The organism is Streptomyces sp. NPDC048504, from assembly GCF_043200035.1.
Taxonomy (GTDB): Bacteria; Actinomycetota; Actinomycetes; order Streptomycetales; family Streptomycetaceae; genus Streptomyces.
The window spans coordinates 56,070-112,218 of sequence record NZ_JBICXA010000014.1 but is presented as its reverse complement, the minus strand read 5'-3'; the positions used below and the strand labels follow the sequence as shown (position 1 = coordinate 112,218).

Sequence of the window (56,149 nt, the reverse complement as noted above, 5' to 3'; positions counted from 1 at the left end):
ACGTCATCGACGAGCAGGTCGCCGCGATCCGCGAGCAGGTCGGCGACAAGCGCGCGATCTGCGGTCTGTCCGGCGGTGTCGACTCCGCCGTGGCGGCCGCCCTCGTCCAGAAGGCCATCGGCTCTCAGCTGACCTGCGTCTACGTCGACCACGGTCTGATGCGCAAGGGCGAGACCGAGCAGGTCGAGAAGGACTTCGTGGCCGCGACCGGCGTACAGCTGAAGGTCGTGGACGCGGAGGAGCGCTTCCTCACCGCGCTCGCCGGGGTCTCCGACCCGGAGCAGAAGCGGAAGATCATCGGCCGCGAGTTCATCCGCGTCTTCGAGCAGGCGCAGGCCGAGATCATCGCGGACGAGGGCCCCGAGGTCGCGTTCCTGGTGCAGGGCACGCTCTACCCGGACGTCGTCGAGTCCGGCGGCGGCACCGGCACGGCCAACATCAAGTCCCACCACAACGTGGGCGGCCTCCCCGAAGACCTGGAATTCCAGCTCATCGAACCGCTCCGCAAGCTGTTCAAGGACGAGGTCCGGATGGTCGGCCAGGAGCTGGGTCTCCCGGACGAGATCGTCCAGCGCCAGCCCTTCCCGGGCCCCGGCCTCGGCATCCGGATCGTCGGCGAGGTCACCAAGGACCGCCTCGACCTGCTCCGCGAGGCCGACGCGATCACCCGCGAGGAACTGACCGCGGCCGGCCTCGACCGCGACATCTGGCAGTGCCCGGTGGTCCTCCTCGCGGACGTCCGCAGCGTCGGCGTCCAGGGCGACGGCCGCACCTACGGCCACCCGATCGTCCTGCGCCCGGTGTCGAGTGAGGACGCCATGACGGCCGACTGGTCGCGCCTGCCGTACGACGTCCTCGCGAAGATCTCCACCCGCATCACGAACGAGGTCGCCGACGTCAACCGGGTAGTCCTCGACATCACGTCGAAGCCGCCGGGCACCATCGAGTGGGAGTGAGCCTGTCTTGAGGTTCAGGTCCGCTTGAGAGTGCGCACCGGCTGTCCGGGATGCCAGACCTGAGTGACGAGATACGTCTCGTCCTCGACATAGGTCCGCACGACCTCCGTCACCTCGGTGCGGAAGAGGTGGAACGGCTCCGGCGGTTCCACCTCTTTGCTGTACGCCCCCTTCACCCCGGCATCCGTCACCTCCACCGCCCGCCCGCCGACCCGCACATCCCCGCCGCCCATCTCCGTACCCGCCCCCGGGTTCGCCTGCAGCGCGAACCGCGGATCGCGCAGCAGATCCAGCGCCTTGAGCGAGTCGGGCATCATCCCGAACCACAACTCCCCGTCCAGGAACCGCACTTCGAGCCCGCTCGTCCGCGGCGACCCGTCCTTGCGCAGCGTCGCGAGGACATGGTGAGTGAAGGCGCTGAAGCGCTCCTCCACGGTCGCGGCGAGTTCGGGTTCCGCGGCGACGAATACCGCCCAGTTCGATGTCATACGGTCACTGTCCCGCCGATACCCGACATCCGCTGTCCGGATTAAGGGACGCCGGGCACGCTTGGTGCCGCATCTTTACAGAACACCACTGCCCTTTTCGCCTCACTGACGGTAACTTCCGCCGGTAACCAGGAACCCAGTGCTGGAGGACCGATGCACGGGCCGACGCCGCCCTCCCCCCTGCCCACCGACCAGCTGCGGTTCGCCATGCCGCCGATGCACGAGTCGGTCGAGGACGAACGCCGGCACCGCAAGGAACGGCTCGCGGGCGCCCTGCGCCTGTTCGGCCGGTACGGCTTCGAGGACGGGGTCTCGGGGCACATCACCGCCCGCGACCCCGAGTTCACCGACTGCTTCTGGGTCAACCCCTTCGGGATGCCCTTCCGGCACGTCACCGTGAGCGATCTGGTGCTGGCCAACTCGGACGGCCAGGTGCTCCAGGGCCGCCATCACGTCAACCAGGCCGCGTTCACCGTGCACTCCCAGGTCCACGCGGCCCGCCCGGACGTCGTCGCGGTCGCCCACTGCCACTCCGTGCACGGCCGCGCGCTCTCCGCCCTCGGCGACTTCCTCGACCCGATCAGCCAGGAGAGCTGCGCGTTCTACGAGGACCACGCGCTCTACGACGCCTACAGTGGCGTCTCCGTCGACGCCGAGGAGGGCAAGCGGATCGCCGCCGGCCTCGGCTCGCGCAAGGCGCTCGTGCTGCGCAATCACGGCCTGCTCACCGTGGGCGACTCGGTGGACGCGGCGGCCTGGTGGTTCCTGTCCATGGAACGCTCCTGCCAGGTCCAGCTCCTCGCGAAAGCGGCCGGCCGCCCCCTCCTCATCGACCACAAACTCGCCGTCGCCACCCGCGAACAGACCGGCGGTGACCTCGTCGCGTGGATCAACTACCAGCCCCTGTGGCAGGACATCAGCCGCAGCGAACCGGATCTCCTCAGCTGAGACCCCTACCGGAAACCCCGCAGCACCGCCGCCTTGGTCATCGTGAACTCCTCGTCCGTGAGCACCCCTTCCCGGTGCAGCTCCCCCAACTCCCGCAGCCTGCGCAGGAGTACGTCGTGATGGTCGGCGGGCGGCGGGACGCCGGCCGACCGCGGCGGGCGGTCCGCGAACTCGCCGTCGCCCCGGGTCGACGGATGCGGCAGCCGCGCGGTCACCGCCGTCGCGACCAGCGCGGTGAGCAGATCCCGGCGGGTGCTGCCCCACAGGTCGAGGGCGTACGGGTCCTTCTCCGGCGGCAGTTTGGAGAACACCGTCTCTCGGGTCACGAACCGCATGAACCCGTCCTCGTACCCGGAGTTGGGCAGCCACTCCACCTGGACCAGGTCGCCGACGGCGACTATGCGCGGCCCGGTCGCACGCTTGACGCGCTCCGAGGTGTCGGCCCAGTCGATGCGCACCTGGGCGCCGTCGAACGACACCGTGCCGTCGGACGAGCGGACCGAGACGGGGACCGGCGGGCCGGGCAGGAGATAGGCCTTGGTGGGCTCCTTGGGGATCTGGTCGAGGAGCAGCCCGTGCCGGATCTCCTCCGCCACGTACTCGGCCACCCCGGACCGGTCGATGTCCACGATCAGCCGGTACGGATCCGCCGCGTCCGGCAGCCGACCGCCGGTCGCCTGGAGCAGCGGGTCGGCGCCCTCGCGCAGCCTCAGCCGCAGTCGGCCACGCTTGCGTTCGGGTTCGTAGACGACGCCCGCGACGGCTTCGAGGGGCACGACGATCTCCCCGTACGTCTGCCGGAACAGTGGCACGGAGCGGTGAAGTCCCGGCGTGATACGGACCGTTGTGCCGTCGAAGGCCCAGGTCCCGTCGCGCTGGATGATCTCGGCCATAGGGAAATTCTCGCAGCCGGGTCAACACGGCGGCCGTCACTTCACCCGCGCTGACCAGACCTGCCGGACGCGGGCCGTGTCCCGTAGGGCACAATCCGCTGTTGTCGTACGGGAGTTGCAAGGCGGTGGCCAAAGGCTTCGGAGCCGGCCGCCGAACGTGAGGGTCCGGGGTCGCGGGCCGAGGGGCATGGGGAAGGCAGGCGTCGGGCGTGGCGGTGCAGGAGGCGAGACAGGGCGGCGAGCACGTCGGTGCCCACGGAGGCGGCTGCACCTGCGGGGACTGCCCGCACGGAGCACGTGAGGGGCATCGGCGCGCGGTCGCCGCGTTCCTCGTCAAGCGGGACGGCTTCGCGGCCGGAGAGGGGCTGCCCGCGGCGGTGGCGCACTCGGTGTCCGCCTCCCGGCAGTGGGTCTCGGACGAACTGACCCAGTCCGCGGACGCCGTCGCCGAACGCGGCCGCGCCGAGGGCGGCGCCTGGCTGGCCCGCCTGTGGCACCGCACGGCCTTCGCGGTGTGGAGCACCTTCGTCGTACTGCTCCTGGTGCAGGCGCTCACCGCGATCGGCGCGGGCTGGACGTCGGCCCGCACGGCCGGACTGCTGGCCGCGCTCGTGGTCGCCGGCGCGCTGACGGCGGCCTCCTGGTTCCACCGGGCGCGCGGCGGGGCGCTGGCGCCCGTCATCGGTGAGGACAACCGGCTGTCGACCTCCCGCGCCGTGGCCGTGTCCTGGGTGCTCTTCGTCGCGTACGCGGTGCTGGTCCTGGCCGGCCGCCTCGCCGCCGCCTCCGACCACGCCGAACGCGACGCCCTCATCTCCGGCCTCGAACTCGCCCGCGGCGCCGGTGTGGTGACCGTCCTCGCCGTGGTCTGCGCGATCGCCGTGCTCGTCCGCCGGGTCGTCGGCCTGCGCGTGCTGGGCCAGCGCCTCCAGAAACTCCCGGCCGACCGCCCCCGCGCCGCCGACCTCCTCACCGACGACGCGGGCCGCGGCACCTTCGCCGACATCCAGTACGTCGCGATCAGCGCCGTCGCCCTCGTCTTCGTGGCCGTACGCCTGGCCCGCCGCCCCGACCAACTGCCCGACCTGCCCTGGGGGTTGGCGGTGGTGGTCCTGATCTCGGCCGCGACATACCTGGCAGGCAAGTACGCGGAGGGCGGCCGTCCGGTCATCCTCTCGGTGGTGCGTTCCCGCGAGGCGGGCGACCTCGACGCCCCCATCCGCACCGGCGACGACATCGAGATCCGCGGCGCGGGCTTCGTGCCCCCGGGTGCCCAGACCGCCGACCGCCTCTCCCGCATGGTCGTCCGCATCGGCCCGGTCAACGTCCATGTCCCCCTGGTCCCGGTCACCGGCGGTTTCTCCAACCCGACGGACACCCTGCTGACCGTCCCCGTCCCGGTCGACGTCGAGCCCGGCCGCGTGGAGGTACAGGTCGTGACGGCGGCGGGCGTGGAGACGAACTCCTGCGTCGTCGACGTCACGGACTGACGCCTGCGGCGGGACGCCCACCGCACGAGCCGTACCAAAGTCGCGAAAACTGGTTGAAGCATGATTGAGCGGGTCCCCCTATTCGTACGTATGGTCTGTTGAGGGGTCACGGCACGGCGGGCGAGAGGCGGCTAAGGGTGATGACTCACGGCACTCGAATGGATACGCAAACCCCGTACCTCGACGGCGACCGGAGCTGGCGGGACACCGCCACCCGATACGCCCTGCTCCCACTGCGCGTCTTCCTCGGCGTCACCTTCATCTACGCCGGCCTGGACAAACTCACCGACAGTGCCTTCATGAAGTCCTCCGGCGCCGGCTCGATCGGCGAGACGATGCGCGCGGTCCGCGACTCGTCGGCGATCCCGGCCCTGGTCGACCTGGCCCTGAAGAACCCCGTCGGCTTCGGCTATGCCATCGCCTTCGGTGAACTCGCCGTCGGCATCGGCACGTTGATCGGCCTGCTGGCCCGCCTCGCCGCACTCGGCGGCGCGCTGATCTCGCTCAGCCTGTGGCTGACCATCAGCTGGGCCAACGACCCGTACTACTACGGCAACGACCTCGCCTACCTGATGGCCTGGCTGCCCCTCGTCCTCGCGGGCGCCTCCGTGTTCTCCCTGGACGCGGCGATCCGCGGCAGGCGAAGGCAGGGGGCGGGAGGCTACCGGTAGCTCCCGAGGCGGGAGCCGCCGGCGGTGAAGCCGACGGGCTCTTTCCGGGCGGGCTGTCGGTCCCGTCCGTAGGCGATCTTCAGCCGGATATGTCCGGACCGGGGTCGGCCGTGTTCCCGCGGCCGGCCCCTCGGCGTCTGCGGATCGCGCCGTTGACGCCCGCCACCACGCCGGCCAGGACCAGGCCGACCGTGACCAGGGGGATCACCGCGAACCACTCGGTCACCCACAGTCCGCCCGCGTCCCCGGCGTAGACCACGCCCGCGGCGGCGAGGAAGAGGCCGGCGACCAGCTTTCCGGGCTGGAACTCATGACGCAGCACGGCTGACCTCCGCCTGTCCGACGCCGACCTGGAGGTCCAGGTCCAGCGTGCCGGTGCTCTTGACGCCCGTCGCCGGGGTCAGGGTGACCTGCTTGTGCTTGCCCGGCTCCACGTCCACGTCCTTCTTGTCGTCACCGGGCAACTGGATGTCCCCGACGCGTACGTCCACACTCAGCTTCACCGTCACGTTCGACGGCACGATGATCTTCAGCTGCCCGACGCCCACCTCGGCGTCCGTCGCGACCGTCTGCCCCTTGGTCAGCCGCAGCTGGCTCAGGTCGAGCGTGCCCACCCCGTTCCCCAGGTCGTACTTCTGCTGTACGTCCGCCACCGCCGCGGGCTGCCAGGTGAGGTGTTCCCAGTGGGTGGTGAGGTCCTTGGGCAGGGCGGCCGAGGCGGCGAGCAGGCCGGCCGTGACGATCGCGAGGAACACCGAGCCCGCCCCCGTACGCCCGAGGAACGCGCTGACGGCGATCCCCAGGCCGAAGACGACGAGCGCACACGCCAGGCCCGCCTGCAGGCTGGTGCCGAGCGCCTGGTCGTCCCACTTCGCGGCGGTGCCGAGGGCCCCCGCGAGCAGCGCGAGCAGGAACACCCAGCCGCCGATCCAGCGCGGGCCGCGAATTCTCGGGGGCACCGGGCGGGGAGCCCGCTGATCCGCGGGCCAGTGCGGGTACGAGGGGGCGAGCCTGACGTCGATCACGTCCGCGATGTCACGGTCGCGGGAGTCGCTGGGGCCCCACAGATAACCGGTGCCACCGACGTGGGTGCCGTCCTTGACGATCGGATCACGCCACCAGGAGGGGTAGGCGGCGGCCACCGGCGGCGCCTGGGCCTCCGGCGGGGCGTCGGCGACGGCCTGCGCGGCGAGCGGGTCGGGATCGGGGGCGCCGCGCTGCTGGGACCAGTACCCCGCGCCCGCCAGCAGAAGGGAGAGGACGACCGCGAAGGTCAGCACACTGGCGTTCTTCAGCATCGACAGGAACACACCGCAGCCGACCAGCGCGAACAGTACGGCGGCCAGGGCCTGGCCGTCGACGCGGCCGGTGAAGAGCTTGCGGACCTCGTTCTCCTCCTCGTCGTCGTACGGGACGAAGAGCCATGCGAAGCCGTAGAAGATGAGGCCGATTCCGCCCGTCGCCGAGAGCACGGCGAGCGTGATCCGGAAGATCACCGGGTCCATGTCGCACTGCCGCCCGAGCCCCGCGCACACCCCCGCGAGCACCTTGGACCGCCGGTCCCGCCGGAACCGGTGCGGAGCCGCGGCCGCGGTGCCGCCGCCGGGCACGGCACCCGGCGAAGAGGCGGCACCCGCGCCGGGCACGGCGTCCTGCGGCCCGCCGCCCGCTCGCGGACGTGGGCCGGAGCCGGGTCCCGGACCCGTCGCGGCGCGCTCGTGATCTGTCATGCGTCCATGCTGCCCGCCGCGAGCCGCCGATGGCAGTCGGGACGACCCTGGCCGAACCCTGAAATCCGCCCTGACCCGGACCGGGGGAGTGTTCGAGGGGCTGTGGTGACGCGCTGGTGGTCTGCGCCGCGAACGGTTCGCCGGGCGGGCGCGGTCGCCGCGGGCGGTTGGTTGCCCGCCGGGCTTCCTGTGCCACGGCGACTGACATCGCGACCGGCACGGCGACCGGCATCGCGACCGGTTCGTGTGCCGGTGGCGCTGAGATCTCCCGCAGTCGCCAGCGGCCCACGGACCGCGGGCGGCTGGTTGCCCGCCGGGCTCCCGTGCCACGGCGACCGGCACCGTGACCGGCACGGCGACCGGCACCGTGACCGGCACGGCGACCGGCACCGTGACCGGCACGGCGACCGGCACCGTGACCGGTTCGTGTGCCGGTGACGCCCATATCCCCTGCAGCCGCGGCCGACCCATGGACCGCGGGCGCCCGCCCCCCTTCCGGCAACCCGTCAGAACCCCCGCGGTACGCCGATTTCGCGGGCCGGGCGCGGCGAATTCGAAGATCAGGGGAGTCTCGGGGGTCGACCCTGATGCCCTGAACGACGGGGCGTGTGAACATCGGTGGCATGCCGGAAGCCGCAGCATTGCCCGTCGAGGACCCGCGGCCGCCGCGCAAGCTCTACCGCAGCAGTGACGGTCGCTGGCTCGGTGGAGTGGCGCGGGGGCTCGCCGGGCATCTCGGGCTGCCGGTGATCTGGGTGCGGCTGGTGTTCGTGGGGCTGTTCCTCGCGGACGGACTCGGCGCGCTGCTGTACGCCTCGTTCTGGTTCTTCGTGCCGCTCGGCGTCGGCGGGGTCGCCGGTCAGCGGCCCCCTTCGCTCGTCTCCACCGAGACCTCGCCGGACGGCCGCCGCAGACTCGTCGCCCGCAAGCCGGACAAGGGCCAGATCGTCGCCCTGCTCCTCATGGTCGTCGTGGCCCTGGTCTTCGTCGGCAATGTGAACCTGGGCAGCGGCGCCAAGGCCTATCTCTTCCCGACCGTCCTCGTCGGCGCGGGCGTCGCCCTCGTCTGGCGCCAGGCGGACAACGCCCGCCGCGCCCGCTGGGCCGAGGTCGGCAGCCGCCGCCGTACGCTCAGCCTGCTGCGCGCGGGCGGCGGCGTCCTGCTCGTCACCGCCGGCGCCACCGCGATCTTCGTCCTCCAGGGCTCCGCCAGCCACCTCGGCTCGGTCCTCCAGGCCGCCCTCGCGGTCCTCGTCGGCATCACCCTGCTCGCCGGCCCGTACCTCGTGCGGATGACCCAGGACCTCTCCGAGGAGCGCCTGATGCGCATCCGCGCCCAGGAGCGTGCCGAGGTCGCCGCCCATGTCCACGACTCCGTGCTGCACACCCTGACCCTGATCCAGCGCAACGCGGAGAGCCCCAACGAAGTGCGCCGCCTGGCCCGTGCCCAGGAGCGCGACCTGCGCGCCTGGCTCTACAAACCGGAGGGCACCGGCAAGGACGAGGCCGACGAACCCGACACCCTCGCCGAGGCGGTGCGCCGCAGCGCCGCCGAGGTCGAGGACAAGCACGGCGTCCCCATCGAGGTCGTCGTCGTCGGCGACTGCCCGCTCGACGAGAGAATCGGCGCCCAGATGCAGGCCGCGCGCGAAGCGATGGTGAACGCGGCCAAGTACGGTGGCGAGGGCGGCGCCGTCCAGGTCTACGCCGAGGTGGAGGGGAAGACGGTCTTCGTGTCCGTCCGTGACCGCGGACCGGGCTTCGACCTCGACTCGATACCCGCCGACCGCATGGGTGTCAGAGAATCGATCATCGGCCGTATGGAGCGCCACGGCGGTACGGCACGACTGCGCGCGGTGCCGGACGGCGGTACCGAGGTCGAGCTGGAGATGGAGAGGGTGGAGAAGACGTCATGAGCGACGCGACCGAGACGAACGAACCGGCGGAGCCGACCGGCGGGAGCGCGGGCGGGCGTCACGTGCGCGTGGTCCTCGTCGACGACCACCGCATGTTCCGTACGGGGGTCCAGGCCGAGATCGGCCGTACCGAGGAGACCGGTGTCGAGGTGGTCGGCGAGGCCGCGGACGTCGACCAGGCGGTCACGGTCATCACCGCGACCCGCCCCGAGGTGGTCCTCCTCGACGTGCACCTGCCGGGCGGCGGCGGGGTCGAAGTCCTGCGCCGCTGCGCCCCGTTGATGAGCGACGCCGAGCAGCCCGTCCGCTTCCTCGCCCTGTCCGTGTCGGACGCGGCGGAGGACGTGATCGGGGTGATCCGCGGCGGTGCGCGCGGCTACGTCACCAAGACGATCACCGGCACGGACCTCGTCAACTCCATCTTCCGGGTCCAGGAGGGCGACGCGGTCTTCTCGCCCCGCCTGGCCGGCTTCGTCCTGGACGCCTTCGCGTCGACCGATGCCCCGCCGGTCGACGAGGACCTCGACCGCCTCACCCAGCGCGAGCGCGAGGTGCTCCGCCTCATCGCGCGCGGCTACGCCTACAAGGAGATCGCCAAGCAGCTGTTCATCTCGGTGAAGACAGTCGAGTCCCATGTCTCGGCGGTCCTGCGCAAGCTCCAGCTGTCGAACCGGCACGAGCTGACGCGGTGGGCCACGGCACGCCGACTGGTGTGACCCGTAAGGGAGTTCAGCCCGGAACCCTGGGGGACACCCCGGGGATTCACACCACCCGGGTCGCCCCCGCGAACGGCATCTGGTCGATCGGCGCCAGCCGTACCGGAGCCGTCGGGTTCGGGGCGTGGATCATCTGGCCGTCGCCGACGTAGATGCCGACGTGACTGATGCCCGAGTAGAAGAACACCAGGTCGCCGGGGCGCAGTTCGGACCGGGAGACCCGCTGGCCGGCGTTGATCTGGGCGTAGGTCGTGCGGGGCAGGGAGACACCGGCGGCGCTGTACGCGGCCTGGACGAGGCCCGAGCAGTCGAAGGCGTTGGGGCCTGTCGCGCCCCAGACGTAGGGGCTGCCGAGCTTCTGGTAGGCGTAGGAAACGGCCGCCGCCGCACGGGAGTTGGGTGCGTCGGCCGCGGCGGCGGAGGAACCGGGAGCGGTCAGCGCGCCACGGGCCGTCGTGGACGAGCGTGACGCGCGGCCCGTGCCGCCGGTCGTGGCGTCCCCGACCTGGGCCCGCTGCTGCGGGGTCAGGCCGGACAGCAGGCGGCGGGCCTGGTCCAGCTTGCCGTTGATCGTCTTCTTCTGCCTGCCGAGCTCCGCCTGCCGCGACTTCAGCGAGGTCAGCTCGATGTGCGCGGCGCCGCGCAACTGCTCGATCTCCCGCAGCTGTTGCCGTACGAGTGCGACGGCCGCCGTCTGCCGGTGGCCCATCCGGTCGGCAAACTCGGCGCCGTCCAGATATCGTTCGGGGTTGTCCGAGAGCATGAGCTGCACCGCGGGGTCAATCCCGACGCTGCGGTACTGGGCGGCGGCCACGTAACCCAGCGAGTCCCGGGCCGAGTTGAGCTTCTCCGTCTTGCGTGCCGCCTCGTCCCGCAGGGTGTTCAGCCGCTTCTCGGCCGCGTCCGCCTTCTCCTTCGCGCCGTCGTACTTCTCGGTCGCGACCTCCGCCTCCTGGTACAGCTTGTCCACCTTGGCCTTGACCTGTGTCGGTGTCAGCTGTGGCTCGGCGTGCGAGGTCCCGTCGAAGCCGGTCGCCGTCGCCGCGCCCGCGAGGGCGATCGTCGCCGCCGTACGGGCTGTATTGCCGCTGAGCGAGCGCTGTCGGGGCTTGCGGTGCGCTGCCACGTGGACTGCACGTCCTTTCGTACGACCGCCGGGGGAGCGGGCGATTGCGCGTCCGGCGGCGGCCCGCACAGGGGGAGCCGGCCGCCGCCGGACATTCTTCGGCGGTGGTGGCCGACTGCCGCCCCTGGTCCGGGCGGCGGTGGGGAGCCGGTCACCTGGTGGAGGACGCTAAACCTGATGGTGACGGCCCGGTAACGCATGTACACAACTGACATGAGGTGATCGGCGATTGACCGCAAGTGACGTTGATCGAGGTCCGGGGCCGCCGCCTTCGCACGGAGCGCTGACCGAAGCGGCGGTTCCGACGCGGGGCGGGACGGCACGGTGCTATGGGCCGCATATATGCAACGGCCGGGAAGCGGTAGGGAGGGGCGGTGTCGGTCGGTCCCGGAGCCCCTGATTAGGCTCCGGCCTCATGGACGTACTCATCCATCTCTTCGTCGGCCTGCACATCATCGGCATCGCCGCGCTGCTCGGCGGTTTCCTCACCCAGATGAAGGCGATGGGCCAGGGCACGGCCCGCTTCGTCCCCGGCATGCTGCACGGCGCGCTGACCATGCTGGTCACCGGCGCGATCCTGGTCGGCCTCAACCAGGCCGACGATCAGCACGTCAACAACATCAAGATCGGCGTCAAGCTCGCGCTGCTGGTCGTGATCCTCGGCCTCGTCTATGTGAAGCGGGACGAGGAGACGGTCGACAAGAGTCAGTTCGCGCTGGTGGGCGGGCTGACCATGGTGAACATCTTCATCGCGGTCCTGTGGACGTGACCCCGGACGTGGCGGCGAGGTAGAACCGGACCGTCCCCGCGGCGACCACCAGCCAGGCCGCCGCCGCGATCCACAGCACCACCTCCCCGGGCGTCCGCAGCCACGAGACGTCCACGGCGGTCCCCACGGACAGCATGGTCGCCGCCGTCATCCCGAGCGGGAACACCGTCGACCAGCGCCGCACGTCGAAGCGCAGCCGCGGCCAGGCGATCTCGGCGCCCAGCAGGACGACACACCAGGCCACGTCGAGCACCAGCAACGTCACCGTCACGGCCCGCAGGACGCCCCGGTCGTCGGAGTTCCACAGGTACAGGCGCGCGCTGTCGGCGGCGATCAGCTTCGACCCGGCCAGTGCCGAGACGGCCAGCGCACCGCCGACGATCCAGTGGTCCCCGACCCCGGTGATCATCTGCCGCCACTCGAAACGGGCCAGCGCGAACCCGTAGAGGACCAGCCCGAACCAGAAGAGCACCAGCGCCGTGTGCGCGAGCCAGGCCACGGACTCGGCCCCGGCGATCGTCGCCCCCAGCACGGCCAGCGACTGCGTGGCCACACAGTCGAGGAACACGGTCCCGGGCATCCGCCCCTGCCAGCTCCGTACGACCCGCACAAGCAGCCAGGGCCACAGCAGCGCGGCCAGCGCCAGCAGCGCCTCGGCCACAGTCTGCCGACCCGCCGCCGAGAACCGCGCCCCCAGTACGGCGGTCGCGGCCGTGGCGGTCAGCGCACCGGGCGTCCCCGCCTCCGTGAGCCACCTCCGCCGGTCCCGCAGCAGCCGTACGGCGAAGTCCGCGGCCAGCCCCAGCCAGAAGGCGCACGCCACCGCGAAGGCGATACGGGACAGCACCTCGTACCCCGTGACACGCAGCCCGACCGACATGATCGCGGTGGCCATCACGACGGCCCCGGCCGCCGGCGGACGCTGCGCCCACCAGACGCGGAAGCGGGAGATACCGGTATCGGACATGGCCCGATGCTAGGGAGCGGCCCTGGTGCCGACGACGGGCCACGCGCGCGTGGAGCTCAAAAGCACCTGCACGCGTGCGTGCGTGTCGAGAACCCGCTCAGGTCGGCCGCACCACGCTGTGGACGGTCGCCGCGCCGTCGTGGTGGACCGACTCCTCGCGCACGTAGGCCCCGGGCTTCGGGGCGTGGATCATCATGCCGTCGCCTACGTAGACACCGACAGGGCTGATGTTCTCGTGGAAGAAGACCAGGTCACCGGGTTGTGCGTCGGCCAGGGAGACCGTCGTGCCGGCGTTCGCCTGGTCGGTGATGACGCGCGGGAGGGGCACTTCGGCGGCCTTCCAGGCGGCCTGGGTGAGGCCCGAGCAGTCGTACGAGCCGGGGCCGGCGGCGCCCCAGACGTACGGCTTGCCGACCTGGGCGCGGGCGAAGGCGACGGCCTTGGCGGCCTTGGTGGCGTAGAAGGAGTCGACGGGCGAGGAGCCGGAAGGGGTGCTCCGCGCCGCCTCGGTCTGCTGCTTCCGCGCGGTCGGCCGCGTCAGCAGCTCGCGCGCCGTGGAGAGCTTCTTCTGGACGGTGGCCTTGGCCGTCCTCAGGTCGCTCTGCGGGTCGTCGGGGGTGGGGAGGCTCCCGGCCGTCTCATGACGCACCGCGTTCTTCTGGCGGCTGGTCAGCCGGCTCATCAGCTGGGCCTGCTCGAAGTAGTCGTGCGGGGTGTCCGGGAGCAGGAACGCCGAGGTGTCCGGGGCGGAGGTCCTGGTGCGGTACTGCGCGGCGGTGAACGAACCCAGCCATTCCCGCGCGGAGTTGGGCCTCTGCGCACGCTCGGCCGTGCTGTCCGGGCGGGAGTCGACGCGCTTGCGCTGCCTGGTCGCCCTCTCCTTGGCCGCGTTGTACGTCTCGGTCGCCGACTCCGCCCGCCGGTAGAGGTCGTCGACCTTCTTCTCGACCTCTCCGAGGCCCGGGTTGCCGTCGTCGGCGGCGGGAGTCCATATGCCTGCGATGCGCTTGCCCGCGGAACGCGGCTTGCGGTGCGACGACGCCAAAGGAGGCGACTCCTTCCAGATGGTGCCCTGCGGCCGTTGCCGTCCTGCGGGCGGTTGCCGCCCTACGGTCCGCGCCCGGAAAGGGAGTTGGACCGACGCACCCCTGGTCGGCGGGGTCGTACGGCTTGATCGAACGCTAACCAATTCGTGTGGCTTGTGTGAAGGTTGGTGTTCGGTTTGCCCGATACGCGTCCGTGAGCTTGGCCATGCGCGGGATCGGTCGTCGCTGGTCGTGACCGAGCGGTTCTGGTCCGTGAATTTCCCCGAGTTCCCGGGGTGGCAGTCGGTTGTCAGTGGGGCGCCCTAAACTCGGAAGGCGATGAGCAGCCTCTTTGACGACAGCTTCCTGGCGGATCTCCAGGGCCCTCGGGCCCACGAGGGAGAGCCCCCGCCACCGCCCGAGGACGAGCACGGACCGGAGCCGATTCCGGACGACCTGTTCGGCGGGAAGTTCGACGTGCCCGCGAGCAGAGACGCCCACTACCGTGACGGCGCCCCACGCCCGGTGGTCGACCCGGCCGCACTCCTGGACGGGCTGAACGAGAACCAGCGCGCGGCCGTCGTCCACTCCGACACCCCGCTGCTCATCGTGGCCGGCGCCGGCTCCGGCAAGACCCGCGTGCTCACCCACCGCATCGCCTACCTCCTCGGCGAGCGCCATGTGCACCCCGGGCAGATCCTCGCGATCACCTTCACCAACAAGGCCGCGGGCGAGATGAAGGAGCGCGTCGAGCAGCTCGTCGGCCCGCGCGCCAACGCGATGTGGGTGATGACCTTCCACAGCGCGTGCGTCCGCATCCTGCGCCGCGAGTCGAAGAAGCTCGGCTTCACGTCCTCGTTCTCGATCTACGACGCCGCCGACTCCAAGCGCCTCATGGCCCTGGTCTGCCGCGACCTGGACCTCGACCCGAAGCGCTTCCCCCCGAAGTCCTTCAGCGCCAAGATCTCGAACCTGAAGAACGAGCTGATCGACGAGGAGGACTTCGCCGCCCAGGCCGCCGACGGCTTCGAGAAGACCGTCGCCCAGGCCTACGCGATGTACCAGTCGCGGCTGCGCGAGGCCAACGCCCTCGACTTCGACGACCTGATCATGACGACGGTCAACCTCCTGCGCGCCTTCCCGGACGTCGCCGAGCACTACCGCCGCCGCTTCCGGCACGTGATGGTCGACGAGTACCAGGACACCAACCACGCGCAGTACGCGCTCGTGCGCGAGCTGGTCGGCACCTCCGAGCACCCCGTCGACGTCCCGCCCAGCGAACACGACCTGCCGCCCGCCGAGTTGTGCGTCGTGGGTGACGCCGACCAGTCGATCTACGCCTTCCGCGGGGCGACGATCCGCAACATCCTCCAGTTCGAGGAGGACTACCCGAACGCGACGACGATCCTCCTGGAGCAGAACTACCGCTCCACACAGACGATCCTGAGCGCCGCCAACGCGGTCATCGAGCGCAACGAGTCCCGCCGCCCGAAGAACCTGTGGACCAACGCGGGCGCGGGCGCGCAGATCACCGGCTATGTCGCGGACACGGAGCACGACGAGGCGCAGTTCGTCGCCGAGGAGATAGACCGTCTCACCGACGCGGGCGACGCGAAGGCCGGAGACGTCGCCGTCTTCTACCGGACGAACGCCCAGTCCCGTGTCTTCGAGGAGATCTTCATCCGCGTCGGCCTGCCCTACAAGGTCGTCGGCGGCGTCCGCTTCTACGAGCGCAAGGAGGTCCGGGACGTCCTGGCCTACCTGCGCGTCCTGGCCAACCCGGAGGACGCGGTCCCGCTGCGCCGCATCCTCAACGTCCCCAAGCGCGGCATCGGCGAGCGCGCCGAGGCGATGATCGACGCCCTCTCGCAGCGCGAGAAGATCAGCTTCCCGCAGGCGTTGAAGCGCGTCGACGAGGCCTACGGCATGGCCGCGCGGTCGACGAACGCGGTCAAGAAGTTCAACACGCTCATGGAGGACCTCCGTACGATCGTCGACTCCGGCGCGGGCCCGGCGACGGTCCTGGAGGCCATCCTCGAACGCACCGGCTACCTCGCCGAGTTGCAGGCCTCCACCGACCCGCAGGACGAGACCCGCATCGAGAACCTCCAGGAACTGGCCGCCGTAGCCCTGGAGTTTGAGCAGGAGAACAGTGACGGGGAGAGCGAGACGCCGGTCGGGCTCGCCGCGTTCCTGGAGCGGGTGGCGCTGGTCGCCGACTCCGACCAGATCCCCGACGAGGACGAGGACGGCTCCGGAGTCATCACGCTGATGACCCTGCACACCGCCAAGGGCCTCGAATTCCCGGTCGTCTTCCTCACCGGCATGGAGGACGGCGTCTTCCCGCACATGCGCGCCCTCGGCCAGGCCAAGGAGCTGGAGGAGGAACGGCGCCTCGCGTACGTGGGCATCACGCGCGCGCGGGAACGCCTTTACCTGACGCGCTCGTCGTTGCGCAGCGCCTGGGGGCAGCCGTCGTACAACCCGCCCTCCCGCTTCCTGGAGGAGATCCCGGCGGCGCACGTGGAGTGGAAGCGGACCGGCGCGATGGCGGCTCCGCCGTCGACGGGTCCGGCCTCGGGCATCGCCGCCTCGCTGTCCTCGTCCCGCTCGCGCTCGTCGGCGTCGGGTGCCTCGGGCTTCGCCACGCGCAGGACCTCGGAGAAGCCGGTCGTGGCGCTGGCCGTCGGCGACCGGGTCACGCACGACCAGTTCGGGCTCGGCACGGTGGTCGGCGTGAAGGGCACGGGGTCGAACGCGGAGGCGACGGTCGACTTCGGGGAGCCCAAGCCGAAGCGGCTGCTGCTGCGGTACGCGCCGGTGGAGAAGCTGTAGCCGTAAGGGAGTTGGGGCGGCTCAGGTCGGGTCGAGCCCGTGGCTGCGGAGCCACGGGAGCGGGTCGATCGCCGCCCCGCCCGCCGGGCGCACCTCGAAGTGCAGGTGCGGGCCGGTGGAGTTGCCCGAGTTCCCGGAGTACGCGATCGGGTCGCCGGCCTTCACCGTCGTACCGGGGGCGACGCGGTAGCTGGAGAGGTGGCAGTACCAGGTCTGCGTGCCGTCCTTCTCCGTGAGGATCAGCATGTTGCCGTAGGCGCTGTTCCACTTCGTGCTGACGACGCCGTCGGTCGCGGCCATCACCGTCGTGCCGTACGAGACGGGGAAGTCGATGCCCGTGTGCACGGACATCCAGTTGACGCCGGCCTGGCCGAAGTAGGCGCTGAGGCCCTTCTGCGTGACCGGAAGCACGTACTTGGGGCGCAGCCGCTCCTTGCGGGCCGCCTCCGCCGCCGCCTTCTTCTTCTCGGCCTCCTGCTGGGCCTTGAGGTCGATGCGTTCCTGCGTACGGCTGGCCCGGTCGGCGAAGTCGTCGGCACCGGCCGACAGGCTCTTGATCTGGGCGTCCAGCTTGTTGTTCGCGACGGACGGCTTGACCGAGGTCGTGTCCGAGGCGGAAGCCGTCGTGTCGCTGCCGCCGGTCAGCGTGCCGACGGACGCGGCGGCGATCCCGGCGACCCCCATCACGCACGCGGACGGCACGGCGATGGTCATCAGCGCGGACCGCTTCGGAGGCGTACGGCGGCGGGAACGGCTCCCGTTGCGGGCCGCGGCGCGCGAGCCGGCCGGGGCCGGGCTCGGGGTGAACTCCTCCTGGTCGTCGAGGAGTTCGGGGTGGGTCTGGGCCCCGTCCTGCTGTTCCGGCTCGGCCTCGTCGAGGGCGGGCAGCTCGCCGGTGGGGGTCAACTCGCCGTCTTCGGGGGCGGGTTCGTCGTACGTGCCCTCGTGCGTCCCGTGGTACGACGCCTGTTCAAAGGTGGTGGTCGCGTCGGGGGCGGTGCCGTCGGCGTTCCACTGCGTGGCGTCGTACGCGCCGGTGTCGAAGGTCTGCGTGCCCCATTCCCACTGCTGGGTCTGGTCGGCGGGGGCCGCGGCATGCGCCGAAGTGTCCGGCTGGAGCCAGGCGTTCGCGTCCCACTGGCCGCTGACGTCCGGGGCACCGGTCTGCGGCGGGATGGCGGACAGCTGCTGGTAGTCGGCCGACCAGGCGGTGGTCTCGTAGGCGCCCGTGTCGTAGGCGGCGTGGTGCTGGGCCGCGTACGGGTCGTAGTTCAGGGTGTGTTGGGCACCCGTGGACCAGGCGGAGGAGTCGTAGGCGCCGGTGGCGTGCGACCCCGTGTCGTGGCCGTTGCCCGGCATGTCGCCGAAGAGGGGGTCGGTGGCGAAGCTCGCGGTGGCCTGGGCGCCCGGATGGAAATCCGTGGCGGTGTGGTCGCCGTACGTGGTGAAGTCACCGTACTGGGCGTCCTGTCCGCCGTACGACGCGTAGTGCGCCGAGGTGGCATCGGAAGCCGGAGCCGGGGTGGTCATGGTCCCCGACGGGTGACGATCGTTCACCAACTTCTCTATTCGCCTCGACAACAGGGGCTGCCAGAGCAGTGCGGTGGACTGTACCCGGCAGTATGCGGGCGCGACAATCTTCGTCAGGTTTCGCGTCCGCAGGAAACGGGCATTCGGCCGTGTTTCGGGGGACGGCGGGCACGGGTTTGGCCGTGGGTTCGAATAGCGTTCGATCTTCGGGAGGCTGTGCGTCCGCTGTCGGTCTCCGGTCAGGCCACTGTCAGGCCGCCGGTGTGGGTCGCGGCCGGGGTTTCCGGCAGCGGGGTGTCGAGGGCCTGGCGGATGCCGGTCGCGATGGCCGGGTGGACCGGCAGGGCGAGGTGGCCGATGCCGCTGACCTGGACGTTCTGGGCGATCAGGTCGGGGTGGTCGATGCAGGCCGTCTCCAGCGGCTCCATCAGGTGGTCCAGATCGCTCCAGAAACTGACGAAGTGCGTACGGCAGCCGGGCGCGGGACGGGTCAGCTCCTCGATCACCGGCGAGCCGGGCCGCATCTGCCGGACGATCGGGTGGGCGTTGGCCAGCGGGACGACGGCCGTGCCGGAGTGCGGGGTGCCGAGCGTCACCAGCGTGCGGACCCGCAGGTCGCCGCCGAGCCGCTGCACGTAGTACCGCGCGATCAGCCCGCCGAGGCTGTGCCCGACGATGTCGACCTCCTTGCTGCCCGTGCGCTCGCAGATCTCCTCGATGTGCCGGCCGAGCAGCTCGGCGGCGGTGCGGATGTCGCAGGTCAGCGGCGAGTAGTTGAGCGACTCGACCTGCCGGCGGCCGTGCTGGGCCAGGGAACGGCGCAGCAGTACGAAGACCGAGCGGTTGTCGATGAACCCGTGCAGCAGCACCACCGGAGGCTTCGCCTCGGTCGGCAGCTGCGCCGCGTCCTTGGGTGAGGGCGGCTCGGGCAGGGGTTCCCGGCGCTCCTGGGCGATGCCGGAGGGATAGAGGAGAAGGTGGCCCGCGAGGATCACGATCTCCAGGGCGGTCGCTTTCAGGAGGGTCATCGAGAGGCCCGCCAGCCTGCTGGGCAGGAGGCGCTGACAGAGGGGGAGAAAGGGCAGTGCAGCCCTGGTGACCTTCATGGCCGACCTCCTGTCGGCACACGGAACGACAGCTCCGTCCCCCGTGTGCCCTCGTGGGAGGCCACGGCGAGGGTCACCGACGGTGCGCGAGGGGTATGCGCGGGGTGAGTGCGGTGCGCGGCGTGACCGACGCCGTCGACGTACCGAGGAGCCCTGTCGGTCTGGCGACGAGGCTTCCCGCTGTCGTGCCGTACCTGCCCTGCGTGCCCTTCGTGCCTGCGCCGATGCGCCGTACCACCGCGCCGCGCGGCCTGCGGCGCGGTGGTACGGCGACCTCGTTGCGGCTCCCGGTGCGCTTGTTCCCGCTGGAACGCTGCGCGGCGAACGTGTCCCATCGTGTGATTTCCCCCTCGGTATCCGCCGCGAAACTGCCGGTTGCGGGATGCTGGAGATAACGTTCGTTCACTTCCCGCACTGAAGCGGGTACCGCGGTACCCGTGGGTAGGGATGAACGCAGTCGCTTCATGGAGGCAGTGATGGGTGTGGCAGCCGGTCCGATCCGCGTGGTGGTGGCCAAGCCGGGGCTCGACGGCCACGATCGCGGGGCCAAGGTGATCGCGCGGGCGCTGCGCGACGCCGGTATGGAGGTCATCTACACCGGCCTCCACCAGACCCCCGAGCAGATCGTCGACACCGCGATCCAGGAGGACGCCGACGCGATCGGCCTCTCCATCCTCTCCGGCGCCCACAACACCCTCTTCGCCGCGGTCATCGACCTCCTCAAGCAGCGCGAGGCGGAGGACATCCTCGTCTTCGGCGGCGGCATCATCCCCGAGGCGGACATCGCCCCCCTCAAGGAGAAGGGCGTCGCGGAGATCTTCACGCCCGGGGCGACGACGCAGGCGATCGTGGACTGGGTGCGGGAGAACGTGCGACAGGGCTCCGCTACTGGGCTCCGGTGATTGCGCAGCCCGTCCGGGGTTCGCTTTTCAGCGCGGGCCGGCATTTTCAGCCCGTCCGGCGTTTGAGGACGAGGCCGTTCAGGCCGAAGGGGGGTTTGGGGGCGCAGCCCCCAAGCTTCTACGGCGCCGCCAACTACCTTGGTTTCTACGGCGCCCTCAGCTCCTCCGTCATCGCCGCGCGCAACCGCAACGTCGTGACCAGCCGCTGAAACGCCTCCGCCCAATAACCCCCCGCTCCCGGCGCCGCGTCCTCCGTCTCGTCCGGCACCGCCAGCAACCCGTCGAGCCGACTCGCCTCGCCCGGATCGAGACACCGCTCGGCCAGCCCCATCACCCCGCTGAAGCTCCACGGGTAACTCCCCGCGTCCCGCGCGATGTTGAGCGCGTCCACGACAGCCCGCCCCAGCGGCGCAGCCCACGGCACCGCACACACCCCCAGCAGCTGGAACGCCTCGGACAGCCCCTGCGCCGCGATGAACCCGGCGACCCAGTCGGCCCGTTCGCCCCCGCCCAGCGTGCTCAGCAGCTTGGCGCGCTCGGCCAGCGACACCGCCCCCGGCCCGCCCGCCTCGGGCGCCGACGGCGTCCCCAGCAGCGCCCGGGACCACTCGGCGTTGCGCTGCCGCACCGCCGCCCGGCACCACGCGGCGTGCAACTCGCTCCGCCAGTCGTCCGCCACCGGGAGCGCCACGATCTCCGCGGGCGTACGTCCGCCGAGCCGCCGCTCCCAGGTCGCGAGCGGAGTCGCCTCCACCAACTGGCCGAACCACCAAGAGCGTTCACCCCGTCCCGCCGGAGCCTTGGCCACCACACCGTCCCGCTCCATGCCCGAGTCGCACTCGTGCGGTGCCTCGACCACCAGGCCGGGTTCCTCGCGCGTACGGTCGACGGCCACGCAGGCCGACGCCCGGACCGCCATCCGCGCGGCGAGCGCCGAGTCGGGGAGCGCCGACAGCAACTCCGCGGCCGTGGCACGGACGTTGCGGCTCCGGTCGGCCAACGCCTGCTCCAGGAACGGCTCGTCCTCGGCGGAGAGCCTCATCCGCAGCGAGTCGAGGAACATCAGCCGGTCCTCCGCCCGCTCCGTCCCCCAGGTCGTGACGAGCAACTCGCGTGCGGCTGAGGGCTGGTACGTGCGTATCGCCGCGAGCAGGGCGACCCGCTCGGCGAACAGGCCCTCCTGCCACAGCAGTTGGACCTGGTCCGGGTCGTCGAGGGCCGGCAGGGCCGTGCCGCCGCCCGGTGTCGCGCGCAGGGCGAACCGCCAGTCCGGGTTCAGCCGGGCCAGCCACAACGCGCGGGGGCCCGCGAACTCCAGTGCCGCCGGCCGCAGATCCGTACGCCCCCGGGCCGCGTCCAGCAGCGCGGGCAACGCCTGGACGGGCGCGGCGAACCCGCGCGCGTTGGCCGCCGCCAGCCACTGGGGCAGCAACTCCATGAGATCCGGCGAGGTGCCCCTGCGGCCCCCACCGCCCGTACCCGGACGGTCGGTCAGCAGCATCGCCAGCCTGCGGGCCGCCGCGGCGGGCAGCGCCGGACGCGTGTCGGGCGCGGCGGGCTCCGGACGCTGTGCCGCCCGCGCCGGACACAGCCCCGCCCGCCGCCGTACGGTCTCCACGGCCGCCGCGTCCAGCAGCGCCACGGGTGCGTCCTGGCCCGGCGCACACCCCGGAGGCGTACGGCGGTCCGTGCCGAGCAGTGCCGTGGTGACGAGTTCCTCCCAGCTGCCCGCCGTGGGCGCCGGAGCGGAGGTGCTGCTGTTCATGCGGTGCCTTCCATCGAGTCGGTGAGTGGGCTCAGCACAGCGACACCGGCTCTCCCGCCCCCTCCGGCCAGGCCGTCAGCGGGGTGAAGCCGCGGTGGCCCAGTTCGCCGAAGACCTTGACCGGGGCGCCGCCGGAGAGCGCGACGAGTCGCCACAGGCCGGGGCGGGAACGGGCGGTGGACGTGAGCGGGAGCGCCAAGTCCGCGTCGGCGTCCGCCAGTTGCCAGGAGTCGCCGTCCGGGGTGGGCACGACCCGGTCCAGCGTCACCGGGACCGCATCCAGCCACGGGTCGTGCCGTAGGGCTTCTCCGTAGTGGACGGCGGCCTGGGTTGTCGTCACCCCCCGCGGCCGTTCCGTCGTGGGCGAGGGGGCTCCGAACTGCTCACCCAGGGCCGCCCGGAGCTGCCCGGCACCCGGGAACGCGGACACCTCCGCGTCCAGGGCCAGCCCCATAGGCAGCGCCAAATCGGGGGCGCGGCCCGCGGCGCCGTAGGAGAGGAGGAGGGAGGTGCGGCCCGAGTCCGTGCCGTGCAGCCATATTCTTCGGGTCGTCAGTTTCGGGTCCGTCGTGTCGTACTGGGCGAGGACCAGCCAGTGGTCGCGCAGGGGCGGACCGTCCGGCGAGGCGGGCAGGCCGATGCGGGAACGGACCGTCGCCGCCAGGCCGTCGGGCAGATGCTCGCGGCGCAGCCAGGCCTGGTCGAGGAGGTGGAGCAGCGCGCTCTCCTCCAGCAGTCGGACCGGCCAGCCGGGGCCCGATGACGGAATCGCCCCCAACTCCCGTGCGCGTGCGGCGAGTCCGGGGGCCTGGGCGTCGACCATGCGGGCCGCGGTCTCCTCCCACAGCCCGTACCCCGCCTGCTCCGCGGAGGCCAGGCCGGTGCGCAGCAGGTCCGTCAGCCGCTGCTCCAACTCGCCCGCGCCCGCGGTGATCCGCTCGGCCCTGCGCTCAGCCCTGCGCCGCGCCGCCTCCGGATCAGCGGCGGTCGGGGAACCGGGCGCCCCCGCCGCCCGCTTCTCCTCCGTCCGCTTCCGCCGCCCCGCCAACCACTCCCCGGCCCAGTCCGGCGCCTGCCCCGACGGCACCGCGCCGTCCCCGCCCGCCCACAACAGCAGCAGCCCCAGCGCGTGCTTGCACGGGAACTTGCGGCTCGGACAACTGCACTTGTACGCCGGTCCCGCGGTGTCCGCGATGTCGACGACCGTCTGATACGGCTTGCTGCCACTGCCCTTGCACAGCCCCCACACCGTCCCCTCGTCAGAACTGCCCGCCTCGGACCACGGCCCCGCCGCGCCGAGCTTGCTTCCCGCTTTGCGTGACGCTGCGTCAGGCGCCAGTGCCAGCACCTGATCAGCCGTCCAGCGCACCCCCTGCTGAGTCATGTCATCGAAGGTAGATCCCAGCACTGACAATCGGTCCGCGAGCGGGTCGTGGGTGGGGTGGAGGGTGGCGATGGCGTGGGAGTCGGGGGAGCCGTAGAAGCTTGCTCCGCGAACGCGTTTCCGCAGGTCGGATCGCGTTGTCAGTGGGGTGGTGCACGGTGGACACCAGATCCGAACCGGCCGAGCTGGAGGGGGCCTCAGCCATGACTGTGTCCGCAGAACCCATCAACGCGCAGGTGAACGAGAAGCAGGCGGCCAAGCCGTCGAGCGAGGTGTTGCGGCCGCACGCCGAGGACGCCTTCGCTGACGAACTCGCCGCGCTGGCGGCGCAGGACGACCGGCCGCGTCCGGTCCGCTGGAAGATGTCGCCGTGGGCGGTCGCCACCTATCTGCTCGGCGGCACGCTGCCGGACGGCACGGTGATCACACCTAAGTACGTCGGCCCGCGCCGCATCGTCGAGGTCGCCGTCACCACCCTCGCCACCGACCGAGCCCTGCTCCTGCTCGGCGTGCCCGGCACCGCCAAGACCTGGGTGTCCGAGCACCTCGCGGCAGCGGTCAGCGGTGACTCGACCCTGATCGTGCAGGGCACCGCAGGCACCCCGGAGGAGGCGATCCGCTACGGCTGGAACTACGCGCAGCTGCTCGCCAACGGCCCGAGCCGCGATGCCCTCGTGCCCAGCCCCGTCATGCGCGCCATGGCGGAGGGGATGACGGCGCGCGTCGAGGAGTTGACCCGTATCCCCGCCGACGTGCAGGACTCGCTCATCACGATCCTGTCCGAGAAGACGCTGCCGATACCGGAGTTGGGACAGGAGGTGCAGGCCGTCCGCGGCTTCAACCTGATCGCCACGGCCAACGACCGCGACCGCGGGGTCAACGACCTCTCCAGCGCGCTGCGCCGCCGTTTCAACACGGTGGTGCTGCCGCTGCCGGAGAGCGCTGACGCCGAGGTCGAGATCGTCGCGCGTCGCGTCGACCAGATCGGCCGCTCCCTGGACCTGCCGGCGGTGCCCGAGGGCGTCGACGAGATCCGCCGGGTGGTGACCGTCTTCCGCGAACTGCGTGACGGGATCACCGCGGACGGGCGGACGAAGCTCAAGTCGCCCAGCGGCACGCTGTCGACGGCCGAGGCGATCTCCGTCGTCACCAACGGGCTCGCTCTGGCAGCCCACTTCGGCGACGGACTGCTGCGGCCGAGCGATGTCGCCGCGGGCATCCTCGGCGCCGTGGTCCGCGATCCGGCGGCCGACCGGGTCATCTGGCAGGAGTACCTGGAGGCGGTCGTCCGTGAGCGCGACGGCTGGAAGGACTTCTACCGGGCCTGCCGGGAGGCGAGCGCGTGAGCGACTTCAGGGGACTGGCCGACGACGACTCCAGCTGGAGCTGCTGGAGTTGGAGCGGGAGCGGGAGTGGGATCCGGAGGGGAGGGGGACGAAGTGGCGGGAACTGAGGGGGGCGGGGGCCGGGGCGCCGGGCCGCTGTTGCTCGGGGTGCGGCATCACGGGCCCGGTTCGGCGCGGGCCGTGCGGGCGGCGTTGGAGGCGGCCCGGCCGCGGGTCGTACTGATCGAAGGACCGCCCGAGGCCGACGTGTTGATCCCGCTGGCCGCCGACGAGGACATGCGGCCGCCGGTCGCGCTGCTCGCCCACGCCGTGGACGAGCCGGGCCGCTCGGCGTTCTGGCCGCTGGCCGAGTTCTCCCCGGAGTGGGTCGCGATCCGCTGGGCCCTGGAGCACGAGGTCCCGGCCCGCTTCATCGACCTCCCGGCCACGCACACGCTGGCGTGGGGAAAGGACGACGCCGAGGGCGAGTTGACGGGGGAGGAGCAGCCGCCGGACCCGACTGCCGAGACGCCGACTGCCGGGACTCCGTCCAGCGAGTCCCCTTCCGCCCCGGAGCCTTCTGCCGAGGACATCCGCGTGGATCCCCTCGCCGTCCTCGCCGAGGCCGCCGGCTACGACGATCCCGAGCGCTGGTGGGAGGACGTCGTCGAGCACCGGGGTGTGGGGGAGCGGGACGCGTTCGCGCCGTTCACCGCGCTGGAGGAGGCCATGGGGGCGCTGCGCGAGACATACGGGGTCGGCGGGCACGAGCGGGATCTTGTGCGTGAGGCGTACATGCGGCTCCAAGTGCGGGCGGCGCAGCGGGAGTTCGAGGACGACGTGGCCGTGGTGTGCGGTGCCTGGCATGTGCCCGCGCTGCGGCAGAAGGCGTCCGTCGCCGCGGACCGTGCGCTGCTGAAGGGGCTGCCCAAGGTCAAGGCCGATCTGACCTGGGTGCCGTGGACGCATCGCCGGCTGTCGCGCGCCAGCGGGTACGGCGCTGGTATCGACTCGCCGGGCTGGTACGGCCATCTGTTCGGTGCGCCGGACCGGCCGGTCGAGCGGTGGATGACCAAGGTCGCGGGGCTGTTCCGGGAGGAGGACCGGATCGTCTCTCCGGCCCATGTCATCGAGGCCGTACGGCTGGCGGAGACCCTCGCGGTGATGCGCGGCCGTCCGTTGCCGGGGCTCGGTGAGACCACCGACGCGGTGCGCGCGGTGATGTGCGAGGGCTCGGACGTCCCGCTGTCGCTGGTGCACGACCGGCTCGTCGTCGGGGATGTGCTGGGCGAGGTGCCGCCGGGTGCGCCCGCCGTGCCGTTGCAGCGCGACCTCGACCGGTCGCAGCGCAGGCTGCGGATCAAACCGGAGGCGCTGGAGCGGGAGTTGGAGCTCGACCTGCGCAAGGAGACCGACGCCGGGCGCAGCAGGCTCCTGCACCGGCTGCGGCTGCTGCGCATCGAGTGGGGCGAGCCGGCCGCGTCGCGGGGGAGCACGGGTACGTTCCGGGAGACCTGGCGGCTGCGCTGGGAGCCTGAGTTGGCGGTGCGGGTCGCCGAGGCGGGGGTGTGGGGGACCACCGTGCTGGCGGCGACGACCGCGAAGGCCGAGGCGGACGCGATCGGGGCGCAGAGCCTCGCCGACGTCACCGCCCTCGCCGAGCACTGCCTGCTGGCCGAACTGCCGGACGCGCTCCCGGTGGTGATGAAGGTCCTCGCCGACCGCGCGGCTCTCGACACCGACGTCGGTCATCTCGCGCAGGCACTCCCCGCGCTGGTCCGTTCACTGCGCTACGGCGACGTACGCGGCACCGACACCGGCGCGTTGACGGAGGTCGCGGCCGGCCTCGCCGAGCGTGTCTTCGTCGGCCTGCCCCCGGCCTGCGCGGCCCTCGACGCGGATGCCGCGGAGGAGATGCGGCGGCATGTGGACGCGGTGCACGGGGCGGTGGCGCTATTGGGCGATGCGGGTGGGCCCGGGTCGGGATCTGGTCATGGTGACCTGCGGGACCGTTGGCGCGCGGTGCTGCGGACGCTCTCCGCGCGGGACACCGTCCCCGGTGTCATCCGGGGGCGGGCCGTGCGACTCCTGCTGGACGAAGGGGAGTTGGGGCCGGACGAGGCGGCCCGGCTGATGGGGCTCGTGCTCTCGCCGGGGACACCTCCGGCGGACGCGGCCGCGTGGATCGAGGGGTTCGTCGGCGGTGGGGGCGGGCTGCTCCTCGTGCACGACGAGCGGTTGCTCGCGCTGGTGGACGCGTGGCTGACCGGGGTGCCGGCGGAGGCGTTCACGGACGTGCTGCCGTTGCTGAGGCGAACGTTCTCGTCGTACGAGCCCGGGGTGCGCCGGACACTCGGGGAGTTGGTGCGGCGCGGGCCGGGGAAGCAGGTGGGTACGGCGGCGACGGCGGCCGGGATACCCGGGTTCGGGGCGGAGTTGGACGCCGGGCGCGCGGACGCGGTCGTGCCGGTGCTGCGGCTGCTGTTGGGGCTGGACGACATGGTGGGGAACACCGACAACGAGCTTGTGGGGGTGGCGGGATGACGGGTAACGGCAGGCAGGGCATGAGAGGGCCGGGGGAGCGGGCTCAGGGGGCGGGTGCCGGTGGGGGCGTGCGGGGGCGCCGTACCGAGAACAACTGCCCGGCGACGGCCGTGCGGGTCGTGCCGCTGTGGGAAGGGCTGCGTACGGGGGTGCGCGGATGACGGCCGAGGCGGTCGCGGTCAGCGGGGTCGCGGATCCCGGGCAGCCCGGCCAGGAGCGGCTGCGGCGCTGGCGACTGGTGCTCGGGGGCGACGCGGCCGACGGCACCGGGTGCGAGCTGTCCGGGCAGGACGCCGCGATGGACGGGGCGCTGGCCGCGCTGTACGGCAGGGAGGACAAGGGGCGGGCGGCGAGGGACCGTTCGGCGGGGCTCGGGGCGTCGGCGCCGTCCGTCGCGCGCTGGCTCGGGGACATCCGGACGTACTTCCCGTCCTCCGTCGTCCAGGTCATGCAGCGTGACGCCATCGACCGGCTCGGGCTGTCCGCGCTGCTTCTCGAACCGGAGATGCTGGAGGCGGTCGAGGCCGACGTGCATCTCGTCGGCACGCTGCTCTCCCTCAACAAGGCGATGCCGGAGACCACGAAGGAGACGGCGCGGGCGGTCGTCCGCAAGGTCGTGCGGGACCTGGAGAAGCGGCTCGCCACCCGCACCCGGGCCACACTCACCGGCGCGCTCGACCGCAGCGCCCGTATCAACAGGCCGCGCCACCACGACATCGACTGGAACCGCACGATCGCGGCCAACCTCAAGCACTACCTGCCCGAGTACCGGACGATCGTGCCGGAGCGGCTGATCGGCTACGGGCGCGCGTCCCAGTCGGTGAAGAAGGAGGTCATCCTCTGCATCGACCAGTCCGGGTCGATGGCCGCGTCCGTCGTCTACGCCTCCGTGTTCGGGGCGGTGCTGGCGTCCATGCGGTCGATCAACACCCGCCTCGTCGTCTTCGACACGGCGGTCGTCGACCTCACCGACCAGCTCGACGACCCGGTGGACGTGCTCTTCGGGACCCAGCTCGGCGGCGGTACGGACATCAACAGGGCGCTCGCGTACTGCCAGTCGCAGATCACCCGGCCCGCGGAGACGGTGGTCGTGCTGATCAGCGACCTCTACGAAGGGGGCATCCGGAACGAGATGCTGAAGCGGGTCGCGGCGATGAAGGCGTCGGGGGTGCAGTTCGTGACCCTGCTCGCGCTCTCCGACGAGGGCACGCCCGCCTACGACCGCGAACACGCCTCCGCGCTGGCCGCGTTGGGCGCGCCGGCCTTCGCCTGCACGCCCGATCTGTTCCCGGAGGTGATGGCGGCGGCGATCGAGAAGCGGCCATTGCCGATACCGGACACCATGTGACGAACTGGCTTGTGGGGCAGGGGGGTTGTGCGTCGTAGGGCGGCCCGTGCAAGGATCGTCGCCTCATGAACTGGCCCGCCGCACTGTCCGGTGCCGCCCTGCGCGTGATGCGTACGGCGGTCGGGCGGCGTGTGCGTCAACGTGTGCTTCAAGTCGTCCTGCTGGTAGGCGGGTTGTTCGTGCTCGGCGTCGTCTTCGGGGGACAGGCACAGGCGGCGGAGGGCGGTTCGGTCCCGGCGCACCCGGCGCAGCCGGTGCATCTGGGCAAGCCCGGGATTCCGGTGGTGACTTCGGTGGTGAAGTCGGTTCCGGTTCTGGTTCCGGAGACCACGGCTCAGGTCGTGCAGCCGGTCGCCGATGTCGTGAAGACGGTGACCGAGGTGTTGGCCAAGGCGCAGGTGCCGCCGCTTTCGTCGCTGCCGACCCTGCCCTCGTTGCCGACCCTGCCTTCGTTGCCCGCCGAGCCGACTCTTCCGGTGCAGACGCTCCCGGCACAGTCGACACAGGTGCCGGTCCCCGCCGCCCCACAGACCTCGCGTGGCGGCGGAAGCAAGAAGGGCGGGGCCGCGGCCCACGGGCACGCCTCGGAACCCGCGGCGGTTTCCACCCACGTGGCCGCAGGTGCCACGTACGGGCCGAACGTCGGCGCCGTAGACCATGCAGCCGTCGTACGTCACGCCCCGGGCCCCTCCGCAGGACGCATCCCCACCCCGCACCAGGCACCCACCGATGCCCCCGACGGCGCGCAGCGCGATCAGCCGGGTGTGGACAACGGTGGCTCGCGGCACTGTGACGCGCACGTCGTGACCCTGGACTTCCGGGTGCCCGTGCGGTTCGTGCCCGGTGTTGTCGCGTGCGCGGATGCGGCAGAGACCCGGGACAGGTACCGGGACGTTCCCGTTTTCCCAGGCTAGGCAGGCCCTTTCCGGCAGTTGAGCTGCCCGGAATGTCGCCCTGTCTCCATTTCTGGAACGCCTGAGGAACCGACGTACGCATGAGCAGCAACACGAGCGCGAACATCGACATCACCCCGGCCGAACTCCGACGACGCCTCGTCGATGCCGTGGTCTCCGTCCCGGGAGGGTCCCGGGTCAGGGCCGCCGCGGCCATCCAGGGTGCACGGGCCGCACGCAATGTCTGCGCCCGGACCGTTCGGCACTGGGAGTGACCGACTCCGTGAGGCAGTGACCCCGGACGGCCGAATGCCGTCGGTCTGTCCGGAGTGCGTCTCACGGTATGGGGCCTCGCCGGGCCAACCCCAACCCGGCGAGGCCCCGCCCGAACCAGCCGCCCCAACCACCCACTCGGCGACCTGCCCGAACGCCCCGCCCGCGGCACTCCGTGTCACGGAATCCGGCATCATGTGACAGGTATCACCGCTCAGGTGTGACCCTCGATTTAGGGGCCCCCTGCAAGCAGCGATAACCTGCGAGACGGACATGCCGCGCGCTCGGTCACCGTGTGCGCCTCCCTTGTGACAGCGGACGTCACGTTGCCCTTCGCGGCACGCCCACGCATCCAACGAACCGCGATATCACTGAGGACGGAAGCGCGTGGACCTGTTCGAGTATCAGGCGAGGGACCTCTTCGCCAAGCACGATGTACCGGTGCTGGCCGGTGAAGTCATCGACACGCCTGAGGCGGCCCGCGCAGCCACCGAGCGGCTCGGTGGCAAGTCCGTCGTCAAGGCCCAGGTGAAGGTCGGCGGCCGCGGCAAGGCCGGTGGCGTGAAGCTCGCCGCCACCCCGGACGAGGCCGTCGCGCGTGCGACGGACATCCTCGGCATGGACATCAAGGGCCACACGGTCCACAAGGTGATGATCGCCGAGACCGCGCCCGAGATCGTCGACGAGTACTACGTCTCGTTCCTTCTCGACCGCACCAACCGCACCTTCCTCGCCATGGCGTCCGTCCAGGGCGGCGTGGAGATCGAGGTCGTCGCGGAGGAGAACCCCGAGGCCCTCGCGAAGGTCCCGGTCAACGCCAACGAGGGCGTCTCGATCGAGAAGGCCCGCGAGATCGTCGCGCAGGCCAAGTTCCCGGCCGACGTCGCCGAGCAGGTCGCTGAGATCCTGGTGACCCTGTGGGACACCTTCGTCAAGGAGGACGCCCTCCTCGTCGAGGTCAACCCCCTCGCGAAGGTCGCCGACGGCCGCGTCATCGCGCTCGACGGCAAGGTCTCGCTGGACGAGAACGCCGAGTTCCGCCAGGCGGACCACGCGGCGCTTGAGGACAAGGACTCGGCGAACCCCCTTGAGGCGGCCGCCAAGGCGAAGAACCTCAACTACGTCAAGCTCGACGGCGAGGTCGGCATCATCGGCAACGGCGCGGGTCTCGTCATGAGCACCCTGGACGTCGTCGCGTACGCCGGTGAGGCGCACGGTGGGGTCAAGCCCGCCAACTTCCTCGACATCGGCGGCGGCGCGTCCGCAGCCGTGATGGCGAACGGCCTGGAGATCATCCTCGGCGACCCCGACGTCAAGTCGGTCTTCGTCAACGTCTTCGGCGGCATCACCGCGTGCGACGAGGTCGCCAACGGCATCGTCCAGGCGCTGCAGCTGCTCGCGGACAAGGGCGAGGACGTCACCAAGCCCCTCGTCGTCCGCCTCGACGGCAACAACGCCGAGCTGGGTCGCAAGATCCTCTCCGACGCCAACCACCCGCTGGTCCAGCGCGTGGACACCATGGACGGCGCGGCCGACAAGGCCGCCGAGCTCGCGGCTGCGAAGTAAGGGACGAGGGACAAAACAGCCATGGCTATCTTCCTCACCAAGGACAGCAAGGTCATCGTCCAGGGCATGACCGGTTCCACGGGCATGAAGCACACCAAGCTCATGCTGGCGGACGGCACCAACATCGTCGGTGGCGTCAACCCCCGTAAGGCGGGCACGTCCGTCGACGTCGACGGCACCGAGATCCCGGTCTTCGGCACGGTCGCCGAGGCGATCGAGAAGACGGGCGCGAACGTATCCGTCCTCTTCGTACCGCCGGCCTTCTCCAAGGCCGCCGTGGTCGAGGCGATCGACGCCGAGATCCCGCTCGCGGTCGTCATCACCGAGGGCATCGCCGTCCACGACTCGGCCGCGTTCTACGCGTACGCGGTCGCGAAGGGCAACAAGACCCGGATCATCGGCCCGAACTGCCCCGGCCTTATCACCCCGGGCCAGTCCAACGCCGGCATCATCCCGGGCGACATCACCAAGCCGGGCCGTATCGGCCTGGTCTCGAAGTCCGGCACGCTGACGTACCAGATGATGTACGAGCTGCGTGACATCGGCTTCTCGTCCGCCGTCGGCATCGGTGGCGACCCGGTCATCGGCACCACGCACATCGACGCGCTCGCCGCGTTCGAGGCCGACCCCGACACCGACCTGATCGTGATGATCGGTGAGATCGGTGGCGACGCGGAGGAGCGTGCCGCGGACTTCATCGCGAAGAACGTGACGAAGCCGGTCGTCGGTTACGTCGCGGGCTTCACCGCGCCCGAGGGCAAGACCATGGGCCACGCCGGTGCCATCGTCTCCGGTTCCTCCGGCACGGCCGCCGCGAAGAAGGAGGCCCTTGAGGCCGCCGGCGTCAAGGTCGGCAAGACCCCGACCGAGACGGCCAAGCTCGCCCGCGAGATCCTGGCCGGCTGAGTTACCTGTTTACCTGGCTTCACGTTGATGGGCCCGTTCCCCTGGGTGGGGGCGGGCCCATCGGCGCGTCATGGGGTGCCTGGTCCGGTTGTTCGGCGGCTGCGGCCCGGTGGGGGTTGGTCGCGCAGTTCCTCGCGCCCCTAAAAGACGGCCTGCTGAAAGGGCGGGGGCGGGTCCATTGGCGCGTTCTGGGGTGCGTGGTCCGGTTGTTCGGCGGCTGCGGGTGCGTCGTGGCTGGTCGCGCAGTTCCCCGCGCCCCTAAAAACTCGGGCCCGGGTTTCTTTCAGGGTTCCCCGCGCCCCTTAAAAACGCAGGCTGGCCCGTGTTCTTTTAGGGGCGCGGGGAACTGCGCGACCAGCCCCCACCGGGCTGCACTCGTCGAACTACCGGCTCAGCGGTGCCAGCCTCTCCGGGCCGCTCGTCATCCCGGTCCGCAGACGGTCCCGAAGAGAGACCTCCTCGTCCGACAACGCACCCTGCACAACCCGCGCCGGCACCCCCTCCACCCGTTCCCCCAACGGCACCGGCGCCTCGTAATGCGTGGGCGCAACCCGCAGCGTGAACGTCGTCGCCCCGATGATCGCGACGGTGAACGCGATCGCCGCCCGGGTCCAGAACACGGTCCGGCGTTCGCCGACGAAGCGAACCGTCGGCGGCTTGGCCGCGTGCAGCCGCCCGGTGGAGGCGAGTTCGGTCATCCGCCGGTGCAGTTCGGCCGGGTCGGACAGGTCGGGCAACTGCGCGGCGATGGCCTCGCGCGCGTGCAGCAGCCGGTTGGCCGCCGCCGGCGTACTCGCCTCCGTCTCCGCCGCGGTCTCAGCGAGACCGAGCCCGACACCGTCGTAGAGGAGAAGCGTGCGGCGGTACGACGGCGGGAGCTTGAGGAGGGCGGTCAGGAGGGCGCGGTCGGAGGCGTCGGGGGGCGGGGGTTCCGGGTGGCGGTATCTGGGACGGAACCGGTGCCAGGGGGAGAGGGCGTGCTCGTACGCGACCGAGCGCACCCAGCCGGCCGGGTCGCGGTCGACCGCCACCTCGGGCCAGCGCTGCCAGGCGACCTGGAAGGCCCGCTCGACGGACTCCCGCGCCAACTCGCGCCGCCCGGTCAGCAGATAGGCCTGCCGTACGAGGGCGGGTGCGCAGAACGCGTAGAGCGCGTCGAAGGCCTGAGCGGGCGTCAGGGGCGCGCGGGACGGTTCCTCGATCGGTACGGGTACGAGGACGGGTTCGAGTACGGCGGTGTCGTCCACCACCTCGACCTCGACCGCCTCAACCTCGACCGCCTCAACCTCGACCGCCTCAACCTCGGCCGCCTTGGCCTCGACCGCCTCAACCTCGGCCGCCTTGGCCTCGGCCACCTCAACCTCGGCCACCTCGACCGCCGGAGGCTTCGTCACGGTCTCTTCTTCACCCAGGCTGGTGAGCAATTTCGCGTACGCCTCCCGTTTCCGGCCACGTGGTGTCGTACGGCCGGTCTCCCACGAGCGCACTGTCTCGCGGCTGACGCCCACCCGCGTCGCGACCTGAGCCTGTGTCAGCGAGCCCGCCTCGCGCAGGCGTCGGCGTTCTTTGGGCGGAGGGAGCGGGGTTGCAGGGCTCTGCGTCACCGGACGCCCCTTCGTACGAAAAAGTACATAAACGTATATTGAGCGACACTTCCGAGGTTCGCCTGTTACGACGAGAAAGCGCGTGTCGTTGGGAGCATGGCGGGCGTGATGCCGATGACCCACCGCCGAGCGCTGTTGTCGCCCCTGCTCACCCGGATGCGTGACCGATCCCCCGGAGTGGCCGCCAGCCTGTTGGGTGGCGCGGTCGCGGCGGGGCTCGGGCTCGGTTCGTTCGCGGTGCTCGTGATGGTGCTGTGGATCAGCTCGCCGTACCCCGACAGCGGACCCGGCGGCGCCCTGCACATGGCCGCCGCCCTGTGGCTCCTCGCGCACGGCGTCGAACTGGTCCGCGCCGACACCCTCTCCGGGGTCCCCGCCCCCGTGGGCGTCACCCCGCTGCTCCTCCTCGCCCTGCCGCTGTGGCTGCTGCACCGGGCGGCCCGGCACGCGGTGCTGGGCGGGGGCGACGGTGAAGACGACCCCGAGGGGCCGCCCCTCATCGCCGCCCGTACCGCCTGGACCGGCGTCGCCCTCGGCTACCTCGGCGTAGGCACCGCCGCCGCCCTCTACGCGTCCGGTGGCGAACTCTCCCCCTCCTGGAGCTGGACCGCGGTCTGCCTGCCGCTGCTCGCCGCGGGCGCGGCCGGTTCGGGCGTGTGGACGGCGTACGGGCGCCCGCGCGAACCCGTGCTGAGCGTGCTGATCCACCTGCCGGCCGGGCTGCGACGGCTCGTCCTGGGCCCCGAGGCCCGCGAGTCCCGGGCCCGTATCGGCACCGCCGCACGCGCCGGGGGACTCGGCACGGCGGTCCTCGTCGGGGGCGGCGCGCTGTTGCTCGGCACGTCCCTGATCTGGCACGGCGGTGCCGCCCGGACGTCCTTCCTCCAGCTGACGGAGGGGTTGTCGGGCCGGTTCGCCGTCCTGCTGCTCTGCGTCGCGCTGATCCCGAACGCGGCGGTGTGGTCCGCGTCCTACGGCCTCGGCCCCGGCTTCGCCCTCGGCGTCCACCACACGGTCGCCCCCCTCTCCTCGGCCCCGGCCCCCCTCCTCCCGCCGTTCCCCCTCCTCGCGGCGGTCCCGGACGCGGGCACCGGAACCCCGCTGAACTGGCTCGCCGGGCTGGTGCCGGTGGCGGCCGGGGTGACCGTGGGGTGGTTCGTGGCGCGGGTCGCGGTGGGCGGCACCGCGGGTCAACGGGGCAACGGCGCGGGCGAGTTGACGGAGGAGCAGAAGCGGAGGGCGGCCAGCGCCGGGCTCCGCCAACAGCCACCGCACGCCCCCTCCACGCGCACCCCGCACACCCCCTCCGCGCAGGCCCCTTGGGCGCAGGGCCGCACCGCCGCCACCGCCCTGCTCGCCGCCGCGCTGTGTGCCGTAGCGCTGGGTCTGCTCGCGGAGTTGTCCGGGGGGCCGCTCGGGAGTGCCGCGCTCGCGCGGTTCGGGCCGGTGTGGTGGGAGACCGGGGGCGCGGCGCTGGCGTGGATCGCGGCGGTGGCGGTGCCTACGGCGCTCGGGCTGCGGGCGTGGCGGCTGCGGGAACGCCGGGTGCCCGCACCGACGATCGGGAAGTCGACGATCGGGAAGACGCGGGAGGCCGAGGCCGCCCCCGCCCCTGTCGCGGGCGACCCGGTGCCTTGGTTCCGGCGGCCGTACGCGGTCGGCCGGGGTTGGCTGGCGCGCAAGCCGAAGAAGGCGGAGCAGCCGGTCCCGGTACCCGTGCCGGCGCAGGCTCCCGTCGACCAGCCGTACATCGCCTACGACCACGACCCCACGTTCGACCCGTACGACTTCCTGCCCGTCGACGTGCCGTCGGAGCCGGCGCCCACCCCCTGGTACGACGACGCCTCCCGCGAGGCCCGCTGGGCGGCCCTGAGGGAGGCGTCCACGCCACCGGAACCTTCGGAACACAAGGACGAGCCGGAACCGCCCGTGACGAACTGACCGGTGCCGTCTGTCAGTTGGCGGTCCCCAGGAACCCCCGCAGCTCCTTCGGCAGGAGCTGGTTGCAGGACTGCTTGGCCTCGTTCGTGAGGGCGTCGTTGGCGCAGGTGTAGTAGTCCTTGTAGACGAGCTGCGCGACGAACATCGCGGCCACCAGTGCGATCGCCAGGGACGCGGTGACCAGGCCGCTGATCGCCGCCGTCGTCTGCGGGCGGGTCTGCGTCTCGGGCACCGCCGGGGTGTCCGGGTTGGGCGTGGGGGACTTGGCGCGCAGGGCGCTGCCGCCCCAGTAGAGGGCCAGCGCGCCGAGCAGCAGGGCCACGTACGGCCAGCCGAAGAGGGCGAAGAAGAAGGCCCACATGCCGCTCAGCAGGGCGTAACGGGCGCGGCGCTGGGCCGGGTCCGTCGGGTCCCAGCGCATACCGCCCTGGCCGGGGCCGCCGTTGCCCGGGCCCTCGGGTCCGCTCTGTCCGGTGGGGCCGCCTGGCCGGTCGCCGAAGTTGCCCGAGGAACGCCCCGGCTGCCGGTCGCTCCACTGATTGCCCCACGGCGAGTGACCGCCGTCACCCTGCGGGGCGTCGCCGTCCTCGCCGTCCTCGCCTGCCTCGGGGCGCCGCGGCTGCCAGGGCCGGTCCGGGGTGCCCTCGGGCGGCGGCGCGAAGGGATTGTCGTCCTGCCCCGCACCGCTCTTCCCGTCCGAGGGCGCGTCGGGCGGCGAGGAGGGCCGCTCCCGGAGCAGCACGGTGCCGCGCTCCCCTCCCTGCGCCGGCAGCGGGGGGAACGTGAGGAGTCGCAGACTGCGGTCCGGCATCAAATGAGCGTCTTCCCCTTGTGGATGTGCTTGGTGGATACGTCTCTCCGACATGAGCTGCCAGTACGTGAACGCCTCGCACGACAACGGCGTTCCCGGACCCGCTCTCCCCAGACGCTACCTTCCGGCCACGCCCCCGTCCCGTGGGGGCTGTCCGGTGTGCCGGTATCGTTGCTGACGGTCGGGCGCTTCGTAGACTTCCCCGTATCCCGGGGCGCGAAGCATTCGTATGAACGCACGAGACGTACGGATGCGCGAGCCGGCCGTACAAGACGACGCTCCCCCGAGAAAGGGCCCCGCCGTGGCCGCCAAGCCCGTGGCCAAGCGCCTCGTCGTGCTGGTCTCCGGATCCGGTACGAATCTGCAGGCGCTCCTCGACGCCGTCGAGACCGCCGGCACCGAGACGTACGGAGCCGAGATCGTGGCCGTGGGCGCGGACCGCGAGGGCATCGAAGGCCTGGCCCGCGCCGAGCGCGCCGGACTGCCCACCTTCGTGTGCAAGGTGAAGGATTTCGGGACCCGCGAGGAATGGGACGCGGCCCTCGCCGAGGCCACCGCCGCGTACGAGCCCGATCTGATCGTGTCGGCCGGGTTCATGAAGATCGTGGGCAAGGAGTTCCTGGCCCGCTTCGGCGGCCGGGTCGTGAACACGCACCCCGCCCTGCTGCCCAGTTTTCCGGGAGCCCACGGCGTACGGGACGCGCTCGCGTACGGCGCCCGGGTCACCGGCTGCACCGTCCACTTCGTCGACGACGGCGTCGACACCGGGCCGATCATCGCTCAGGGCGTGGTCGAGATCCGGGACGAGGACGACGAGAGCGCTCTGCACGAGCGCATCAAGGAAGTCGAGCGCACTCTGCTCGTCGATGTCGTGGGGCGGCTCGCCCGCAACGGCTATCGCATTGAGGGACGAAAGGTAGTTATCCAGTGACCGCCGAGAACATCGAGAGCGGCAAGCGGGCCATCCGTCGCGCGCTCGTCAGCGTCTACGACAAGACCGGCCTGGAGGAGCTGGCCCGCGGCCTGCACGAGGCGGGCGTGGAGCTAGTCTCCACGGGTTCCACCGCCGCCCGTATCGCCGCCGCCGGTGTCCCCGTCACCAAGGTCGAGGAGCTGACCGGCTTCCCCGAGTGCCTGGACGGCCGGGTCAAGACCCTGCACCCCAAGGTGCACGCCGGCATCCTCGCCGACCTGCGCCTGGAGAGCCACCGTCAGCAGCTCGACGAGCTGGGCGTGGCCCCCTTCGACCTGGTGGTGAGCAACCTCTACCCGTTCCGGGAGACCGTCGCCTCGGGCGCGTCCCAGGACGAGTGCGTCGAGCAGATCGACATCGGCGGCCCGTCGATGGTCCGCGCCGCCGCCAAGAACCACCCGTCGGTCGCGATCGTCACCAGCCCCGCGCGCTACGCCGACGTCCTGAACGCCGTACAGAACGGCGGTTTCGACCTCACCACCCGCAAGCGGCTCGCCGCCGAGGCCTTCCAGCACACGGCGTCGTACGACATCGCCGTCGCCGGCTGGTTCGCGAGCTCCTACGCGCCTGTGGACGACTCGCTGTTCCCGGACTTCCTGGGCGCCACCCTGGAGCGCAAGAGCACGCTCCGGTACGGCGAGAACCCGCACCAGCCCGCGGCCCTCTACGTCGACGGCACGGGCACGGGCCTCGCCGAGGCCGAGCAGCTGCACGGGAAGGAGATGTCGTTCAACAACTACACGGACACGGACGCCGCCCGCCGTGCCGCGTACGACCACGACGAGCCCTGTGTCGCGATCATCAAGCACGCCAACCCCTGCGGTATCGCGGTCGGTTCGGACGTCGCCGAGGCGCACCGCAAGGCACACGCGTGTGACCCGCTGTCGGCGTTCGGCGGTGTGATCGCGGTCAACCGCCCGGTGACGAAGGAGCTGGCCGAGCAGGTCGCCCCGATCTTCACCGAGGTCATCGTCGCGCCCGACTACGAGGAGGGCGCGCTGGAGATCCTCGCCAAGCGGAAGAACCTCCGTGTGCTGAAGACCCCGGCCGCACCCTCCCACCCGGCCGAGGTCAAGCCCATCGACGGTGGCGCCCTGCTCCAGGTCACCGACCGGCTCCAGGCCGACGGCGACGACCCGGCCAACTGGACGCTGGCGACGGGCGACGCGCTCTCCGAGGCCGACCTCGCCGACCTCGCCTTCGCGTGGAAGGCCTGCCGCGCGGTGAAGTCCAACGCGATCCTGCTGGCCAAGGACGGTGCCTCGGTCGGCGTCGGCATGGGCCAGGTCAACCGCGTCGACTCCGCGAAGCTCGCCGTCGAGCGGGCGGGCGAGGAGCGGGCCCGGGGTTCGTTCGCGGCCTCGGACGCGTTCTTCCCGTTCCCGGACGGGCTTGAGGTCCTGACCGAGGCGGGCGTCAAGGCCGTTGTCCAGCCCGGCGGTTCGCTCCGCGACGAGCTGACGATCGAGGCCGCGAAGAAGGCGGGCGTCACGATGTACTTCACGGGGACGCGGCACTTCTTCCACTGACGGGTCGCGCACGCGCCAGGAGTACGGGGCTCCCGCACAGATCGACCTGTGCGGGAGCCCCGTCGGTTCTGCGGTGGATCAGGTGAGCCAGACCGAGCAGGACGCGGACGTCACCCACTTGTGGGAGCGGATGTTGTTGTCCACGACGAAGCCGTTGCTGAAGTGGTTGTCGGTCAGGTTGTCCGCGAAGTACTCGTTCGGGGACAGGCAGGTGTAACCGCCGCCGTAGCCGGCCAGGTACCAGAACTGGACGACGTCGTTGCCGCCGGTGTAACCGGCGTTCATGACGGACGACGCCCGGTCCCAGACACCGGCGAAGCCGCCGCCGGCCGCGTTCCAGTCGCTGTCGTTGCCGGCTGTGACGCCCAGGAGCGTGCCCTGGCAGTCCAGGCCGTCCCAGGCGTAGACGTTGCCGTTGCGGCCCGGCCACTTGTTGTTGCAGCCGGTCACCTGGGCGCCGGTGTCGGACGCCTGGGCGGCCGTGGCGGGCACGCCGAGCCCCAGGGCGGTGAGGCCGATGACGGCCGCCGCGATGGCGAGTTTGCGCATGGTGGATCCCCCTTGTTTTCGAGTGGGTGGTGCGAATCTGCGGGTATGTGTCGTGCGGGTCCGCGTCAGGCGCGTTGCGGCACGATCCGCACCGCGCGGTCGTACGCCTGCCGCTCAAGGCGCCGGTAGGTGTCCAGCGCCTCGCCGTATCGGCCGGGCAGCCGGTCGACGTAGTACGTCTCCCGGGCCGCGGCCACGGTCTTCAGGGAGGTCGCGCGGGCGCATGTGGCGTCGGCGGCCGCGGTCCTCCGTTCGGTCGCGAACGCCCTGTCCGCGCCGGCGGTGCCCAGGCGGGCGGTGTTCTCCCGCACCGCGTCCCGGGCGGCCTGGGGGTCGGGATAGGAGAGCCCGGCCCGTTTCATGCACCGCGACCAGGCGCTCACGGCGCTGGTCAACTGCCGGTCGCGCAGCAGCTGTTCGTCGTACAGGGCGGGCAGGCCGGTCGCGGTCTTCGAGGCTTGGAACCAGTCGGCGGGGTCGCCGTAGAGCGTCTCCTCGGCCTGCTTCGCGCAGCCGCCGAGGCGGGTGCGGACCTCCTGGCCGCCGCCGGGCAGCCGGGCCGAGAGGATCTGGACGTCGCTGCCGCCGTCGAGCGCCTTGTCGAAGGCTGCCCGGCGTGTGGCGGACAGGCTCTGGCGGTAGGCCGCGATGGGGTTGTGCAGGCGCAGTTGGTCCTGCCGTGCCTCGATGCGGCCGCCGTAGCCGTACTGGCGGGCCCATGCCACGTCGTCCTGCACGTACCGCACCGGCATGCTCTCGCGGAGGGTCAGCGTGCGGTCCTCCCAGTACGCGAACCCGTGGCTGTTCATGCACTGCCGGGTCAGGCGCTGCTGGGCATCGCCGATCCGGAGTTCCTGCTGCCAGGTCAGCGGCCGCGGGCCACTCCGGCCGGCCGCTGTGCCGGCCGGCCCCGGGGTGTCGGAGTCCGGGCCGTGACCGCATCCGGTCACGACGGCCCCCGTCACCGCCAGGGCCGCACACAGCGAAGCGAACGCACGCTTCATGACACGCCCCCGTTTCCCCCTGCCACCCCGTCCGGGGCGGCACTCACACCGTGGGGCACGCAGACCGCGCGGGGTACCTCGGAACTCTCAGGGTCACGTCGCGCCGCGAGGCGTGTACTCCTTGAGGTAGTGCGCGACACGGGCGGCGTAGGCGCGATTCTGCGGGGGAACGCCGCCCGTGTCGTTCACCTTCTTGTACGACGTCCGGTAGGCGGCGGCGATCAGGACGCGGCGGTCGCCGGGCAGGGAGGTCCTCAGCCCGCGATCGATGAAGCACAGGTAGCGGCCCATGGCCGGGATCGACTGGGCCGGGGTCAGGGGCGGGGCCGGGGTCGCCGAGGCCGGGGCGCCGTCGGCGCGGATCCACCAGCGCAGGACGGCCGGTGTCCAGCGGGCGATGCCGTACTCGCCGCCGCCCGGTACGGACGGGTCCGAGAGGTTCGGGTCGAAGTTGCTCTCCGACTTGAGCATCGCCGCGATGAGGGCCGGGGTGACCTCCGGCCGGGGGCACTCGTGGGCCGAGTCGACGATCAGCTTGCGGTACTGGACCGGGACGCCCTTGTCCGTACGGAGTTCGGAGGCGCCGTACGTGGCGGTCGAGCTCTTGGCCTCCGGGGATGCTTCCGTGCCCGTGCCGGCCCAGTGGCTGATGCCGTACCCGGCGGCGGCGACGGCCACCGTGGCGAGCACCGAGCCGACGGTCACGGCGGTCCGGCGGCGCTGCGGCAGCAGGCCGCGCGGCAGCCGGGGCGGGGTGCCCGTGCCGGCCGCCGACTCGACGCGGCGCAGCAGGGCGGCCGTGGAGACGCGGTCGGCGTGGGTGCGGGTGAGGCAGGCGCGGACGATCTCCCGCCAGGCGTCGGGGAGTTCGGGGGAGAGACGTAACTCGTCGGTGCCGGCGGCGTAGGAGGCCGCCGCGTCCCGGCGGGCCGCCGGGGTGGTGCCGGGGAGGGGGAAGGAGTCGGCGAGGACCAGGTGGGACAGGACACCGAAGGCCCAGACGTCCGCGGAGGGGCGGATGCGGCGGCCGCGTTCGTCGATCTCCGACCAGAGGACCTCGGGGGGTGTGTAGTCCGGGGTGGAGAACGCCGGGGTGTACGCGTGCGTGCCCTCCAGTTCGGCCGCCATGTTGAAGTCCGCCAGCCGGGCCGAACCGTCCTTCATCAGCAGGACGTTGGCCGGTTTCAGGTCACCGTGCACCCAGCCCGCGCGATGCAGCTGGGCCAGCCCCTCGCAGATCTGCGCGAGGAGGACGGGGCCGGCGTCGGGGCGCGGGGTGCCGGACAGCAGGGACGCCAGCGATCTCTCCGCCCTCTCCAGTACGAGCACGGTGGCGCCGTCGAGGGCGGGGCGGGACGGGTCGTCGACGGTGCGGGTGTCGTACATCCGGATCAGCCGGGGTCTCTTCAGGCGCCGGTGCAACTCGACCTCGCGCTCGACGAGTTCGCGCAGATGGGCGAGTTGGCGCGGGGTGCCCGTGCCGGTCGGCAGGAACTTCAGGGCGGCCGTGCGGGGGAGGTCCTCGCCGGGTACGTCGGCCGTGCGGCGGGCCTCGTAGACGCTGCCGAACGCGCCCGTGGCGATCGGTGCCCGCACCTCCCAGACGCCGACGCGGTAGCCCCGGGGGACGTCGACGGCGTATGGCTCGGTCACCGCGCTAACCGGCCCGTCGGTGCGGCGGTGAGGACGAGCAGGTCGTCCTCCCGGACGAGGTCGAAGCGGAGCGCCAGCGACACCAGGGACTCCTTCTTGCCGTTCAGGCGCGGGCCCTGGTCCGCCTCGTCCGGGCCGGGCTTCAGGCGCAGCTTCACGGCCAGGTAGTCGATGTTCCACTGGACCGAAGTGCGGGACGCGGCAGGCCAGTTGGGGCGCAGCCGGTCGACGACCTGGTCGACCGTCGGCAGCGGGGCGTGCGGTTCGCCGCGCAACCGGGGTTCGCACAGGGCGGCGAGGACCGCGAAGTACCGCTTGGTGCGGTCGACGGAGAAGGCGGGCGCCGTGGTCTCGCCGACAGCGTTGTCGCCACCGGCCTCCGCGCGGAGGTAGTCGTGGCGGGGCGCCCACACCTCGATGGGCAGCAGGTCACCGGCCGCGGGCAGCACGATCCGCGAGAACTCGAAAGGCACCGGGGCGTCCAGCCGCCCCGGCCCGACCTTGATGTGCTCGCCCGCCCCCTCCGGGTTCTCGACCACGTACGTCTGCTCCCGGCTGAGGTTGCTGAGCGTCCAGAACGCGCCCTGGGCGCCGATCTCACCTGCCCTGCGCGACACACCCTCGTGCGCGATCGGCAGGTCGGCGCCGCACCCGGCCCGTCCGAAGGTGAGCCGCTCACCGGGGGCGAGCCGGTGCTGGGTGCGGTTTCGCTCGTCCTCCGAGGTGGGCGGAGGTACCACGACGATGCTGTACAAGGTGCGTCTCCCCGTGCCCGACAGCTACCCATGTCAGGGTAGGGCGACGTACCGGGCCGGTGTCCCCCTTCTGCGGGCGAGAGGCGGGGCGTGGCGCTTATTGGCGCGAAGTGTTCAGTGGGGCGGGGTGGGGGTGGGGGTTGGAGTCGGGGGTGAAGCCAGGGGTGAAATCGGGCTCGGGCGGGGGCAGTTCGCACCACACGGTCTTGCCCTCCGGCCCCTGCTCCACGCCCCACCGCGTCGCGAGCGCGTCGAGCAGCATGAGCCCGCGGCCGTTCTCGTCGTCGGGCCCGGCCGCGCGTACGACGAGCCAGGCGTACGGCTCCGGGTCCGTGACGGCGACACGGGTACGGCCGTCGGCGCCGGTCACCGTCAGGGTCACCGGGGTGCCCTCGCCCAGGTGCTTGATCGCGTTGGTCAGTAACTCGCTGACACAGAGCTGGACTTCGGGACACGGGACGCCGAGATGTTCGCGTACGGCACGGCGGGCCTCCGGCACGACCGTGGGTACGGCGAGGAGTTCGAGGACGAGCGGAGTCACCGGCCGGCCGCCTTGAGGAGGGCGGTGGTGAGGGCCCTGGCGGTGTCGAGGTTGCAGTTCCCGAGTTCGACGAGTGGGGGGCCGTAGGTCTGGACGACGGAGGGGAGATCGAGGCCGAGGGAGGGCAGGATGATCCCGTTCGCCTTCAACGCGGCCTGGAGTTCGGCCACTTCGCTGGTGGCCTTGTGGGAGTAGGGGCTGCTCATTGCCGTACGCCTCTCTCTGTGACGAAGTGCTCACACAGTGACGCGGAATCTCGTACCGTGACAGTGGTTTGGGTTGCACCCGGGAACTGGCAAAAGGCGGTGGTGAGTTGTGCCCCCACGCAAGGACACCGACGCGTCGGCGAATGTGCCTTCCTTCTACGGCGCGGAGTTGCGCTTCAAAAGGGAACAGGCGGGCCTGACGCTCGAACAGTTGGCGGAGGGAAGCTTTCGGGGCATCCCGTTCCTGAGCCTGATCGAGCGGGGTGAGCGGCGCATGCCGTTGGATCTCGCCAAGCACGTGGACAAGCGGCTGGGTACGGACGGCTTTTTCGAGCGGCGTTGTGAAGACGCGCGGAAGGCGAGGCGGTCGGGGCATGCGGAGTACTTCGCGGATGTCGCGGAGTTGGAAACGTACGCGGACTCAATTGAGGACTGGGCCCCGATGCTCATCCCCGGACTGCTGCAAACAGAGAGTTACGCCAGGGCAGTTGTCCGCACCTCGCTGCCCTGGCTGCCGCCAGAAACCGTGGAGAAGCAGGTCACGGCTCGCTTGGACCGCGCGAAGCTCTGGGAACGGGACGAGCGTCCATCGTTCTGGGTAGTGCTCCACGAGTCGCTGATCCGCAAACCGCTGCTGCCGTCCCAGGAGATGGCGGTCCAACTGGAGCACATCGGGCAGGTGATCAACGGTAATCAGGGCGTTTTACAGATCCTGCCGGAAACGGCGGCGGCCCACCCGTTCATGATGGGCATGATCCGGACCATGACCTTCCCGGACGCGCCGCCCGTGGTGTACACGGAGGGCCTGCACAGCGGTCAACTGATCGACTATCCAGCCCTCGTGAAGGACTACCGCAGGTCGTACGATCTGCTCAGGGCCGCGGCGCTACCGCCAGACGCGTCCCTGACCATGATCGAGCAAGCGGCAGAGGACTACCGAAATGGCAAGCACCGAGCATGACTTGAGCTGGCGTAAGAGCACCTACAGCAACGGTTCTGGCGGCGAATGCCTCGAAGTCCGCGACGACCTCCCCGGCTTCGTCCCCGTGCGGGATTCCAAGGTCCCGTACGGCCCCGCCCTCCTCCTCCCCGCCACTGCCTGGGCACCCTTTGTCGACTGGGCCGGTACTGCCTAGCCGTCCACCTTGGAGGATCACGGAAATGGCAAGCACAGGGCCTGACTTGAGCACCGCCCTCTGGCGCGCGAGCAGCTACAGCAACAGCAGCGGCGGTGACTGCGTCGAGGTCCGCGACGACCTCCCCGGCCTCGTCCCCGTCCGTGACTCCAAGGTCCCGGACGGTTCGGCGCTGCTCATCCCCGCCTCCGCGTGGGCGCCCTTCGTCGACTGGGCCGGGACCGCCTGGCCGTCTACCTCGACGGCTGGGTCGGCTCGTGAACGACCAGTCTCGACTGGTGCCCCGCGAACGCGCGGCGCAGTGCGCGGGCCTCGCGGTTCGGGTCGGCGAAGATTCCCTGTTCGTCCACGTGGATGACCAGGATGTCGTAGCTGTCGATGACCTCGGAGATGCCTCGGGTCTGGATCGTGTCCGCCCAGGCATCCGTGTTCCGGCCGAACCACTGCGGCAACCCGCAGGGTTCGGTGACGGCGTCCCAGAAGTCGTCGAGCGTCATGATCGGCCGGCCCCTCAGGTCGACCACCAACTCCGATTCCGTCTTCACCATCTCGCACTGCCCCACTTCGATGAAGTGCCGCGACCGTAACGCCGCCGGGGCCGTGTCACCACGTAGTGACACGGCCCCGGGGCGAACACCCGAACCGGCGAATTACTGCGTGCGGATCACGATCGAACCGCAGACCTTGTCCGCGAACGTCTGGCGCTTCGCGTCCCACGCCGGCCACAGCCAGCCCAGGTAGCACGCGAGGCTGTCGAGGAAGTGGGCGAGGCGGCGGACGAAGGCCATGCCGACACCGAGGGGCTGGCCGTCGCTCTCGCGGACCAGGCGGATGCCCAGCGCCTGCTTGCCGACGGTCTGGCCGGTGCGGCCCTCGCGGATCAGCTGCCAGATGGCGACGCCGATGATGGCGATGCCGCCGATCGCCAGCAGCACGCCCTTGCCCTGGCTCACGATGACCAGGATGTACGGCACGAGGAAGACGAGCATGTCGACGAGGGTGCCGAGGAAGCGCTGGCCCCAGTTCGCGTACGGCGGGGTCGCGCCGTAACCCGCCTGCTGGTAACCGGGGTAGCCCGGCTGCTGCGGGTAGCCGTAGCCCTGCTGCGGCGGGACACCCTGGGGCGCGCCCTGCGGGTAGCCGTAGCCCGGCTGGCCCTGGGGCTGGCCGTACCCGGGCTGGCCCTGCGGCTGGCCGTAGCCCGGCTGGGGGTTCTGCTGTGGTTGCCCGTAGGGGTTGTTCGGGTCGTAACTCATGGCCGGTTTTCCTCCGTTGGCAATGCGGGGACGATGCGGATCGCGCGGAGGAATGTCACATGATGAGCGGCTTGCCCCCCAACACCTACCGCAGTACTGCGGCGTTCATCGTTCTAGCCGACGCTGGATTTTGTCCAGCGGCATTCCATAGGTGTTGTGTAAGTGCAACATCAGTGATCATGGCGATACACCCGGGGTGTACCCGGATTGGAACCAGGAGGGCGTCATCCGCGAGGATGGGTCCATGACCGCCCAGATTCTCGATGGCAAGGCCACCGCAGCCGCGATCAAGTCCGATCTGACCGCCCGCGTGGCGGCGCTGAAGGAGAAGGGCGTCACGCCCGGCCTCGGCACGATCCTGGTCGGGGACGACCCCGGCAGCCAGAAGTACGTCGCCGGCAAGCACCGGGACTGCGCCCAGGTGGGCATCGCGTCCATCCAGCGCGAGCTGCCCGCCACCGCCTCGCAGGAGGAGATCGAGGCGGTCGTGCGCGAGCTGAACGAGGACCCTGCCTGCACCGGGTACATCGTCCAACTGCCGCTCCCCAAGGGCATCGACGAGAACCGCATCCTCGAACTCATGGACCCGGACAAGGACGCCGACGGCCTCCACCCGATGAACCTCGGCCGGCTCGTCCTCAACGAGCCCGCCCCCCTGCCCTGCACCCCGAACGGCGTCCTCACCCTGCTGCGCCGCTACGGCGTGGAGATCAAGGGCGCCGAGGTCGTGGTCGTCGGCCGCGGTGTCACCATCGGCCGTCCCATGCCGCTCCTCCTCACCCGGCGCAGCGAGAACGCCACCGTGACCCAGTGCCACACCGGCACCCGCGACCTCTCCTCGCACCTCAAGCGCGCCGACATCATCGTCGCCGCCGCCGGTTCCGCCCACCTGATCCGCCCCGAGGACGTGAAGCCGGGCGCCGCCGTCCTCGACGTCGGCGTCTCCCGCAACGCCGACGGCAAGATCGTGGGCGACGTCCACCCGGGCGTCGCCGAGGTCGCCGGCTTCGTCTCCCCGAACCCCGGCGGAGTCGGCCCGATGACCCGCGCCCAGCTGCTCGTCAACGTGGTCGAGGCGGCCGAGCGCAGTGTCGCCTGAGAGCCCTGAAAGCCCTGCGAACCCTGCGAACAAGGACCCCGGTCCAGGTAAGGGTGTGGATGCCGTGGATGACACCGAGGTGACGGACCCCGGTACGAGCGCGGACGCCGTAGCCGCCGTAGCTCCTGCGGACGACGACATCGAGGTCACGGACCCGGTCAGCGCGCCCGACGCCGACGGGCACCCGCGCCGCGCCACCCGCCGCTTCCCCCTCTTCACCCGGGACACCGCCCGCCCCGAGGGCGGCGGCCGGGCCGCCCCGCGCGACGCCCCGGCCCCGGCCCGCCAGTGGCCGATCCTCGCCATCCTCGGCACGGTCGGCCTCGGCCTCCTGCTGACCGCCTTCGACGTCTTCCGCTACGGCATCCTGCTGATCGGTGCCGCGCTGCTGGCCGGCGCCGTCCTGCGCTGGGTCATGCCGGACGTCGGCATGCTCGCCGTACGCTCCCGCTTCACCGACATCGTCACCTACGGCGTGCTCGGCCTCGCGATCGTCCTGCTGGCGCTGATGGCGCAGCCGAAGCCGTGGCTGACGATCCCGTATCTGAAGGACACGCTCCACTACACGGTCAACAGCAACTAGCGGCCAGCAGCCGGTAACGGGCGCGTGGCGCCCGGCAGTTCGCCACACACGACGGCGGCCCGTCCTCTCCCCCGAGCAAGGACGCGCCGCCGTCTGCGTTCACCGTGACGCCCGGTGGGGTCCCGCTCAATACCTGTCAGTGCGCTGTGGCAGGGAGGTGACCGTTTCGCTACGCGCTCCGTACCGCCCGGCGACGAGGGAACCGTTCCCCTTCCGGTGTCGTCATTTCGCTCGGAGCGGGCGCAAGGGGACACCGAGGACACCGGGGGGTGCGATGGGCGGCTGGCAGCCGCTGCCGGACGAACTCCCGGCGGAGGTACGGCACTTCGTGGAGCAGCTGCGCCTCCTCAAGGACCGCACCGGGCTGAGCCTGGTGGCGCTCGGCGCACGCACCGCGTACAGCAAGTCCTCCTGGCACCGCTATCTCAACGCCACCCAGCCCCCGCCCCGGCAGGCCGTCCTCGCGCTGTGCCGGGTGGCCGGCGCCGACCCCGAACGCATCGGCGTGCGCTGGGAGCTGGCGGTCCAGGCCTGGCCCCGGCAGGAGACGGTTCAGGAGAAGACCGGGGGAGGGGACGGATTCCCCGCGGACGAGTACCGGGAGGATCCGACCCTGCCGTGGTGGGACACCCCGCCGGAGAAGCCGGGGAACGGGCGGGGGCAGCCCGGCGGACGGCTGCTCCGGTACGCGTTGGTGCTGTTGCTTCTCCTGCTCATCACTGCTGTCGTGGGAGTCGTGGTCCTTGTGTCGATGTATTGACAAGTTTGCGGATATGCAACGAAGCCGACCAACAACCGCGTTAGCGTGGGCAATTCAGGGCAGAGGGGGGAAAGCAATGCCTCGTTGGAGGGCCTTGCCGGATGAACTCGATCCGCAGGTCAGGGAGTTCGCGAGCCAGTTGCGCAGGCTCGTCGACCGCAGCGGCCTGAGCATCGCGGCGGTGGCCGACCGCACGGGCTACAGCAAGACGTCCTGGGACCGCTATCTCAACGGCCGGCTTCTCGCACCGAAGGGCGCGATCATCGCCCTGGCCGAGGTCACCGGCACCAATCCCGTTCATCTGACCACGATGTGGGAGCTCGCCGAGCGTTCCTGGAGCCGCTCGGAGATGCGGCACGACATGACCATGGAGGCGATCCGGGTCTCCCAGGCGCGCGCCGCGCTGGGCGAGTTCGGAGCGCCCCCGGCGAACGCGCCGAGCGCCAAGGCGCAGGGCGGCAAGACGGCCCGCAAGGGTGGCGGCAGTGCCACCGCGACCCCGGGGATCGCGGGCCCGGCGGGAGTGTCCCCGACGGTACCGCCGCGGCCGGCGGCGCCCGACGGCGACGTACGGGAAAGCGCTGCGAAGGACGTGAAGGAAGGTCCGTCGAACGTCGCCAACTCCTGGGGGATCGCCGGGTATTCGGGACCGAAGCAGTCCGGTGGCGGTATCGGTGGCGGCTCCGGTGCCGGGGCGGCGGGCGTGAAGCCCGAGCCCGAGGTACCCGAGGCGCCGGTTCCGTACGGCGAACCCTCGCAGCCGTCCCGGCCCGCGCCGCGCGCCGGTGTGGGCGGTGCCAAGCGCCGGGCACTCATGTTCGGCGCCGGGGTCCTCGGGGTGCTGGTCGTGATCGCGGCCGTGTTCCTGTTCACGAACAACGGCGGCGGGGAGAAGAAGGCCGGGGCCACGCACACCTCGGCGTCGGCGTCCGCCAGTACGAACCCCGATCTGCCGGCCGGAGTGAAGTGCGTGGGCGCCGGCTGCACCGGCAAGGACGCCGAGGCGATGGGCTGCACGACGGAGGCGGGCGCGGTGACCACCGCAAAGACCGCGACCGTCGGTACGACCGTCGTCGAGGTCCGCTACAGCAAGACGTGCAGTGCCGCCTGGGGCCGTATCACCACGGGGGTGGCGGGGGACTCCGTGCAGGTCAGCGCGGGGACCGTCAAGGAGACCGACAGCATCACGGCGAACGATGACGCCATCGCCTACACCCCGATGGTGGCCGTGAAGGACGCCGGCGAGGCGAAGGCCTGCGTGACGCTGGCGTCGGGGCAGAAGGGGTGCACCACCTAGGTGCACCACCTGGAGGAGCCCAGGTTGCGAGGATCTGTGGGGATTCTGTGAACGTGCGGAATGCGCGCTCCGGATCGGGGCAGGCGGACAGTACCCCCACGGGAGTCCGGACACCCGGTGCCCCCACGGCGGTCGTCCGGTGTTCCTCTCCCGAGCCGGACGGCCGCCTTTTCCGCGTCCGGCTCCCGGCTCTGTGGGGTGGGCCACACGGACCCGGGAGTCCGGGATCGCGGATGCGCGATAGCCTGACCGGTGGATCTCTCGACGCCAAGAGATCGATCATTTGTACGTCCCGCACCCCGGGGCAGTGCCGCCCCACCGCCAGCTGTCATAACGGAGAACGCCATGACCCGCACTCCCGTGAACGTCACCGTCACCGGCGCGGCCGGCCAGATCGGTTACGCCCTGCTCTTCCGCATCGCCTCCGGCCAGCTGCTCGGCGCGGACGTGCCGGTCAAGCTGCGTCTCCTGGAGATCACCCCGGCGCTCAAGGCCGCCGAGGGCACGGCGATGGAGCTCGACGACTGCGCCTTCCCGCTCCTCCAGGGCATCGACATCACGGACGACCCGAACGTCGCCTTCGCCGGCGCGAACGTCGCCCTCCTCGTGGGCGCCCGCCCCCGCACCAAGGGCATGGAGCGCGGCGACCTGCTCTCCGCCAACGGCGGCATCTTCAAGCCGCAGGGCAAGGCCATCAACGACAACGCCGCGGACGACATCAAGGTCCTCGTCGTCGGCAACCCGGCCAACACGAACGCGCTCATCGCGCAGGCCGCCGCCCCGGACGTACCGGCCGACCGCTTCACCGCGATGACCCGCCTGGACCACAACCGCGCGCTGACCCAGCTCGCGAAGAAGACGGGCACCACGGTCGCCGACATCAAGCGCCTGACCATCTGGGGCAACCACTCCGCCACCCAGTACCCCGACATCTTCCACGCCACGGTCGCCGGCAAGAACGCCGCCGAGACGGTGAACGACGAGAAGTGGCTGGCCGAGGACTTCATCCCGACCGTCGCCAAGCGCGGCGCCGCGATCATCGAGGCGCGTGGCGCGTCCTCCGCGGCCTCCGCCGCCAACGCCGCCATCGACCACGTCCACACCTGGGTCAACGGCACTGCGGACGGCGACTGGACCTCCATGGGCATCCCGTCGGACGGTTCCTACGGCGTCCCCGAGGGCCTCATCTCCTCCTTCCCGGTCACCACGAAGGACGGCGTCTACGAGATCGTCCAGGGCCTGGACATCAACGAGTTCTCCCGCGCCCGCATCGACGCGTCGGTGAAGGAGCTGGAGGAGGAGCGCGAGGCGGTCCGCTCCCTCGGCCTCATCTGAGTCGCTTGATCCGAGCCACCTGCGGGCCGTCCTCGACGGCTCTGTCACGGGCTTGCGCGGGCCCTGTTCCGGTTACTGCCGGAGCGGGGCCCGTTCCCTTTTTCGTCGCTACGGTCTGAAGCAGTACGTGGTGGGTGATTCGGGGGGTTCGTGATGGCTGGTTGGGATGGCTCCGGCTACGGGGGCTTCGGTGCCGAGCGCGGTCCGAGCGAGGAGCGGGGACAGGCGGCCTGGGCGGTGTGGTCCACGGCGGAGACACAGACCTCGCTGACCCCGCCGGCGTGGGTGTCACCACCGGCTCCCGTCCCGGTTCCAACTCCCGCGCCTGCGCCCGCTTCCGGCCGTCGCGCCTGGAAGCTGGTCCTCGCGGTGGCGCTCGCGGTCGTGCTGGGCGCGGGTGCCGGGGGCGGGGTCTGGTACGTCACGCATGGGCGCGGCACGCACAACCACGTGGACGCGAGCGGGAGTTCGAGGGCGACCGGGCCCGGATCGTCGTACCGCACCGCCCAGGACCCCAGCGGCTACACGGTCGACGTCCCCAAGGGCTGGACCCGTAGCCAACGGCAGGGCGCGAAGGCCCCGGTGGTCACCTACGACTCCCCGGACGGCACCCGCCGCCTGCAGATCTTCCGCGTCTCGGAGAACTCCCCTGCCGAGTCCCTGGACCTCGCCGAGAACGACCCCGGCTACGGCTTCGCCCGGCAGCCCGGTTACCAGGTCATCGGCCGTGCCACCGGCGCGAGTTGGGCCGAACTCACCTACCGCTACGACGACCAGGGCACGGGTGCCCGCCGGGTGATCGACCACCGTTTCGAGGCGGCGGGCGGCTCGTTCTACGCGGTCCGGTCCAGTGGCCCCGAGTCTCTCGATCCCGCGCTGGTCAGGGGACCGCTCACCGCGGCGGTGGATTCCTTCTGCCCGGCGGGCGCGAACTGCCGGTAGGCGGGCGTGAACTGCCGGTGGGCGGGGGCGGGTTCCTACTCCATCCCCCGCTTACCCGGCGCCCAGAACGGCTTCGTGAGGACCGAGCGCCGGTCCCAGCCCAACTCCCTTACGAGCACCTGCCGGACCTGCTGCACGGTACGGGCCTCCCCGGCGACGTACGCGATGCCGCCGGGCTCGGGGGCGAGGTGTTGTACGGCGTCCGGGAGTGAAGTCCCGCCCCTGGTCAGCCAGTTGAGGCGCTCGGAGTGGGCCAACGGCAGCCGGTCCGCCTCCGACTCCGTCTCGACGCAACCGGAGATCCGCGCCCCCTCGGGCAGTGCGGCCAGCATCGCGCCGAAGGCGACCGAGGCCGTCTCCTCGCCGACGAAGAGGTGGTGGGAGGCGTCGGGGCGGAGGGTGAAGGTGCCCTCGGGCTTCCGCAGGCGCACCTGCTCGCCGATGCCGACGCTCTTTCCCCAACGGCCCCCGGGTCCCCCCTCGGTGTGGTCCAGCACGCACAACTCGACGGCGCCGGAAGGGTCGTAGCGCCAGATGGAGTACGTACGCAGGGTCAGGCCGGTGACCAGGACGCGGACCTGTTGGCCGGGGTGGACGTCGAGTCCGGCGAGTGCGTCGCTCTCGATGCGGAGGCGGCGCATGCGGGCGGTGATGGGTTCGGCGGTGGTGACGGTGGCTCGGAGGGTGACCAGGTCGAGGACGGGAGTCAGGAGGGCGGACGGCACAGGGGCTCCTCAACTGGGGTGCACACGTGGGGAGTTGGCGATCAGGAGTGGCGGGCTGGACGCGATAGTACGCGTTTCTCGTCGGGGACGCGATAGTGCGTGTAGTGGTCGTACGTTCGCGGTGTCCGACGATCACGACCCCGGTGGCCGCGAGGACGAGCAGGGCGACCGTGCGCAGCGCCGGGCCCATACCGTGGGCGAGGTCGGGGTGGGCGGCCAGGATCGTGCCGGTGACCGCGACGCCGAGGGCGCGCCGAGCTCGCGCGCCGAGGTGCCGAGACCGGAACCGAGCCCCGTCTGGTGCGGCGGGAGCGAGGTGACCACGCCGACCGTCAGCGCGGGCATGGCCCCGTCGACACCGACCTCGCCGAACTGGGCCTGAAACGCCAGGTGGTGGGCACGGTCGGCACCTTCCCCGCCTCGCTCTTCGTGGGGCGCGACACGGACCTGGTCGGCATGATCAGCCTCTGGAGCGTGTCCATCGCCCACTCCCTGGGCCTGGTCACCTCCGACGTGCCGCTCCAACTCCCCGTCCTGCGCCTGGCTACGCGACCGCGTGAGGACGTTGCTGGCGCAGGAATGTCAACGAGCCCCGTCCAGCCGCTTCTCGAACCAGTGATCGGCGTAGACATGGTCCACATAGGCCGGAATCTCCGCGTACCCGCACGCCCGGTACATCGCCTGCGCCTCCGTCAGCGCCGCATGCGTGTCCAGCCGCACGACGGTGAAGTCGTGCTCCACGGCGGCCAGTTCGAGCTCCGCGAGGATGCGGCGGGCGAGGCCGAGGCGGCGGGCGTCTGGGTGCACCCAGACGTGCCGGATCTCGCCGACCCCCGGCTCCAGGGTCCGCAGCGCCCCGCAGGCGACGGGCCGCCCCTCCTCGTACGCGACGAAGAACGCGCCCGCGTCCCCGGTGACCTCCTCCGGCCGTACGAGATCCGTCTTGTCGAAGCCCTCGGGGAAACGGGCGTCGATGTCGGCGGCGTAGGCGTCAAGGCAGGCGCGGGCGTCCTCGGCGGCGCCGTCGACGAGGGTGATCGTGATGCCGGCGAGGCGGAGGAGGCGTCGGGTGGTCGCCAACGCGTCGGTCAGTTCGGTGCGTTGGGGTGCGGTGAGGGTGGCGAGGAGACCGGCGGCGAGCGCGTTGGCGCGGCGGTGCTGCTCCTTGACCTCGACGCGGCCGGCGTCGGTCAGCTCGATCAGACGCAGCCGGGTGTCGTGCGGCGGCACGGTCAGCCGCACCAGCCCCTGCGCCTCCAGCGACTTCGCCATGCGGCTCAGGTAGCCCGCGTCCAGGGCGAGTCGGCCGCGCAGTTCGCGCAGGGAGACGCCGTCGCCGATCTCGAAGAGCAGCCGGGCCTCGCCGAGGGGGCGGTCCTGGCCGAGGTAGTGGTCGTCGAGGGCGCCGATGCGGCGGGTGAAGTAGCGGTTGAAGTGCCGGAAGGCGGCGACGTCCTCCGCGCTCACCGGTGCCGGTGCCGGCACCCGTGTCTGTGCCGGTGCGGGTGTCGGTTCCGTGACTGGCTCCATAGTTCTTTGACTCTAGTCAAAGGAATCGGAGGAGTCCATGGTCGTGATGCGGCTTTTGGCCCCCTGTTCAGTGACTCGGCCCACTTTCGGCCATGGATTGCGCATGCATACGGACGTCCCGGGCAGGCGCTCGCAGTCCCCGAGAGTGACAGTTAGGTGACGCTGGGGCGCTGAACAGGAACGGAAGGCAATACCGATCATGGCCGACAACACGGAACAGCAGGCGGGGAAGACCATTCACGCGGGCGGGGACTGGCTCGAAGCGGTCTCCGGCGCCACGCGCGAAATCATCGACCCCGCGGACGCGCTGCCGTTCGCCGTGGTCGCGGAGGGTGACGAGAAGGACACGGACATAGCCGTCGCCGCCGCCCGTGCCGCCTTCGACGGCGGTCAGGGGGCCTGGCCGCGCACGCCCGTCACCGAGCGCGCCGCCCTGCTGCGCCGCGTCGCCGACCTCCTCGTGCGCGACCGCGAGGAGCTCGGCCTGCTGGAGAGCCGGGACGCGGGCAAGACCGTGGAAGAAGGCCGGGTCGACATCGACTGTGTCGCCGACGCCTTCCGCTACTTCGCCGACCTCGTCGCCGCCGAGGCCCCAGGCCGGGTCGTCGACGCGGGCACGCCCGAGGTGCACAGCGTCGTCGTGCACGAGCCCGTCGGCGTCTGCGCGCTGATCACCCCCTGGAACTACCCGCTGCTCCAGGCGAGTTGGAAGATCGCGCCCGCCCTCGCGGCCGGCAACACCTTCGTCGTCAAGCCCAGCGAGATCACCCCGCTGACGACGATCGCCCTGATCGACCTGCTCGTCGAGGCCGGCCTGCCGAGCGGTGTCGCCAACATCGTCACCGGGCCCGGTCACTCGGTCGGCGCCCGGCTCGCCGAGCACCCCGACGTCGACCTCGTCTCCTTCACCGGCGGCCTCATCAGCGGCACCAAGGTGGCACAGGCCGCCGCCGTGACCGTCAAGAAAGTCGCCCTCGAACTCGGCGGCAAGAACCCCAACGTCGTCTTCGCCGACGCCTGCGCCACCGAGGAAGGCTTCGACGCTGCCGTCGACCAGGCCCTCAACGCGGCCTTCATCCACAGCGGCCAGGTCTGCTCCGCGGGCTCCCGCCTCATCGTCGAGGAGACCGTCCGCGAGCGCTTCGTCGCCGAACTCGCCCGCCGCGCCGAGAAGATCCGCCTCGGCCGCGGCACCGAGGACGGCGTCGAGTGCGGCCCCCTCGTCTCCGAACAGCAGCGCGCCAAGACCGAGTCGTACGTCGCCGCCGCCCTCGCCGAGGGCGCGGTGCTGCGCTCCGGCGGCAAGCGCCCCGAGCCGGCCGCGACCCGGCCCGCCACCGGCTACTTCTACGAGCCGACCGTCCTCGACCAGTGCCACCGCGAGATGACCGTCGTACGCGAAGAGGTCTTCGGACCGGTCCTCACCGTCGAGACCTTCCGCACCGAGGACGAGGCGGTCGCGCTCGCCAACGACACCGAGTACGGCCTCGCGGGCGCCGTCTGGACCGCCGACGCGGGCCGCGCGCGCCGCGTCGCCGGACGGCTGCGGCACGGCACCGTCTGGATCAACGACTTCCACCCCTACCTCCCGCAGGCGGAGTGGGGCGGCTTCGGAAAGAGCGGTGTGGGCCGGGAACTCGGCCCCGCCGGACTCGCCGAATACCGCGAGGCCAAGCACGTCTACCAGAACCTGGCGCCGAAGCCGGTGCGCTGGTTCGCGGGCTGAGCCCCGCGGCCGGCCGAGCCGGTTCGCAGGCCGGCCTCCCCGGTCGGCCGCGCCGGTTCGCAGGTGCCCCCGTCCTCCGGCCCGCTTCGCGGATCGACCCCGCTCGTCCCCTTCGACCCCCA

Annotated in this window: 53 protein-coding genes and 1 pseudogene (1 of these 54 running past the window's edge); 30 read left to right on the top strand and 24 right to left on the bottom strand. The window is 71.4% G+C overall.

Going from position 1 to position 56,149, the window contains the following annotated elements:
• Window positions 1-956, top strand: the 3' portion of a protein-coding gene (gene guaA, locus ACGFY9_RS31310; RefSeq protein ID WP_393759721.1) for a glutamine-hydrolyzing GMP synthase. 649 nt of this gene lie to the left of the window's left edge; only the last 956 of its 1,605 coding nucleotides appear in the window; the start codon falls outside the window, past its left edge; the stop codon is at window positions 954-956.
• 14 nt (window positions 957-970) lie between these two features.
• Here the strand turns inward: guaA and ACGFY9_RS31305 are convergent, their stop codons facing one another.
• Window positions 971-1,444, bottom strand: a complete 474-nt coding sequence (locus tag ACGFY9_RS31305) for a pyridoxamine 5'-phosphate oxidase family protein (RefSeq protein ID WP_393759719.1) — start codon at window positions 1,442-1,444, stop codon at window positions 971-973.
• A gap of 153 nt (window positions 1,445-1,597) precedes the next feature.
• Between ACGFY9_RS31305 and ACGFY9_RS31300 the strand changes: the two genes are divergently transcribed.
• Entirely contained in the window at window positions 1,598-2,392 is a 795-nt protein-coding gene (locus tag ACGFY9_RS31300; RefSeq protein WP_393759717.1) for a class II aldolase/adducin family protein, read from the top strand.
• A 5-nt stretch (window positions 2,393-2,397) separates the two neighbouring features.
• Here the strand turns inward: ACGFY9_RS31300 and ACGFY9_RS31295 are convergent, their stop codons facing one another.
• Complete coding sequence (locus ACGFY9_RS31295; protein ID WP_393759715.1) at window positions 2,398-3,285, bottom strand: DUF4429 domain-containing protein; 888 nt, start codon at window positions 3,283-3,285, stop codon at window positions 2,398-2,400.
• Between the two features lie 209 nt (window positions 3,286-3,494).
• On the opposite strand from ACGFY9_RS31295, the gene ACGFY9_RS31290 reads away from it, so the two are divergent.
• Entirely contained in the window at window positions 3,495-4,775 is a 1,281-nt protein-coding gene (locus ACGFY9_RS31290; RefSeq protein WP_393759714.1) for a hypothetical protein, read from the top strand.
• 140 nt (window positions 4,776-4,915) lie between these two features.
• On the top strand, window positions 4,916-5,446 hold the full coding sequence (locus tag ACGFY9_RS31285) for a DoxX family protein (RefSeq protein WP_393759712.1): 531 nt from the start codon (window positions 4,916-4,918) through the stop codon (window positions 5,444-5,446).
• A gap of 79 nt (window positions 5,447-5,525) precedes the next feature.
• On the opposite strand, the gene ACGFY9_RS31280 is transcribed toward ACGFY9_RS31285, so the two are convergent.
• On the bottom strand, window positions 5,526-5,768 hold the full coding sequence (locus ACGFY9_RS31280; RefSeq protein ID WP_393759710.1) for a hypothetical protein: 243 nt from the start codon (window positions 5,766-5,768) through the stop codon (window positions 5,526-5,528).
• A complete protein-coding gene (locus ACGFY9_RS31275) occupies window positions 5,755-7,176 on the bottom strand; it encodes a PspC domain-containing protein (protein ID WP_393759708.1) in 1,422 nt (473 codons plus the stop codon). The genes ACGFY9_RS31280 and ACGFY9_RS31275 overlap by 14 nt, the downstream gene beginning before the upstream one ends.
• A gap of 623 nt (window positions 7,177-7,799) precedes the next feature.
• Between ACGFY9_RS31275 and ACGFY9_RS31270 the strand changes: the two genes are divergently transcribed.
• Both ACGFY9_RS31270 and ACGFY9_RS31265 read left to right on the top strand, forming a co-directional pair.
• Entirely contained in the window at window positions 7,800-9,092 is a 1,293-nt protein-coding gene (locus ACGFY9_RS31270) for a PspC domain-containing protein (RefSeq protein WP_393759706.1), read from the top strand.
• Entirely contained in the window at window positions 9,089-9,808 is a 720-nt protein-coding gene (locus ACGFY9_RS31265; protein ID WP_327401845.1) for a response regulator transcription factor, read from the top strand. The genes ACGFY9_RS31270 and ACGFY9_RS31265 overlap by 4 nt, the downstream gene beginning before the upstream one ends.
• Before the next feature lie 46 nt (window positions 9,809-9,854).
• Here the strand turns inward: ACGFY9_RS31265 and ACGFY9_RS31260 are convergent, their stop codons facing one another.
• A complete protein-coding gene (locus ACGFY9_RS31260) occupies window positions 9,855-10,934 on the bottom strand; it encodes an NlpC/P60 family protein (RefSeq protein ID WP_393759704.1) in 1,080 nt (359 codons plus the stop codon).
• Window positions 10,935-11,349: 415 nt separating this feature from the next.
• Here ACGFY9_RS31260 and ACGFY9_RS31255 point away from each other — a divergent pair, with 415 nt between their 5' ends.
• Complete coding sequence (locus ACGFY9_RS31255; RefSeq protein ID WP_393759702.1) at window positions 11,350-11,703, top strand: hypothetical protein; 354 nt, start codon at window positions 11,350-11,352, stop codon at window positions 11,701-11,703.
• Here the strand turns inward: ACGFY9_RS31255 and ACGFY9_RS31250 are convergent.
• Window positions 11,681-12,670 (bottom strand): tellurite resistance/C4-dicarboxylate transporter family protein, encoded by a 990-nt coding sequence (locus ACGFY9_RS31250; protein ID WP_393759700.1) that lies wholly within the window; start codon window positions 12,668-12,670, stop codon window positions 11,681-11,683. The genes ACGFY9_RS31255 and ACGFY9_RS31250 overlap by 23 nt on opposite strands.
• A gap of 97 nt (window positions 12,671-12,767) precedes the next feature.
• Window positions 12,768-13,715, bottom strand: a complete 948-nt coding sequence (locus ACGFY9_RS31245) for a C40 family peptidase (RefSeq protein WP_393759698.1) — start codon at window positions 13,713-13,715, stop codon at window positions 12,768-12,770.
• Window positions 13,716-14,034: 319 nt separating this feature from the next.
• Between ACGFY9_RS31245 and pcrA the strand changes: the two genes are divergently transcribed.
• Complete coding sequence (gene pcrA / locus ACGFY9_RS31240) at window positions 14,035-16,530, top strand: DNA helicase PcrA (protein WP_393759696.1); 2,496 nt, start codon at window positions 14,035-14,037, stop codon at window positions 16,528-16,530.
• 21 nt (window positions 16,531-16,551) lie between these two features.
• Here the strand turns inward: pcrA and ACGFY9_RS31235 are convergent, their stop codons facing one another.
• The 3 genes from ACGFY9_RS31235 to ACGFY9_RS31225 form a co-directional block, all read right to left on the bottom strand.
• Window positions 16,552-18,060 (bottom strand): peptidoglycan DD-metalloendopeptidase family protein, encoded by a 1,509-nt coding sequence (locus tag ACGFY9_RS31235; protein ID WP_393760018.1) that lies wholly within the window; start codon window positions 18,058-18,060, stop codon window positions 16,552-16,554.
• A gap of 239 nt (window positions 18,061-18,299) precedes the next feature.
• Window positions 18,300-19,166, bottom strand: a complete 867-nt coding sequence (locus ACGFY9_RS31230) for a lipase family alpha/beta hydrolase (protein WP_393759694.1) — start codon at window positions 19,164-19,166, stop codon at window positions 18,300-18,302.
• A 73-nt stretch (window positions 19,167-19,239) separates the two neighbouring features.
• Entirely contained in the window at window positions 19,240-19,572 is a 333-nt protein-coding gene (locus tag ACGFY9_RS31225; protein WP_393759692.1) for a hypothetical protein, read from the bottom strand.
• A 70-nt stretch (window positions 19,573-19,642) separates the two neighbouring features.
• Here ACGFY9_RS31225 and ACGFY9_RS31220 point away from each other — a divergent pair, with 70 nt between their 5' ends.
• Complete coding sequence (locus ACGFY9_RS31220) at window positions 19,643-20,068, top strand: cobalamin B12-binding domain-containing protein (protein WP_393759690.1); 426 nt, start codon at window positions 19,643-19,645, stop codon at window positions 20,066-20,068.
• 145 nt (window positions 20,069-20,213) lie between these two features.
• Here the strand turns inward: ACGFY9_RS31220 and ACGFY9_RS31215 are convergent, their stop codons facing one another.
• A complete protein-coding gene (locus tag ACGFY9_RS31215) occupies window positions 20,214-21,833 on the bottom strand; it encodes a DUF5691 domain-containing protein (RefSeq protein WP_393759688.1) in 1,620 nt (539 codons plus the stop codon).
• Window positions 21,834-21,864: 31 nt separating this feature from the next.
• Window positions 21,865-23,217, bottom strand: a complete 1,353-nt coding sequence (locus ACGFY9_RS31210; RefSeq protein ID WP_393759686.1) for an SWIM zinc finger family protein — start codon at window positions 23,215-23,217, stop codon at window positions 21,865-21,867.
• A 203-nt stretch (window positions 23,218-23,420) separates the two neighbouring features.
• Between ACGFY9_RS31210 and ACGFY9_RS31205 the strand changes: the two genes are divergently transcribed.
• The 7 genes from ACGFY9_RS31205 to sucD all read left to right on the top strand — a co-directional run bounded on the left by ACGFY9_RS31205 (window position 23,421) and on the right by sucD (window position 32,072).
• On the top strand, window positions 23,421-24,563 hold the full coding sequence (locus ACGFY9_RS31205) for an AAA family ATPase (protein ID WP_393759684.1): 1,143 nt from the start codon (window positions 23,421-23,423) through the stop codon (window positions 24,561-24,563).
• 93 nt (window positions 24,564-24,656) lie between these two features.
• Window positions 24,657-27,086 carry a DUF5682 family protein gene (locus ACGFY9_RS31200; protein ID WP_393759682.1) on the top strand — a complete coding sequence of 810 codons (2,430 nt, stop codon included), beginning with the start codon at window positions 24,657-24,659 and terminating at the stop codon, window positions 27,084-27,086.
• A 157-nt stretch (window positions 27,087-27,243) separates the two neighbouring features.
• Window positions 27,244-28,434, top strand: a complete 1,191-nt coding sequence (locus ACGFY9_RS31195; RefSeq protein ID WP_393759680.1) for a vWA domain-containing protein — start codon at window positions 27,244-27,246, stop codon at window positions 28,432-28,434.
• A 65-nt stretch (window positions 28,435-28,499) separates the two neighbouring features.
• Window positions 28,500-29,348: a hypothetical protein gene (locus tag ACGFY9_RS31190; protein ID WP_393759678.1), complete on the top strand. Its 849-nt coding sequence runs from the start codon at window positions 28,500-28,502 to the stop codon at window positions 29,346-29,348.
• Window positions 29,349-29,428: 80 nt separating this feature from the next.
• Window positions 29,429-29,602, top strand: a complete 174-nt coding sequence (locus ACGFY9_RS31185) for a hypothetical protein (RefSeq protein ID WP_393759676.1) — start codon at window positions 29,429-29,431, stop codon at window positions 29,600-29,602.
• A 385-nt stretch (window positions 29,603-29,987) separates the two neighbouring features.
• On the top strand, window positions 29,988-31,166 hold the full coding sequence (gene sucC, locus ACGFY9_RS31180; RefSeq protein WP_393759674.1) for an ADP-forming succinate--CoA ligase subunit beta: 1,179 nt from the start codon (window positions 29,988-29,990) through the stop codon (window positions 31,164-31,166).
• 21 nt (window positions 31,167-31,187) lie between these two features.
• A complete protein-coding gene (gene sucD, locus ACGFY9_RS31175) occupies window positions 31,188-32,072 on the top strand; it encodes a succinate--CoA ligase subunit alpha (protein ID WP_019066811.1) in 885 nt (294 codons plus the stop codon).
• A 383-nt stretch (window positions 32,073-32,455) separates the two neighbouring features.
• Here the strand turns inward: sucD and ACGFY9_RS31170 are convergent, their stop codons facing one another.
• Window positions 32,456-33,676, bottom strand: a complete 1,221-nt coding sequence (locus tag ACGFY9_RS31170; RefSeq protein WP_393759672.1) for a sigma factor-like helix-turn-helix DNA-binding protein — start codon at window positions 33,674-33,676, stop codon at window positions 32,456-32,458.
• Window positions 33,677-33,772: 96 nt separating this feature from the next.
• On the opposite strand from ACGFY9_RS31170, the gene ACGFY9_RS31165 reads away from it, so the two are divergent.
• Window positions 33,773-35,617, top strand: a complete 1,845-nt coding sequence (locus ACGFY9_RS31165) for a DUF6350 family protein (protein WP_393759670.1) — start codon at window positions 33,773-33,775, stop codon at window positions 35,615-35,617.
• A 13-nt stretch (window positions 35,618-35,630) separates the two neighbouring features.
• On the opposite strand, the gene ACGFY9_RS31160 is transcribed toward ACGFY9_RS31165, so the two are convergent.
• The gene (locus ACGFY9_RS31160) at window positions 35,631-36,428 is read right to left on the bottom strand and encodes a hypothetical protein (protein ID WP_393759668.1); all 798 of its coding nucleotides are present in this window, start codon (window positions 36,426-36,428) and stop codon (window positions 35,631-35,633) included.
• A 301-nt stretch (window positions 36,429-36,729) separates the two neighbouring features.
• Between ACGFY9_RS31160 and purN the strand changes: the two genes are divergently transcribed.
• Together purN and purH are read left to right on the top strand one after the other, a co-directional pair.
• Window positions 36,730-37,359, top strand: a complete 630-nt coding sequence (gene purN, locus ACGFY9_RS31155; protein WP_393760016.1) for a phosphoribosylglycinamide formyltransferase — start codon at window positions 36,730-36,732, stop codon at window positions 37,357-37,359.
• Window positions 37,356-38,930 (top strand): bifunctional phosphoribosylaminoimidazolecarboxamide formyltransferase/IMP cyclohydrolase, encoded by a 1,575-nt coding sequence (purH, locus tag ACGFY9_RS31150; protein ID WP_393759666.1) that lies wholly within the window; start codon window positions 37,356-37,358, stop codon window positions 38,928-38,930. Before purN ends, purH begins: the two co-directional genes overlap by 4 nt.
• A 78-nt stretch (window positions 38,931-39,008) precedes the next feature.
• On the opposite strand, the gene ACGFY9_RS31145 is transcribed toward purH, so the two are convergent.
• The 6 genes from ACGFY9_RS31145 to ACGFY9_RS31120 form a co-directional block, all read right to left on the bottom strand.
• Complete coding sequence (locus ACGFY9_RS31145; protein ID WP_393759664.1) at window positions 39,009-39,479, bottom strand: hypothetical protein; 471 nt, start codon at window positions 39,477-39,479, stop codon at window positions 39,009-39,011.
• Between the two features lie 65 nt (window positions 39,480-39,544).
• On the bottom strand, window positions 39,545-40,483 hold the full coding sequence (locus ACGFY9_RS31140; RefSeq protein ID WP_393759662.1) for a hypothetical protein: 939 nt from the start codon (window positions 40,481-40,483) through the stop codon (window positions 39,545-39,547).
• Between the two features lie 93 nt (window positions 40,484-40,576).
• On the bottom strand, window positions 40,577-42,136 hold the full coding sequence (locus ACGFY9_RS31135) for a protein kinase (protein ID WP_393759660.1): 1,560 nt from the start codon (window positions 42,134-42,136) through the stop codon (window positions 40,577-40,579).
• Window positions 42,133-42,891 (bottom strand): FHA domain-containing protein, encoded by a 759-nt coding sequence (locus ACGFY9_RS31130; RefSeq protein WP_393759658.1) that lies wholly within the window; start codon window positions 42,889-42,891, stop codon window positions 42,133-42,135. Before ACGFY9_RS31130 ends, ACGFY9_RS31135 begins: the two co-directional genes overlap by 4 nt.
• 97 nt (window positions 42,892-42,988) lie before the next feature.
• Window positions 42,989-43,432, bottom strand: a complete 444-nt coding sequence (locus ACGFY9_RS31125; RefSeq protein WP_393759656.1) for an ATP-binding protein — start codon at window positions 43,430-43,432, stop codon at window positions 42,989-42,991.
• A complete protein-coding gene (locus ACGFY9_RS31120) occupies window positions 43,429-43,638 on the bottom strand; it encodes a hypothetical protein (RefSeq protein ID WP_393759654.1) in 210 nt (69 codons plus the stop codon). Before ACGFY9_RS31120 ends, ACGFY9_RS31125 begins: the two co-directional genes overlap by 4 nt.
• A 109-nt stretch (window positions 43,639-43,747) precedes the next feature.
• Here ACGFY9_RS31120 and ACGFY9_RS31115 point away from each other — a divergent pair, with 109 nt between their 5' ends.
• The 3 genes and pseudogenes from ACGFY9_RS31115 to ACGFY9_RS31105 form a co-directional block, all read left to right on the top strand.
• Window positions 43,748-44,599 carry a Scr1 family TA system antitoxin-like transcriptional regulator gene (locus ACGFY9_RS31115; protein ID WP_393759652.1) on the top strand — a complete coding sequence of 284 codons (852 nt, stop codon included), beginning with the start codon at window positions 43,748-43,750 and terminating at the stop codon, window positions 44,597-44,599.
• Entirely contained in the window at window positions 44,580-44,774 is a 195-nt protein-coding gene (locus ACGFY9_RS31110; protein ID WP_393759650.1) for a DUF397 domain-containing protein, read from the top strand. Before ACGFY9_RS31115 ends, ACGFY9_RS31110 begins: the two co-directional genes overlap by 20 nt.
• A 25-nt stretch (window positions 44,775-44,799) precedes the next feature.
• Window positions 44,800-44,982 (top strand): annotated as a pseudogene (locus ACGFY9_RS31105) (DUF397 domain-containing protein); the annotation flags it as partial.
• A 25-nt stretch (window positions 44,983-45,007) separates the two neighbouring features.
• On the opposite strand, the gene ACGFY9_RS31100 reads toward ACGFY9_RS31105, so the two are convergent.
• Entirely contained in the window at window positions 45,008-45,322 is a 315-nt protein-coding gene (locus ACGFY9_RS31100; protein ID WP_393759648.1) for a barstar family protein, read from the bottom strand.
• Between the two features lie 102 nt (window positions 45,323-45,424).
• A complete protein-coding gene (locus ACGFY9_RS31095) occupies window positions 45,425-46,030 on the bottom strand; it encodes an RDD family protein (protein ID WP_393759646.1) in 606 nt (201 codons plus the stop codon).
• Between the two features lie 244 nt (window positions 46,031-46,274).
• Between ACGFY9_RS31095 and ACGFY9_RS31090 the strand changes: the two genes are divergently transcribed.
• The 6 genes from ACGFY9_RS31090 (at window position 46,275) to ACGFY9_RS31065 (ending at window position 52,046) form a co-directional block, all read left to right on the top strand.
• Window positions 46,275-47,129, top strand: coding sequence for a bifunctional methylenetetrahydrofolate dehydrogenase/methenyltetrahydrofolate cyclohydrolase (locus ACGFY9_RS31090; protein ID WP_393759644.1), 855 nt, complete (start codon window positions 46,275-46,277; stop codon window positions 47,127-47,129).
• Between the two features lie 79 nt (window positions 47,130-47,208).
• Complete coding sequence (locus ACGFY9_RS31085; RefSeq protein ID WP_393760014.1) at window positions 47,209-47,712, top strand: DUF3017 domain-containing protein; 504 nt, start codon at window positions 47,209-47,211, stop codon at window positions 47,710-47,712.
• Window positions 47,713-47,986: 274 nt separating this feature from the next.
• Entirely contained in the window at window positions 47,987-48,472 is a 486-nt protein-coding gene (locus ACGFY9_RS31080; RefSeq protein WP_393759642.1) for a helix-turn-helix domain-containing protein, read from the top strand.
• A gap of 94 nt (window positions 48,473-48,566) precedes the next feature.
• Window positions 48,567-49,769 (top strand): DUF2690 domain-containing protein, encoded by a 1,203-nt coding sequence (locus tag ACGFY9_RS31075; RefSeq protein ID WP_393759640.1) that lies wholly within the window; start codon window positions 48,567-48,569, stop codon window positions 49,767-49,769.
• A 345-nt stretch (window positions 49,770-50,114) separates the two neighbouring features.
• On the top strand, window positions 50,115-51,104 hold the full coding sequence (locus ACGFY9_RS31070; protein ID WP_352182070.1) for a malate dehydrogenase: 990 nt from the start codon (window positions 50,115-50,117) through the stop codon (window positions 51,102-51,104).
• A gap of 153 nt (window positions 51,105-51,257) precedes the next feature.
• Entirely contained in the window at window positions 51,258-52,046 is a 789-nt protein-coding gene (locus tag ACGFY9_RS31065; protein ID WP_393759638.1) for a hypothetical protein, read from the top strand.
• 35 nt (window positions 52,047-52,081) lie between these two features.
• Here ACGFY9_RS31065 and ACGFY9_RS31060 read toward each other — a convergent pair whose 3' ends face one another.
• Window positions 52,082-52,771, bottom strand: a complete 690-nt coding sequence (locus tag ACGFY9_RS31060) for a siderophore-interacting protein (protein ID WP_393759636.1) — start codon at window positions 52,769-52,771, stop codon at window positions 52,082-52,084.
• Window positions 52,772-52,892: 121 nt separating this feature from the next.
• Between ACGFY9_RS31060 and ACGFY9_RS31055 the strand changes: the two genes are divergently transcribed.
• The gene (locus tag ACGFY9_RS31055) at window positions 52,893-53,153 is read left to right on the top strand and encodes a hypothetical protein (protein WP_393759634.1); all 261 of its coding nucleotides are present in this window, start codon (window positions 52,893-52,895) and stop codon (window positions 53,151-53,153) included.
• 200 nt (window positions 53,154-53,353) lie between these two features.
• Here ACGFY9_RS31055 and ACGFY9_RS31050 read toward each other — a convergent pair whose 3' ends face one another.
• Complete coding sequence (locus ACGFY9_RS31050) at window positions 53,354-54,301, bottom strand: GNAT family N-acetyltransferase (RefSeq protein ID WP_393759632.1); 948 nt, start codon at window positions 54,299-54,301, stop codon at window positions 53,354-53,356.
• Between the two features lie 199 nt (window positions 54,302-54,500).
• Here ACGFY9_RS31050 and ACGFY9_RS31045 point away from each other — a divergent pair, with 199 nt between their 5' ends.
• Complete coding sequence (locus ACGFY9_RS31045; protein WP_393759630.1) at window positions 54,501-56,027, top strand: aldehyde dehydrogenase family protein; 1,527 nt, start codon at window positions 54,501-54,503, stop codon at window positions 56,025-56,027.
• Window positions 56,028-56,149 lie beyond the last annotated feature (122 nt).

Coding starts and splice junctions, on each gene's coding strand:
- ACGFY9_RS31305 (WP_393759719.1), bottom strand. CDS start 1,444: ATGACATCGAACTGGGCGGTATTCGTCGCCGCGGAACCCGAACTCGCC.
- ACGFY9_RS31300 (WP_393759717.1), top strand. CDS start 1,598: ATGCACGGGCCGACGCCGCCCTCCCCCCTGCCCACCGACCAGCTGCGG.
- ACGFY9_RS31295 (WP_393759715.1), bottom strand. CDS start 3,285: ATGGCCGAGATCATCCAGCGCGACGGGACCTGGGCCTTCGACGGCACA.
- ACGFY9_RS31285 (WP_393759712.1), top strand. CDS start 4,916: ATGACTCACGGCACTCGAATGGATACGCAAACCCCGTACCTCGACGGC.
- ACGFY9_RS31275 (WP_393759708.1), bottom strand. CDS start 7,176: ATGACAGATCACGAGCGCGCCGCGACGGGTCCGGGACCCGGCTCCGGC.
- ACGFY9_RS31270 (WP_393759706.1), top strand. CDS start 7,800: ATGCCGGAAGCCGCAGCATTGCCCGTCGAGGACCCGCGGCCGCCGCGC.
- ACGFY9_RS31265 (WP_327401845.1), top strand. CDS start 9,089: ATGAGCGACGCGACCGAGACGAACGAACCGGCGGAGCCGACCGGCGGG.
- ACGFY9_RS31255 (WP_393759702.1), top strand. CDS start 11,350: ATGGACGTACTCATCCATCTCTTCGTCGGCCTGCACATCATCGGCATC.
- ACGFY9_RS31250 (WP_393759700.1), bottom strand. CDS start 12,670: ATGTCCGATACCGGTATCTCCCGCTTCCGCGTCTGGTGGGCGCAGCGT.
- pcrA (WP_393759696.1), top strand. CDS start 14,035: ATGAGCAGCCTCTTTGACGACAGCTTCCTGGCGGATCTCCAGGGCCCT.
- ACGFY9_RS31235 (WP_393760018.1), bottom strand. CDS start 18,060: ATGACCACCCCGGCTCCGGCTTCCGATGCCACCTCGGCGCACTACGCG.
- ACGFY9_RS31230 (WP_393759694.1), bottom strand. CDS start 19,166: ATGAAGGTCACCAGGGCTGCACTGCCCTTTCTCCCCCTCTGTCAGCGC.
- ACGFY9_RS31220 (WP_393759690.1), top strand. CDS start 19,643: ATGGGTGTGGCAGCCGGTCCGATCCGCGTGGTGGTGGCCAAGCCGGGG.
- ACGFY9_RS31215 (WP_393759688.1), bottom strand. CDS start 21,833: ATGAACAGCAGCACCTCCGCTCCGGCGCCCACGGCGGGCAGCTGGGAG.
- ACGFY9_RS31210 (WP_393759686.1), bottom strand. CDS start 23,217: ATGACTCAGCAGGGGGTGCGCTGGACGGCTGATCAGGTGCTGGCACTG.
- ACGFY9_RS31205 (WP_393759684.1), top strand. CDS start 23,421: ATGACTGTGTCCGCAGAACCCATCAACGCGCAGGTGAACGAGAAGCAG.
- ACGFY9_RS31195 (WP_393759680.1), top strand. CDS start 27,244: ATGACGGCCGAGGCGGTCGCGGTCAGCGGGGTCGCGGATCCCGGGCAG.
- ACGFY9_RS31190 (WP_393759678.1), top strand. CDS start 28,500: ATGAACTGGCCCGCCGCACTGTCCGGTGCCGCCCTGCGCGTGATGCGT.
- ACGFY9_RS31185 (WP_393759676.1), top strand. CDS start 29,429: ATGAGCAGCAACACGAGCGCGAACATCGACATCACCCCGGCCGAACTC.
- sucD (WP_019066811.1), top strand. CDS start 31,188: ATGGCTATCTTCCTCACCAAGGACAGCAAGGTCATCGTCCAGGGCATG.
- ACGFY9_RS31165 (WP_393759670.1), top strand. CDS start 33,773: ATGGCGGGCGTGATGCCGATGACCCACCGCCGAGCGCTGTTGTCGCCC.
- ACGFY9_RS31160 (WP_393759668.1), bottom strand. CDS start 36,428: ATGCCGGACCGCAGTCTGCGACTCCTCACGTTCCCCCCGCTGCCGGCG.
- ACGFY9_RS31145 (WP_393759664.1), bottom strand. CDS start 39,479: ATGCGCAAACTCGCCATCGCGGCGGCCGTCATCGGCCTCACCGCCCTG.
- ACGFY9_RS31140 (WP_393759662.1), bottom strand. CDS start 40,483: ATGAAGCGTGCGTTCGCTTCGCTGTGTGCGGCCCTGGCGGTGACGGGG.
- ACGFY9_RS31120 (WP_393759654.1), bottom strand. CDS start 43,638: ATGAGCAGCCCCTACTCCCACAAGGCCACCAGCGAAGTGGCCGAACTC.
- ACGFY9_RS31110 (WP_393759650.1), top strand. CDS start 44,580: ATGGCAAGCACCGAGCATGACTTGAGCTGGCGTAAGAGCACCTACAGC.
- ACGFY9_RS31100 (WP_393759648.1), bottom strand. CDS start 45,322: ATGGTGAAGACGGAATCGGAGTTGGTGGTCGACCTGAGGGGCCGGCCG.
- ACGFY9_RS31095 (WP_393759646.1), bottom strand. CDS start 46,030: ATGAGTTACGACCCGAACAACCCCTACGGGCAACCACAGCAGAACCCC.
- ACGFY9_RS31090 (WP_393759644.1), top strand. CDS start 46,275: ATGACCGCCCAGATTCTCGATGGCAAGGCCACCGCAGCCGCGATCAAG.
- ACGFY9_RS31080 (WP_393759642.1), top strand. CDS start 47,987: ATGGGCGGCTGGCAGCCGCTGCCGGACGAACTCCCGGCGGAGGTACGG.
- ACGFY9_RS31070 (WP_352182070.1), top strand. CDS start 50,115: ATGACCCGCACTCCCGTGAACGTCACCGTCACCGGCGCGGCCGGCCAG.
- ACGFY9_RS31065 (WP_393759638.1), top strand. CDS start 51,258: ATGGCTGGTTGGGATGGCTCCGGCTACGGGGGCTTCGGTGCCGAGCGC.
- ACGFY9_RS31050 (WP_393759632.1), bottom strand. CDS start 54,301: ATGGAGCCAGTCACGGAACCGACACCCGCACCGGCACAGACACGGGTG.
- ACGFY9_RS31045 (WP_393759630.1), top strand. CDS start 54,501: ATGGCCGACAACACGGAACAGCAGGCGGGGAAGACCATTCACGCGGGC.